The 57,035-nt window shown below is 68.6% G+C and carries 50 protein-coding genes and 4 pseudogenes (1 of these 54 running past the window's edge); 26 read left to right on the top strand and 28 right to left on the bottom strand.

Annotated elements, in window-relative coordinates:
- From QOZ89_RS06395 to QOZ89_RS06380, 4 genes are all read left to right on the top strand, one after another.
- Positions 1 to 353, top strand: the final stretch of a protein-coding gene (locus QOZ89_RS06395; RefSeq protein WP_071053663.1) for an SDR family oxidoreductase. The gene continues 502 nt to the left of window position 1, outside the view; only the last 353 of its 855 coding nucleotides appear in the window; its start codon lies off the left edge, out of view; it ends in the stop codon at positions 351 to 353.
- Positions 350 to 1,111 (top strand): sugar phosphate isomerase/epimerase family protein, encoded by a 762-nt coding sequence (locus QOZ89_RS06390; protein ID WP_071053664.1) that lies wholly within the window; start codon positions 350 to 352, stop codon positions 1,109 to 1,111. Before QOZ89_RS06395 ends, QOZ89_RS06390 begins: the two co-directional genes overlap by 4 nt.
- A 253-nt stretch (positions 1,112 to 1,364) precedes the next feature.
- Positions 1,365 to 2,549, top strand: a complete 1,185-nt coding sequence (locus QOZ89_RS06385; protein ID WP_071053665.1) for a cytochrome P450 — start codon at positions 1,365 to 1,367, stop codon at positions 2,547 to 2,549.
- Between the two features lie 241 nt (positions 2,550 to 2,790).
- Positions 2,791 to 3,771 (top strand): NADPH:quinone oxidoreductase family protein, encoded by a 981-nt coding sequence (locus QOZ89_RS06380; RefSeq protein WP_071053666.1) that lies wholly within the window; start codon positions 2,791 to 2,793, stop codon positions 3,769 to 3,771.
- Positions 3,772 to 3,920: 149 nt separating this feature from the next.
- Here the strand turns inward: QOZ89_RS06380 and QOZ89_RS06375 are convergent, their stop codons facing one another.
- A complete protein-coding gene (locus tag QOZ89_RS06375; RefSeq protein WP_071053667.1) occupies positions 3,921 to 5,138 on the bottom strand; it encodes a CaiB/BaiF CoA transferase family protein in 1,218 nt (405 codons plus the stop codon).
- A 709-nt stretch (positions 5,139 to 5,847) separates the two neighbouring features.
- Here QOZ89_RS06375 and QOZ89_RS06370 point away from each other — a divergent pair.
- Entirely contained in the window at positions 5,848 to 6,975 is a 1,128-nt protein-coding gene (locus QOZ89_RS06370; RefSeq protein ID WP_312623268.1) for an ABC transporter substrate-binding protein, read from the top strand.
- A gap of 417 nt (positions 6,976 to 7,392) precedes the next feature.
- A complete protein-coding gene (locus QOZ89_RS06365; RefSeq protein ID WP_312623266.1) occupies positions 7,393 to 8,007 on the top strand; it encodes a class I SAM-dependent methyltransferase in 615 nt (204 codons plus the stop codon).
- Positions 8,008 to 8,106: 99 nt separating this feature from the next.
- On the opposite strand, the gene QOZ89_RS06360 is transcribed toward QOZ89_RS06365, so the two are convergent.
- From QOZ89_RS06360 to QOZ89_RS06350, 3 genes are all read right to left on the bottom strand, one after another.
- The gene (locus tag QOZ89_RS06360) at positions 8,107 to 8,658 is read right to left on the bottom strand and encodes a TetR/AcrR family transcriptional regulator (RefSeq protein ID WP_241842359.1); all 552 of its coding nucleotides are present in this window, start codon (positions 8,656 to 8,658) and stop codon (positions 8,107 to 8,109) included.
- A gap of 222 nt (positions 8,659 to 8,880) precedes the next feature.
- On the bottom strand, positions 8,881 to 9,819 hold the full coding sequence (locus tag QOZ89_RS06355; protein ID WP_312623265.1) for a zinc-dependent alcohol dehydrogenase: 939 nt from the start codon (positions 9,817 to 9,819) through the stop codon (positions 8,881 to 8,883).
- Between the two features lie 179 nt (positions 9,820 to 9,998).
- Complete coding sequence (locus tag QOZ89_RS06350; RefSeq protein WP_071053671.1) at positions 9,999 to 10,997, bottom strand: LLM class flavin-dependent oxidoreductase; 999 nt, start codon at positions 10,995 to 10,997, stop codon at positions 9,999 to 10,001.
- Between the two features lie 154 nt (positions 10,998 to 11,151).
- Between QOZ89_RS06350 and QOZ89_RS06345 the strand changes: the two genes are divergently transcribed.
- A complete protein-coding gene (locus QOZ89_RS06345) occupies positions 11,152 to 11,964 on the top strand; it encodes an SDR family NAD(P)-dependent oxidoreductase (RefSeq protein WP_312623263.1) in 813 nt (270 codons plus the stop codon).
- A 642-nt stretch (positions 11,965 to 12,606) separates the two neighbouring features.
- On the opposite strand, the gene QOZ89_RS06340 is transcribed toward QOZ89_RS06345, so the two are convergent.
- The 7 genes and pseudogenes from QOZ89_RS06340 to QOZ89_RS06310 all read right to left on the bottom strand — a co-directional run bounded on the left by QOZ89_RS06340 (position 12,607) and on the right by QOZ89_RS06310 (position 18,392).
- Complete coding sequence (locus tag QOZ89_RS06340; protein WP_312623261.1) at positions 12,607 to 12,852, bottom strand: MoaD/ThiS family protein; 246 nt, start codon at positions 12,850 to 12,852, stop codon at positions 12,607 to 12,609.
- 21 nt (positions 12,853 to 12,873) lie between these two features.
- Positions 12,874 to 13,887 carry a GTP 3',8-cyclase MoaA gene (gene moaA / locus QOZ89_RS06335; RefSeq protein WP_198543591.1) on the bottom strand — a complete coding sequence of 338 codons (1,014 nt, stop codon included), beginning with the start codon at positions 13,885 to 13,887 and terminating at the stop codon, positions 12,874 to 12,876.
- A complete protein-coding gene (locus tag QOZ89_RS06330; protein ID WP_312623259.1) occupies positions 13,884 to 14,417 on the bottom strand; it encodes a molybdenum cofactor biosynthesis protein MoaE in 534 nt (177 codons plus the stop codon). The genes moaA and QOZ89_RS06330 overlap by 4 nt, the downstream gene beginning before the upstream one ends.
- A 101-nt stretch (positions 14,418 to 14,518) precedes the next feature.
- The gene (locus tag QOZ89_RS06325; protein ID WP_312623258.1) at positions 14,519 to 16,663 is read right to left on the bottom strand and encodes a molybdopterin-containing oxidoreductase family protein; all 2,145 of its coding nucleotides are present in this window, start codon (positions 16,661 to 16,663) and stop codon (positions 14,519 to 14,521) included.
- Positions 16,664 to 16,691: 28 nt separating this feature from the next.
- A pseudogene (locus QOZ89_RS06320) lies at positions 16,692 to 16,985 on the bottom strand (aldehyde dehydrogenase family protein); the annotation flags it as partial.
- 432 nt (positions 16,986 to 17,417) lie between these two features.
- Positions 17,418 to 17,714, bottom strand: a pseudogene (locus QOZ89_RS06315) (LLM class flavin-dependent oxidoreductase); the annotation flags it as partial.
- Positions 17,715 to 17,771: 57 nt separating this feature from the next.
- Entirely contained in the window at positions 17,772 to 18,392 is a 621-nt protein-coding gene (locus tag QOZ89_RS06310) for a TetR/AcrR family transcriptional regulator (RefSeq protein ID WP_312623257.1), read from the bottom strand.
- 164 nt (positions 18,393 to 18,556) lie between these two features.
- Here QOZ89_RS06310 and QOZ89_RS06305 point away from each other — a divergent pair, with 164 nt between their 5' ends.
- From QOZ89_RS06305 to QOZ89_RS06290, 4 genes are all read left to right on the top strand, one after another.
- Entirely contained in the window at positions 18,557 to 19,438 is an 882-nt protein-coding gene (locus QOZ89_RS06305) for an LLM class F420-dependent oxidoreductase (protein WP_071053677.1), read from the top strand.
- Between the two features lie 166 nt (positions 19,439 to 19,604).
- Positions 19,605 to 19,820 carry a hypothetical protein gene (locus QOZ89_RS06300; protein WP_312623256.1) on the top strand — a complete coding sequence of 72 codons (216 nt, stop codon included), beginning with the start codon at positions 19,605 to 19,607 and terminating at the stop codon, positions 19,818 to 19,820.
- Entirely contained in the window at positions 19,817 to 20,887 is a 1,071-nt protein-coding gene (locus tag QOZ89_RS06295) for an NAD(P)H-dependent amine dehydrogenase family protein (protein ID WP_312623255.1), read from the top strand. The genes QOZ89_RS06300 and QOZ89_RS06295 overlap by 4 nt, the downstream gene beginning before the upstream one ends.
- A gap of 232 nt (positions 20,888 to 21,119) precedes the next feature.
- Entirely contained in the window at positions 21,120 to 21,590 is a 471-nt protein-coding gene (locus QOZ89_RS06290; protein ID WP_241842362.1) for a VOC family protein, read from the top strand.
- Positions 21,591 to 21,676: 86 nt separating this feature from the next.
- Here QOZ89_RS06290 and QOZ89_RS06285 read toward each other — a convergent pair whose 3' ends face one another.
- Positions 21,677 to 21,970: a hypothetical protein gene (locus QOZ89_RS06285; protein ID WP_312623254.1), complete on the bottom strand. Its 294-nt coding sequence runs from the start codon at positions 21,968 to 21,970 to the stop codon at positions 21,677 to 21,679.
- Positions 21,971 to 22,096: 126 nt separating this feature from the next.
- On the opposite strand from QOZ89_RS06285, the gene QOZ89_RS06280 reads away from it, so the two are divergent.
- Both QOZ89_RS06280 and QOZ89_RS47170 read left to right on the top strand, forming a co-directional pair.
- Entirely contained in the window at positions 22,097 to 23,233 is a 1,137-nt protein-coding gene (locus QOZ89_RS06280) for an amidohydrolase family protein (RefSeq protein ID WP_312623253.1), read from the top strand.
- Positions 23,234 to 23,353: 120 nt separating this feature from the next.
- Positions 23,354 to 23,596, top strand: a pseudogene (locus QOZ89_RS47170) (IS4 family transposase); the annotation flags it as partial.
- A gap of 119 nt (positions 23,597 to 23,715) precedes the next feature.
- Here the strand turns inward: QOZ89_RS47170 and QOZ89_RS06275 are convergent.
- Positions 23,716 to 24,306: a TetR family transcriptional regulator gene (locus QOZ89_RS06275; protein WP_241842363.1), complete on the bottom strand. Its 591-nt coding sequence runs from the start codon at positions 24,304 to 24,306 to the stop codon at positions 23,716 to 23,718.
- Positions 24,307 to 24,428: 122 nt separating this feature from the next.
- Here QOZ89_RS06275 and QOZ89_RS06270 point away from each other — a divergent pair, with 122 nt between their 5' ends.
- From QOZ89_RS06270 to QOZ89_RS06255, 4 genes are all read left to right on the top strand, one after another.
- Positions 24,429 to 25,670: an amidohydrolase family protein gene (locus tag QOZ89_RS06270; protein ID WP_312623252.1), complete on the top strand. Its 1,242-nt coding sequence runs from the start codon at positions 24,429 to 24,431 to the stop codon at positions 25,668 to 25,670.
- The gene (locus QOZ89_RS06265) at positions 25,667 to 26,197 is read left to right on the top strand and encodes a nuclear transport factor 2 family protein (protein ID WP_071053681.1); all 531 of its coding nucleotides are present in this window, start codon (positions 25,667 to 25,669) and stop codon (positions 26,195 to 26,197) included. The genes QOZ89_RS06270 and QOZ89_RS06265 overlap by 4 nt, the downstream gene beginning before the upstream one ends.
- A 131-nt stretch (positions 26,198 to 26,328) precedes the next feature.
- Positions 26,329 to 26,922, top strand: coding sequence for a carboxymuconolactone decarboxylase family protein (locus QOZ89_RS06260; protein ID WP_071053682.1), 594 nt, complete (start codon positions 26,329 to 26,331; stop codon positions 26,920 to 26,922).
- Between the two features lie 56 nt (positions 26,923 to 26,978).
- Entirely contained in the window at positions 26,979 to 27,812 is an 834-nt protein-coding gene (locus QOZ89_RS06255) for a TauD/TfdA dioxygenase family protein (RefSeq protein WP_071053683.1), read from the top strand.
- A 77-nt stretch (positions 27,813 to 27,889) separates the two neighbouring features.
- Here QOZ89_RS06255 and QOZ89_RS06250 read toward each other — a convergent pair whose 3' ends face one another.
- Both QOZ89_RS06250 and QOZ89_RS06245 read right to left on the bottom strand, forming a co-directional pair.
- A complete protein-coding gene (locus tag QOZ89_RS06250; protein WP_071053684.1) occupies positions 27,890 to 28,468 on the bottom strand; it encodes a PadR family transcriptional regulator in 579 nt (192 codons plus the stop codon).
- A 291-nt stretch (positions 28,469 to 28,759) separates the two neighbouring features.
- Positions 28,760 to 29,749 carry a formylglycine-generating enzyme family protein gene (locus QOZ89_RS06245; RefSeq protein ID WP_312623246.1) on the bottom strand — a complete coding sequence of 330 codons (990 nt, stop codon included), beginning with the start codon at positions 29,747 to 29,749 and terminating at the stop codon, positions 28,760 to 28,762.
- A gap of 99 nt (positions 29,750 to 29,848) precedes the next feature.
- On the opposite strand from QOZ89_RS06245, the gene QOZ89_RS06240 reads away from it, so the two are divergent.
- Positions 29,849 to 31,639, top strand: a complete 1,791-nt coding sequence (locus QOZ89_RS06240; protein WP_071053685.1) for a sulfatase — start codon at positions 29,849 to 29,851, stop codon at positions 31,637 to 31,639.
- Positions 31,640 to 31,844: 205 nt separating this feature from the next.
- Here the strand turns inward: QOZ89_RS06240 and QOZ89_RS06235 are convergent, their stop codons facing one another.
- Together QOZ89_RS06235 and QOZ89_RS06230 are read right to left on the bottom strand one after the other, a co-directional pair.
- Complete coding sequence (locus tag QOZ89_RS06235; RefSeq protein ID WP_083419950.1) at positions 31,845 to 32,687, bottom strand: SDR family NAD(P)-dependent oxidoreductase; 843 nt, start codon at positions 32,685 to 32,687, stop codon at positions 31,845 to 31,847.
- A gap of 127 nt (positions 32,688 to 32,814) precedes the next feature.
- Positions 32,815 to 33,972, bottom strand: coding sequence for an LLM class flavin-dependent oxidoreductase (locus QOZ89_RS06230; protein ID WP_071053686.1), 1,158 nt, complete (start codon positions 33,970 to 33,972; stop codon positions 32,815 to 32,817).
- A gap of 330 nt (positions 33,973 to 34,302) precedes the next feature.
- Between QOZ89_RS06230 and QOZ89_RS06225 the strand changes: the two genes are divergently transcribed.
- Together QOZ89_RS06225 and QOZ89_RS06220 are read left to right on the top strand one after the other, a co-directional pair.
- The gene (locus QOZ89_RS06225; RefSeq protein WP_071053688.1) at positions 34,303 to 34,725 is read left to right on the top strand and encodes a cupin domain-containing protein; all 423 of its coding nucleotides are present in this window, start codon (positions 34,303 to 34,305) and stop codon (positions 34,723 to 34,725) included.
- A gap of 15 nt (positions 34,726 to 34,740) precedes the next feature.
- Positions 34,741 to 35,898 carry an epoxide hydrolase family protein gene (locus QOZ89_RS06220; RefSeq protein ID WP_312623244.1) on the top strand — a complete coding sequence of 386 codons (1,158 nt, stop codon included), beginning with the start codon at positions 34,741 to 34,743 and terminating at the stop codon, positions 35,896 to 35,898.
- A 121-nt stretch (positions 35,899 to 36,019) separates the two neighbouring features.
- On the opposite strand, the gene QOZ89_RS06215 is transcribed toward QOZ89_RS06220, so the two are convergent.
- Together QOZ89_RS06215 and QOZ89_RS06210 are read right to left on the bottom strand one after the other, a co-directional pair.
- Complete coding sequence (locus tag QOZ89_RS06215) at positions 36,020 to 36,790, bottom strand: SDR family NAD(P)-dependent oxidoreductase (RefSeq protein ID WP_071053721.1); 771 nt, start codon at positions 36,788 to 36,790, stop codon at positions 36,020 to 36,022.
- 106 nt (positions 36,791 to 36,896) lie between these two features.
- A complete protein-coding gene (locus tag QOZ89_RS06210; RefSeq protein WP_071053690.1) occupies positions 36,897 to 37,391 on the bottom strand; it encodes a flavin reductase family protein in 495 nt (164 codons plus the stop codon).
- Between the two features lie 405 nt (positions 37,392 to 37,796).
- On the opposite strand from QOZ89_RS06210, the gene QOZ89_RS06205 reads away from it, so the two are divergent.
- On the top strand, positions 37,797 to 38,711 hold the full coding sequence (locus QOZ89_RS06205; protein WP_071053691.1) for an IclR family transcriptional regulator: 915 nt from the start codon (positions 37,797 to 37,799) through the stop codon (positions 38,709 to 38,711).
- Here the strand turns inward: QOZ89_RS06205 and QOZ89_RS06200 are convergent.
- The 9 genes and pseudogenes from QOZ89_RS06200 to QOZ89_RS06160 all read right to left on the bottom strand — a co-directional run bounded on the left by QOZ89_RS06200 (position 38,708) and on the right by QOZ89_RS06160 (position 48,799).
- Positions 38,708 to 40,363 (bottom strand): AMP-binding protein, encoded by a 1,656-nt coding sequence (locus QOZ89_RS06200; protein WP_071053692.1) that lies wholly within the window; start codon positions 40,361 to 40,363, stop codon positions 38,708 to 38,710. The two genes, QOZ89_RS06205 and QOZ89_RS06200, sit on opposite strands and share 4 nt — an antisense overlap.
- Positions 40,364 to 40,636: 273 nt before the next feature.
- Complete coding sequence (locus QOZ89_RS06195; protein ID WP_071053693.1) at positions 40,637 to 41,287, bottom strand: TetR/AcrR family transcriptional regulator; 651 nt, start codon at positions 41,285 to 41,287, stop codon at positions 40,637 to 40,639.
- Positions 41,288 to 41,297: 10 nt separating this feature from the next.
- Positions 41,298 to 41,741, bottom strand: a complete 444-nt coding sequence (locus QOZ89_RS06190) for a nitroreductase family deazaflavin-dependent oxidoreductase (RefSeq protein ID WP_071053694.1) — start codon at positions 41,739 to 41,741, stop codon at positions 41,298 to 41,300.
- Between the two features lie 32 nt (positions 41,742 to 41,773).
- Positions 41,774 to 43,018, bottom strand: a complete 1,245-nt coding sequence (locus QOZ89_RS06185) for a cytochrome P450 (protein WP_071053695.1) — start codon at positions 43,016 to 43,018, stop codon at positions 41,774 to 41,776.
- A complete protein-coding gene (locus QOZ89_RS06180) occupies positions 43,015 to 44,241 on the bottom strand; it encodes an amidohydrolase family protein (RefSeq protein WP_312623240.1) in 1,227 nt (408 codons plus the stop codon). The genes QOZ89_RS06185 and QOZ89_RS06180 overlap by 4 nt, the downstream gene beginning before the upstream one ends.
- A 37-nt stretch (positions 44,242 to 44,278) precedes the next feature.
- Entirely contained in the window at positions 44,279 to 45,748 is a 1,470-nt protein-coding gene (locus tag QOZ89_RS06175; RefSeq protein ID WP_071053698.1) for an aldehyde dehydrogenase family protein, read from the bottom strand.
- A 128-nt stretch (positions 45,749 to 45,876) separates the two neighbouring features.
- Positions 45,877 to 47,079, bottom strand: a complete 1,203-nt coding sequence (locus QOZ89_RS06170; RefSeq protein WP_071053699.1) for a thiolase family protein — start codon at positions 47,077 to 47,079, stop codon at positions 45,877 to 45,879.
- Between the two features lie 8 nt (positions 47,080 to 47,087).
- Positions 47,088 to 47,498, bottom strand: a pseudogene (locus QOZ89_RS06165) (Zn-ribbon domain-containing OB-fold protein); the annotation flags it as partial.
- Between the two features lie 89 nt (positions 47,499 to 47,587).
- Complete coding sequence (locus tag QOZ89_RS06160) at positions 47,588 to 48,799, bottom strand: CaiB/BaiF CoA transferase family protein (protein WP_071053723.1); 1,212 nt, start codon at positions 48,797 to 48,799, stop codon at positions 47,588 to 47,590.
- 351 nt (positions 48,800 to 49,150) lie between these two features.
- Here QOZ89_RS06160 and QOZ89_RS06155 point away from each other — a divergent pair, with 351 nt between their 5' ends.
- The 5 genes from QOZ89_RS06155 to QOZ89_RS06135 all read left to right on the top strand — a co-directional run.
- Entirely contained in the window at positions 49,151 to 50,449 is a 1,299-nt protein-coding gene (locus QOZ89_RS06155) for an ABC transporter substrate-binding protein (protein ID WP_071053700.1), read from the top strand.
- A gap of 289 nt (positions 50,450 to 50,738) precedes the next feature.
- Positions 50,739 to 51,803, top strand: coding sequence for a phosphotransferase family protein (locus QOZ89_RS06150; protein ID WP_241842366.1), 1,065 nt, complete (start codon positions 50,739 to 50,741; stop codon positions 51,801 to 51,803).
- A 331-nt stretch (positions 51,804 to 52,134) separates the two neighbouring features.
- A complete protein-coding gene (locus QOZ89_RS06145; RefSeq protein WP_312623237.1) occupies positions 52,135 to 52,962 on the top strand; it encodes an LmeA family phospholipid-binding protein in 828 nt (275 codons plus the stop codon).
- A 171-nt stretch (positions 52,963 to 53,133) separates the two neighbouring features.
- Positions 53,134 to 54,645: a protein kinase domain-containing protein gene (locus QOZ89_RS06140; RefSeq protein WP_312623234.1), complete on the top strand. Its 1,512-nt coding sequence runs from the start codon at positions 53,134 to 53,136 to the stop codon at positions 54,643 to 54,645.
- Positions 54,646 to 54,806: 161 nt separating this feature from the next.
- Positions 54,807 to 57,035, top strand: a 2,229-nt coding sequence (locus tag QOZ89_RS06135) for an MMPL family transporter (RefSeq protein ID WP_312623232.1), incomplete at its 3' end; no start/stop codon positions are given.

The raw sequence follows: 57,035 nt of genomic DNA, 5'->3' as shown, positions 1-57,035 counted from the left end.
CCTCGAAGGAGCTGCTGATCGTCTGGACGATGCACGCGGCCGTGGGGTTGGGCCACGAACGCCGCATCCGGATGAACTGCATCGGTCCGTGCCCGACCAAGACGGCGTTCATGGACGAGACCATCCGGGACATCGGCCAGGATTTTTTCGACCGGTTCCCGTACCCGGTGCTCGGCCGGATGGCGACGGCCGAGGAGCAGGCGTGGCCGCTGGTCCTGCTGAACAGCCGGATGAACGCGGTGGTCACGGGCGCATTCCTCTACACCGACCAGGGCGTCGCGGGCGGCCTGCTCACGGGTTCCATCGATCCGTCGATCATGTCTCGCGAGCCGGTGGCGGAGCCACAGGGATGACGGTCGAGCTGGGGCTGACCCCCGACTCGCGCTGGGACATCGACGTCGCCGGTCTGGTCGGGGCGGCCGGCGCAGCCGGGTTCACGGCCGTGGGGCTGTCCGTGTCGCGGGTTGACGCGGCCGGCGCGGCGGCGCTCGCCGCGGGCGGACTGCGCTGCCACGAACTGCTGGCCCTGATCGTGACCTCCGACGAGGAGGCCACTGTGAGCCACGCTGGCCGACTGGCCGAGGCGGCGGCCGCCGTGAAGGCGCGGTGGGTCCTAGCCGGTTTCCGGGTTGCGCTGGACCAGGACACCGCGCCGTTGATCAGCCGGTGCGCGGCGATGTTCGCCGAGGCCGGCGCGGGCATGGCGGTCGAGTTCACCCCGTACGGCGGGGCAAGGTCGATCTCCGATGCGCTGAAGGTGGTCGAGGCCGCCGGGGTTGACCGGGCCGGAGTGCTGATCGACACCTGGCACTTCTTCAACGGGGACAGCACCTGGGAGCAGCTGGAGCGGGTGCCGCTGGAAAGGATCGCCTACGTCCAGTTCGACGACGCGCTCCCCCCGATCTCCGGGAACGGGGTGAACGAGACGATGCACCGCCGCGCGATGCCCGGCGACGGGACCTTCGAGCTCGACCGGTTCGCCTCCACCCTGCTCGACAGAGGCTGGGCAGGCTTGGTGAGCGTCGAGGTGCTCAATGCCGAGCTTCGCCAGCTTCCGGTGTCCGAGTTCGCGCGGCAGGCCTACGAGACCACCGCCCGGTACTGGCGATGAGAACGTGCGTGACGCCCGCGACATCGCGGGAGCGGTCGGCGCGGTCGAGACGGCGCTACCGGGCTGCAGGCGGCGCTGGGACCGGGTCGCGTAAGGGCTCTACCGGCGTGTTGCTCCCGAGTTCCCGAGTGCGGCGCTGTTCCCGTCGGTCGGATCCGCATCGTGGCCCCAACCACGGCGCAGATGCGGCGAAGGTGGATTTATTCTGTCCGGCGGCTGGCCGCCCGGGCTCGTCACAAGGAAGGTCCGAGCTGTGAGTGACCTGTATTGGGATCCGTTCGACAAGGTGCTGGATGTGGATCCGTACCCACTCTGGCGTCGGATGCGCGACGAGCAACCAGTCTACCGTAATGACAAATTCAACTTCTTCACCTTCTCCCGGTACGCGGACGTAGATGGCGCACACCTCGACCCGGCGACCTACAGCTCGGCCCATGGCACGGTACTAGAGATCATGACGCCGGAGCCGATGGAGTCCGGTTACATGATCTTCATGGATCAGCCGGCGCATACAACCCTGCGGCTGCTGGTCTCCCGTGCCTTCACCCCCCGGCGGATCTCGGCGCTGGAGGATTACATCCGGAAACTGTGCGCCGAGATGCTCGACCCCCAGATCGGCGCCGGTGGGTTCGACTACGTGCAGGACTTTTCCGCGCAGCTCCCATCGAAGGTCATCTCCGAGCTGATCGGGGTCGACCCGATGGACCGTGAGGAGATCCGCCACACGATCGACGAGACGTTCCACGTCGACGAAGACAAGGGGATGATCAACGACGTCGCCTTCAATGCCGCGACGAGGCTGCACACCTATTGGACGGAGCAGCTCGAGGCCCGGCGCAAGGCACCGCGCGACGACATGATGACCGGCCTCGTCCAGGCCGAGGTCGCCACCGACGAGGGCACCCGCCGGCTCACCACCTCCGAGGCGGCGGACTTCACCAACCTGCTCGTCGCGGCCGGCACCGAGACGGTTGCCCGAATGCTTGGATTCGCCTGCGACCTGCTGGCAGCCCATCCCGACCAGCGTGCGCTCGTGGCCGCCGATCCGTCGTTGGTGAGGAACGCCGTCGAGGAGACCCTGCGCTACGAGGCACCCTCACCCGTCCAGGGCCGCGTCACCACCCGGGACGTCGAGCTGCACGGCACCACCATCCCCGCCGGCTCCAGGATCGTGCTGCTCACCGGCTCGGCTGGCCGGGACGAACGCAGGTACCCCGACCCCGACCGCTACGACGTCCGCCGCCGCTTCGACAGCCACGTCTCACTCGGCCACGGCATCCATTTCTGTCTCGGCGCCGCCCTCGCTCGAATGGAGGGGCGTGTTGGACTGGAGGAGACGCTGCGCCGCTTCCCCACCTGGGAGGTGGACCACGAAAACGTGACGCGGCTGCACACCAGCACCGTACGCGGCTACCAAAAGCTGCCAATCGTTCTCTGACCTGCGATCGTCCGGCAAGATCGACCCGTTCACGCTGACGAGAGAATCTGGAATTTCATGGACGACGATCTGGGCACGGCCGACCAGCGCTCCGAGCGTGTGGGGTCGGTCGCGTGGTGTGTCATCAATGACCCGACGGAGTGGAACGCGGACACGCGGCGCGCGCTTCGGGAAGGCCGGGCGAGCGTCAGTTCGCCGGGCGTTGGCGGGCCTGGGACGCGACCTCGGGTGAGGGGTTGAGGTGCGCGCCGCGGTCTGCCGCCGATACGGGCCGCCCGAGGTGGTCGAGGTCGAGGAGTTTCCCGCCCCGGCGCTCAAGGAGGGGCAGGTGCGCGTCCGGGTGCACGCCGCCGCGGTCAACTTCCCCGACGTGCTGTTCGTGGCCAACAAGTACCAGGTCACCGTGCCGCCGCCGTTCGTGCCGGGCAGCGAGTTCGCGGGCGAGGTGGTCGAGGTTGCTGACGGCGGGAACGGATACTCGGTTGGTGACCGGGTGATCGGCACCTGTATGGTAGGCGCCTTCGCGGAGGAAGCGGTCGTCGGCGCCCATGCCGTGCGGCGCATCCCCGCCGGCATGAACGACCAGGTGGCGGCCGCCTTCGGCGTGGCCCACCGCACCTCCTATCATGTGCTGCGCTCCACAGCCCGGTTGCAGCCCGGGGAGGAGCTGATCGTGCTCGGCGCTGGCGGCGGTGTTGGCCTGGCCGCGGTGCAGATCGGTGTCCTGCTGGGCGCCAAGGTGACGGCCGTGGCCTCCTCCGAGGAGAAGCTCAGGGCGGCGGCCGGCTGTGGAGCCACGCGGCTGATCGACCACCACGCCGGTGATCTCCGAGCAGCGTTGAAGGACGCTTTGCCCGACGGCGCCGACGTGGTGATCGACCCGGTGGGCGGCGACCTCGCCGAGCCGGCTTTGCGGTCGCTGCGCTGGGCTGGGCGTTTCGTGACCGTGGGCTACGCGTCCGGGGTGATTCCGCGCATTCCGTTGAACCTCGTCCTGCTGAAGGGCGTGCAGATCCTCGGCTTCCAGTTCCGCGACTTCTCCACGCATGCGCTCGAGGAGTACCTCCGCGACGACCGGGAGATGCAAGAGCATTTCGCGGCGCAGCGCCTCGTGCCGCATGTCGGCGCCACGTTCACGCTAGATGAGGCCGCCGCGGCGCTGCGCTACGTCGGTGACGGTCACGCCGTCGGCAAGGTCGTACTCGACATCGCCCGTCGATGACCGGGTTCGGCCCCACCGCCGCGACCGGCGTGGCCGACTCGGCCCGATCCGCCGCGGGCTTCGGCACGGGATCGGCAGGTACCTCAGGGCCAGCCGCGTCGATCGCCACGCCACGTCGCGGATTTTCGACCCGAATCGTCGAGCCACCGTCAGGGCACGATGCCACGGACCTTCAGATCCATGATCGCGTCCCAGTCGAGACCGAGGTTGGTGAGGATCATGTCGCCGTGCTCGTTGAACTCGGGGGCGCGACGGGGAGCCGCGGGTTCCTCGTCGAACTGCACCGGCACGGCGACCAGCTGAAACGGGACACCGGCCGCCGTCTGGCAGGGCTGCATGTAGCCGTTGGCTACGGACTGCGGGTCGTTGGCCGCTTCGAGGGTGTGCTGTACGACGGTCCACTGCCCGTTGAAGTCTTTGAGCGCTTCCCGCCATTCGTCGACCGTGCGCTCGGCGAACACGTCACGGAGGATGGCGGTGGCCTGCGCGCTGTTTGTCATCAGCGACTCGTGGTCGGCGAAGCGGGGGTCGGCGGCGAGGTCCGGCCGGCGGATGCTGGCGCAGAACGGCGGCCAGTAGTGGCCGGCTTGCAGGCAGTTGAGGGCCAGCCACCGGCCGTCCTTGGTCCGGTAGTAGCAGACCAGCGGGTTGCGCCTCGGGGCGTCAACCGGAGGCGGCGTCCAGCCCTCGTCGAGCACGACCGACAGCCCGATGGTCTGGCCCATCGCCCACATGGCCGACGACAGCAGCGAGGCGTCCACCACCGTGGCCTCACCTGTGCGCTCGCGGTGGAACAAGGCCATTGCCACACCGCCGGCGATGGTCATGGCGCCGATCGAGTCGCCGAAGCCCGGTCCAGGTGGGCTGACCACATGGCCGTACTCCGGTTGCGTGACGCCCATGGCCACGCCGGCCCGGGCCCAGAACGCGAGGTTGTCGTAGGAACCCTTGTTGGCGTCAGGGCCGCGCTCGCCCTGGCCGGTGCCGCGTACATAGATGATGTTCGGGTTGTGGGCCCGGAGGTCCTCGACGTCGATCCTGAGCTTTGCGCGCACCGCGGGAAGCTTGTTGGTGAGGAAGATGTCCGCGGTGGCCGCCAGCTTGTAGAGGATGCCGACACCCTCGGGGGTGGCGAGGTCGAGGGCGAGGCTCTTCTTCCCCCGATTGGAGTGCTCCAGCAGCACGTGCACGTCGGATGGCACGAACGCCGTCCCGGTCGAGGCCAGCCCGCGCATGGCGTCGCCGCGCTCGACATGCTCGATCTTGATGACCTCGGCACCCAGGTCCGAGAGCAGCGCGGAGGCCGCCGGCACGAAGGTCTGCTCGGCGACCTCCAGGATGCGGACCCCCTGCATAACTTCTGTCATGGTCTCCTCCTGGTCCCTTCCTGGTCGACCTACGCGCGTCTGGGCCTCCTCGACGTTGCGCGGAAGCAACTGGCCCTGGGCGAACCGAGGTATGTGGCGATGCGCAGGACGAGCTTGTCCATCATCATGACATCCAGAACCATAACCAGGATGTGATGTCTATGGTGGAACTTAGTACAGTCTTTGGCGTAGAGTCCCGGTGGGTCGGCGAGGCGAGTGATCCCGACTGGAGACCCTGACCCCGATGCGACAGTTGCCGATCTTGCCGACCGTCGGCGGGCACGAGGGGCCCCCGACGACGATGACGTGCCCACCGGGTCGCTGAGCCGTAGGGAAGCGTTCGAGGCAGACATTGACGTCTGCGTAGAACGCTGTCAGGGCGTTTACTCACCAAGCTGATCAAAGCTGGTGCTGTCGAAACGCCGCCGTCACGAGCCGCTCGAACCCCGCGGCGAGTCGACTGCAGACCGCTGACGGGCGGCGCGCCTAACCGCGAGATGGGGAAAATATGCAACGCATGAGGATCCCACATGACGGGTTGACTCGTGGACAGGCGCGGCCGCGTTCGGCAGGCGCTCGATTAGCCGGCTTACCTGTATTACTGGTCGCGGCCGCCGTAGCCGCGGCCCTGCTGCTCGTTGCCGGATGCGGGAGCAACGGCGGCAGCGGCGGGAAGCCGTTGGCCAGCGGTTCCGGGAGCGGCGCCACGGTGCTCGGGCCGGTAGCCGCGGCGAAGGGCGCTCCAGTCCGGATCGGGATGATCTCGGACGGGAAGACTCCGGTCAGCGACGTCTCCATCCAGGGCCGCGTGGCCGACGCCACCGTCAAGTGGCTCAACGAACATCGCTCCGGCATCGGTGGCCGGCCCATCGAGCTGGTGAAGTGTGACGACCTGGCCGACCCGGGCAAGGGAGCCGACTGCGCGAACCGCATGATCGAGGAGAATGTCGCCGCTGTCGTCGTCGGTGAGACCTCGGTGCCGGACAGCGTGTGGCAGCCCTTGCACGCCGCGCACCTGCCGGTGATGCTTTACGGCTCCGGCGATGCGGCGTTGTTGACCGACAAGGAGTCGACATTCGTCCTAGGCGACGCGATCTTTCCTATCCTCGGCATGCCGCTCCAGATCGCGCGGGACAAGGGCGTGAAGAAGGTGACGCCGATCGTCATCGACGTTCCGGCCGCGTTGGGCGTTTGGAAGCTCGCGCCGCCGCTGTTCGAACAGGCTGGTGTCGCCTTGGACCTGGTCACCATTCCACCCGGCACGGCCGACATGACGCCACAGATGCAGCGGATCGCCTCCGGTGGGCCCACGGTCGTCTTCATCGTGGGGACCGACGCGTTCTGCATCACTGCGTTGAATGGCCTGCGGGCCGTCGGGTTCACCGGCCAGGTCAGCGGCTTCTCGACATGCATCAGCGACGCGACCCGCAAGGCGGTGCCGGGCGAGGCCCTGAAGGGGATGATCGTGTCGGCCACGGCGCCCGTCGGGACAGACAACCCGTCGACCCGCCTCTACAGCGCCGTCGCGACGACCTACGGCAAGAACATCGACACCGGCGATCCCAATGGGATGGCCATGTTCTCGACGGTCGCCGGCTTCCAGACGGCCCTTGAAGGAATCTCGGGGGACATCACCCCGGCCACCATCACGGCCACCATCAAGGCCATGCCGGAGAAGGATCTGCCCGGTGCCGGCGGGATAGGGTTCCGGTGCAACGGCAAGGCCAACCCGCAGCTACCGGCGGTCTGCTCCCGCGGCGCGCTGGCCGCGACGCTGGACGCCAAGGTCCATCCCATCAGCTACCGGGCGCTCGGCAGCGAGCCGATCCCGAACTGAGCCGACCACCGGTTCAGCCGCGCAGGCTCCGACCGCGGTTCAGTCGTCATGGTGATCGCGGCGCGGCGGCGGCGATGCCGTCCGCGCCGCATCAGCAGCGCGAGGACCAACGCGAGCGCGCCCGCGCGACGGCGCCCGCGCCCTCCTGGGCCTCGCATGCTTTGCGTCCGAGTTCCGGGTGGGTGTTAGCTGCTCCGGACGGCAAGCGCGGCGGATTCTGCGTTCGTTTCTCTCCGGCGTTGCCGACGACCCGCGGGTACAGGTGCCGAGGGTTCGCCGTACGCAGGCCTACCTCGTCACTGTTCGGTAGCAGCCACGGGTGGGTCACTCGGCGCGAGGCGAGGAGCCAAGCTGATCGTCGAGGACATGTTGCTTCGGCCACCGCGGGGCTGACCTGCGTCAATGCAAGGAGAGACGATGGGCTTCTACGACGACCAGGTGCTGCCCCGGTTCACCGACGTCGCCCTCGGTAAGCCGATGGAACCTACCCGGGCGCGGGTTGCCGAGGGACTGTCTGGTGAGGTCCTGGAGATTGGGTTCGGGTCCGGGCGTAACCTGCCACACCTCTCCCCGGCGGTCACACGGCTGCTCGCCGTGGAGCCTGCTGCCGTCGGCCGCGGACTGGCAGCCTCGCGCATCGCCGCCACCCCGATCCTGGTCGAGTTCGTCGGCCAGGACGGTCAGCAACTGGCCCTCCCGGATGCGTCGGTCGACCATGTACTGGTCACGTGGACGCTATGCACCATCCCGGAGGTCGAGCGGGCTCTGGACGAGACACGCCGCGTGTTGCGGCCTGGTGGCACGCTGCGCTTCGTCGAGCACGGCCGTTCCACCAACGCCCGCGTCGCCCAGTGGCAGGACCGCCTTACGCCCATCTGGGGCAAGCTGTTCGGCGGCTGTCACCTCAACCGCCCCGTCGACAAGCTGATCGAGAACGCCGGGCTCACGCTCGACACCGTCCGGACCTATCGGATGGGCAGGCCTGAAATGTTCGCCTTCGCCTATGAGGGCTCCGCGTCGAAACAGGACTGACCGGTCTACGAGCGGACGTACACGGGAATAGTTCCGCTGAGGGCCGGCTCGAGGCCTCAGCTATTCTGTGGCTGAGGCGGAGGTGGGAGTCGGGCCCGCTTAAAAGGCTCCGGGGCGGACGGCGCGCATGACGTCGTCGAGAATCTTGTCGAGAGACGCCTGGCCGTTCGTCGCCCTCCAAGCCCGGTTCGCCGCTTCCAGACATGCCAGTGCAGCGCCGATGACCGCTGTGGCACGGGCGTCGGTATCGCTGTCCGCGGGGGCGGGGGCGAGGCGGGGGGTAATGTGCGGGATGAGCTGGTCGTGCCACCGACACTGTTTTTCCAGGTTGCCGGCCAGCAGCACGGGATTGCTCTCGAGCATATGTCGGAGCGCGAGGGCGTGCTGTGGGTCGCGCGCGTGGTAGGCCAACAGCACGTCGTCAAAGGCACGGCGCAGGGCGGTCCATTCGTCTTCGTCCGCGGGCCGCCGCGCCAAGGCGTCGGCGAGTGTCTGGCCGATGGCCTGGAGGTGGCCGAGTACGATGTCCTCTTTGCAGGTGAAGTAGCGGAAGAAGCTACTGCGGGACATGCCGGCGGCGGCTACGATCTCGTCGATCGTTGTGGCGTCGTAGCCCTTGTCGGCGAACAAGTCCATCGCGACGGTCAGCAACTCGGCCCGTACGGCGCGCCGAGTGCGTTCACGGATTCCGAGCCCCCCAGACGTCTCAGCCATCACAGCTTTACTATACCCAGCGCCACGAAGGCATCGTGAGATCGAGTATGGTACTGAGTGCCACGCCGGGTGTGGCGTCCGACACACCCGGAGCGACAAGCGGTCCGTGACCGAGGCCGAGAGCATCCATGCGGCCCTGCTCCGCGCGGAGCCCAAGAGCTATGAGGGCTCGATTACTACTCGTATCGCGCCCGCCGCGCGGTCGGCCGCGACCTGGAAAGCATGCGCTGACTCTTCGATCGGGAAGCGGTGGGTGATGACCGTCTTCGCGATCTCGGGATCCGCGGCGAGCATTGCCGCGACCTCCTCCATCTCGCGGACCCCGTCGTGACGGCAGTAGGTCAGGGAGGGGATGATCTTCGCCTCCCGGTTGAACAGGGTCATCCAGTTCAGCTGAACGGGGCCCAGGTGAACGCCGGGAACCACGACCGCGCCGCCGGGTGCCACAAGCTCAGCGCATCGGGCCAGGCTCTCGGCGCTGCCCGCCGCCTCCACCACCACGTCATAGAGCCCGTCGGTCGCGGTGCTCGCACCCAGGCGCTCGGCCGCCTCGTACTGGTGGGGGTGGCGCCCCTCGATGGCGACTTCCTCGCTGCCTTGGTGCCTGGCCCCGGCGATCGCGAGCAGCCCGATGGCGCCCGCACCGACTACCGCAACCCGCTTACCTGGACCGGTACCGGCCAGGCGAAGCGCATGCCACGAAACCGACGCCGGCTCGACCAGGCAGGCGTCGCGTACGTCCAGACCTGGCGGCAGAGGAACCAGCCGCGCCGACGGAGCCCGGAACTGCTCGACCATCCCGCCGTCGATGAAGACTCCCAGGGCGCGTTCGGAATTCGTCGGGCACAGGTTGTAGTCCCCCCGCCGGCATAACTCGCACACCTCACATCCATAGGTCGCCTCGACCACGACCGGTGTGCCATCCTGGCGGACTCCGGCGAGCTCATGCCCCAGAATCCGCCTACTGCCGAAACTGATATAGACCAGGTCGGAGGCGCAGATGCTCGTTGCCTTCATGTCGAGAAGCTCGCCCGCCCCAGGCGGCTCGTCGACATCAACCACCAGGACCCCACCCTCAACGCCGCGAACCGCCTTCATAGTCTCCTACTTTCCGTCGACGTTCCCTGGCCGCGTGCCGATATTCGCTTGTCTCCCACCACCGCCATACCCCACCCTCCGGGTACCCTCAGGAATAGTCGCTCAGCGACCCGGTGAGCGAGGTGGCCGCGGAGGCGCTCGCTGCCGTCCTCCGGTCGTACGTGACGAGCTTGGGCTCGTCAGGATGGGGAAGGGCCCGAGTCAGGAGCAGCACGGGGAAGGTGCGGTAGTACCCGTTCGGTGAAGAGGGTCAGGCACTTCCAGCCCTCCTCGATTGGCATGCCCCCACACAGCGCATGGACGCAGTACACCGCGTCGGGACCGCGCGCAAGCGCCTGCTCTGGTGTGAGGATTTGGTGGATGCCTTCGGCACGTAGTTGCTCCACGGTGGTTGCGGCAGAGCGAAGGGCAGACCGCACATCGGTGGTCTGCCAGGCCGAATAGGTGGTGGCCTCATGCAGGAAGTGGTGCCCAAGCGTCGCCCACGCCTTGTCCGGATCCTCGTGGATGAACATCATCGGGGTGTTCGGCGGCGGCATCAGGCACATACCCTTCACGCCGAGCTCTCGGCACTGCTCGTAGTAGTACGCCTCCAACTCGGGCAGGTGACCAGCCGGCGAGAACGGTAACCCGAACCGAGCGGCCCGCCGAGCGGAGACCTTGGCGCTGCCGCCGATCATCACAAGAGGATGCGGCTGGGTCAGCGGCTTCGGTGAGACCTGCACCGTTGAGCCGTGGTGATCGAACGGCTCGCCCGTCCACGCTTTCAGCAGGGTGGCCACACACTCGTCCATCAGGGCGCCGCGGCGGTCCCAGTCCTTGCCGTGGGCGGCGTATTCGGAGGGGCGGTAGCCCACGCCCAGCACCACGCTTAGACGACCACCCGAGGCGAGATCCAACACCGCGATGTCCTCGGCCACTCGGATGGGGTCATGCAGTGGAAGCAGGAATGCCGCGATGGACACCGGAAGCCGGCGGCACCGCCCGAAGATCAGGCCAGCGAGCACCAAGGGTGACGGGCTCCAGCCGTTGTGTACCCCGTGGTGCTCCTCGAGGTTCACCAGATCGAACCCGCGCTCCTCGATGTGAGCGCACATCTCGACCGCGGCCTGGTATCGCGCCGACATCGCTCTCGGTTCCAACCCCGGCTGGGTCAGGGTCAGGCGTAAGGCTTTCATGGCAACTCCCGAAAAGTTCGGCTGGGCGCTGGCATGCGGCGCAGCGCGGAGCCGCGCCGGACGGTGAGGCCACAGCAGAGCGTCGCTTATTCGTCTCGAAGTCTGGCGAAAGACCCGTGGAAAGTCAACGCCCGGTCCTGATATCGTCCGAAGAATGGAAACCAAGTTGGCCGGTCGTACGGTCGTGGTCACGGGTGGTAACGCCAACATCGGTAAAGGCATCGCCTTGGCCTTCGCTGCCGAAGGTGCCAACGTCGCTATCGTCGGTCGCGACGAGGATCAGGGCCGACGGGTATGTAGGCAGCTGACGGAGCGGGGAGCGAAGGAGGCGTTCTGGCGGGCGGCTGACGTGACCGACCGGGAACAGGTCGACGGCATGGTGGCCGCTGTGCTGGGCCGGTTCGGTTCGATCGATGTGCTTGTGAACAACGTCGGGGGCAACGTCGACATGGACGATTTCGTCGACTCGGACCCGGGGACGTGGGACCAGGACATCGCTCTGAACATAACCAGCACCCTGAACTGCACCCACGCTGTTCTTCCAGGCATGATCAGCCAGTCCTACGGAAGGATCATCAACATCGGGTCGACGTCCGGACTGATCGGAGACACCAAGCTCGCCGTCTACTCGGCGATGAAGGGCGCTGTGCACGCCTTCACGCGGGTGCTCGCCAAGGAGGTCGGCAAGAAGGGCATTACCGTGAACGCCATCGCGCCCTACGGGACCGTGCCCGAAGACCCTGACGACGTGAGCTCCGGGAGCCGGTTCCATCCCAACGGGCTGATCATGCGGTTGATGGAGACGCGCCGGGAGGAAATGTTCTCGATCGGGCGGCGCACCGTGCTGGAGCGCCAGACGGCAATGCCCTCTGAGATTGGCGCGGCGGCTGTCTACCTGGCATCGGACGCAGCCGCCTTCGTCACCGGTCAGGTCCTTGCCGTGGACGGCGGAACGCAGCTGGCCTGAGCCTTCGGCGAACCCCGCGCTCGCCCGGCAAACTGCCGCGGATCCGTCGAGGGGCGCGCCTCTCCATCAACGCAGGCATTCCCTTGAACGTCTCGGACGAGTGCTGGCGCTCCCAGAGCACAGTTTGGTGGTCGATGAGCCCGTAGCAGGTCGCGGGGAACGACCAGTTGATAACGCCCGGTCGTTGCGCTTCGGCCGTGTCTGGCCGTCGTTTCATAGAGAAGTGGCCTTCTGTCCCGAGTGGTGAAAGTCGCCCGACCGAAACCCCCCCGAACAGAAGGCCACCAGTTCCTAATTGTGCCACAGCACCGTGCCGCCGAGAACGGGTGGAGGCTCGGAGCAACACAAAATATCCGGTCTGCTCGGAAATATCCGGTCTGCTGGGCATGTTGCGGCAGGTGAGCGATCCGCAAAGGACGGCGGCGTAATTACTGTAGTGTCGGGGGCGCCCGGAAGCAGCTCCGCTGCTCGAAAGATGGTCAGGTCGCGGGCGGGGCAGATCCCCATTGAGTCAACGTCGCTTGTCGGACGATGAGATGGTCGCCATTGGCTGAGGGATCAGCGCCATGGCGCGGTACCGCTCGCGGCAGCGCCGGGCGCGGGGGCGTGGCCATTGTCCACCGGTCGTAGGATCACGATCGGTCATCCGCCGCTGATCGGTGGCAGCACGGCGATCTCATCGCCGGCCCGGCAGGGAATGCCGTCGACGTCGCCGTAGAGCATCTCTCCGTTGATCCACACCCGGGAAGCGGCCAGCACGCGGGCGAACTCGCCGCCGAAGCGCAGGCGTGCCTCGTCCAGCACCTCGCCGAGGGTGCTGCCGGGAATCATGTCGGCGGCCCGGCCCGCGGCCTCCCGCGCGGACGCGAACAGCAGGATGGTGGGCATGCGGGCAATCCTTTCGTTTCGTCAACCCCCGATGTAGGACATCTCCACGCGGCCGCCGCGGGAGGATGCCTGGCGCCCGCGCAGTTCCGAGTAGCGGTCCTCCCGGACAGTCCACAGGCCTCGGATCGCTGACAGCAGTTCCTCGTCGCCCGCTCCGGTTCGCAGCAACGCCCGTAGGTCGGTGCCTGTGGACGCGAACAGGCAGGTGTGGATCTTCCCATCGGCGGACAGCCGGGCTCGGGTGCATCCCTCGCAGAAGGGGCGCGTGACTGAGGCGATGACACCGATCTCGCCGGCGCCGTCTCGAAATCGGTAGCGGGTGGCCACCTCCCCGGGGTGGTCGGGTGGGAGCGGTTCGAGCGGATGACGGCGATCGATCAGGCTCACGATCTCGGCGGCGGGCACCACCTCGTCCAGCTTCCACTCGTTCGTGGCCCCGACATCCATGAACTCGATGAACCGCAGGATGTGGCCGCTTCCGCGGAAAAACTCAACCATCGGCAACATGGACTGGTCGTTGACCCCTCGTTTCACGACCATGTTCACCTTGATCGGAGCGAGGCCGGCGCGCGCGGCGGCGTCGATCCCGTCCAGGACCAGGCGCACCGGAACCGCGGTGTCGGTGAGAGCGCCGAACACCTCGTCGTCGAGCGCGTCGAGGCTCACCGTCACCCGCCGCAGCCCGGCGGCGGCGAGGAGCGCCGCCTTGCTTGGCAACAGCACGCCGTTGGTCGTCATCGTGAGGTCGACCCCGGGAATCGCGGCGAGCAGCCGGACAAGGTCCTCGACACCGCGGCGCAGCAGCGGCTCGCCGCCGGTGAGCCGCAGCTTGCGCACTCCCAGTGAGACGAACAACCGCGCCAGGCGCGTGATCTCCTCGAACGTCAGCAGGTCGGCCCGCTCGAGATAGCGGTGCTCATGGCCGAAGTGCTCGCGTGGCATGCAGTACCTGCAGCGGAAGTTGCACCGGTCGGTGACGGATATACGCAGGTCACGGAGTGGACGGCCGCGGCGATCGAGGGTCAGCGGGATCACCGGACCGACCTTTCCGGCTCCCCGACGGGGTGCCAGCGACGCGCCGCGGTGGCGACGTCCTCGATCGGGTTTCCGTCTGAGACCCACCCGCTCGTGCCATCGGTCCCGCTTTCGCGCTTCCATACCGGCACGCATTCCTTGACAAGGTCGATGCAGAAGCGACCCGCGGTGAACGCTTCTTCGCGGTGGGGCGCGGAGACCACGACCAGAACGCTCGCCTCCCCCAGCGGCACCCGTCCGATCCGGTGCAACAGTGCCACCCGTCCCAGGCTTGGCCACCGATCACGCGCGCCGGCGGCGATCTGACGAAGCCGCGCCTCGACATGGCGGTCGAAGGCCTCGTAGTCGATCTCGACAACGCCGACGCGGTCGTTGCTGTGGTCCCGGACCGTGCCGGTGAACGTCACGACCGCGCCGCACGCTGGAGTGACAGCCCACTCGATCATCTCGGATATCGGGATGCGGTCACGGGTCAGCCCGACCAGGTTGTCGTCAACCAGGTACGTCGGGCTGGAGGGCTGACCACTCATGACGGACCCACTATCTGTTCCCTCGGCCCGGCGGACCGGTAACGGAGCTCATCGCGGTTCCTTCCACGTGACGCGCCTTGCTGAAGGCGGCCGCTGTGGTGCTAGATTGCTGGTTCTATCTCGATTGCTGGTTCTATCTCGATGGGCACGCCGGAGTACAGCGCCATGCCGCCGAGCGGGTCTATGTCATCGGTGCTGGTCAGGTTGTTGACATTCGCGTGCAGATGCCCGTGGGGAATGGAGCCGACACCCTTGCGCATGGTGGGATCAACTTTCGCGGTGATGATGATCTCGCCGCTCTTGTTGTGGACGCGTACCCGCTGGCCGTCGGTGATCCCGTGGGCCGCCGCGGTGTCGGGATGCAGGATGATCTCCGCCGGCTCGCCCAGGAAGCTGAGCTGCGCGTTGAGCTTCTTGGCCTGGCGCCGCGAGCTGTAGACCAGCTGCTTCGGCTTGCCGAGCGCGGCCTCGTCGGCGGCGCGCATCTCGTTCCATTGTCCAAGTATTTCCTTGGGGGCGAGCCTCCATCCGCCGATCCGCTCGAAGTGCCTGTCCACCCATGGGGCTGGGAACTCCAGGGGAGCTTCGACGTAGCGCTTCTCCTTGAGCTCTTCGAAGCTGCAGCGCGCATACTTCATCAGCTGCGCGAGCATGAAGTCGTCGGCGCCCGGCTCGCGGTCGTCGTCAGGGACATGGTCGGGAACCGGCAGGCCTGCCCGCTTCATGAACTGCGAAAGCACCCACCAGGCCGAGCGTCGCTCGCCGATCGGCTCGACCAGTGGCGGGCTGTACTGCAGCGACACATTCCAGGCGAGCGTGTCCCACCGGGTGAATTCCGCCCGCTCGAGGACACTCTTGGTCGGCAGGATGTGCGTGGAAAGTGGTGTGAGTTCGTTCTCGACGATCTCGGTGTTCACGTGAAGGTCGAGTTTCAGCAGTGCGGCTCTGAGTGCATTGGCGTCCGGGAAGGAACGCAGCATGCTGCCGCCGAAGTTGAAGAACGCGCGGATGTTGCCGGCCTCGATTTCGAGCGGCAGCACGGCACACGGCCAGTCGCCGACGATACCCTTCACGTCGGGCCGGACATTTGACCCGGGCGTGAAGGCGTTTTCCATCACCGGCAGGTCGAAATTCTCGAGCGGCGTGAGGAAGCTGGGATGAAACCAGGTGCCGCCCTTCTGGTTCATCGCGCCAGTTAGGATCATGATGAGCCAGGCGAACCACTGCGTCAGGTTGCAGCCCGACGACATGGTGATGCCCGTGCCGGTCTCCACCACCGCGCGGCCTTTCCGGCGAATGGCGGCGAGCAGGTCCGCAAGCTCCTGTTCGGTGACACCGGCTATTTCCGCGGCCTTGGCCCGGTCATAGCCTTCAAGCGCCGCCCGCAACTCCTCCAGGCCGTTGACCGGCTGCTTGGGGTCGAACGGGCCGCCGTCAATAATCTCGCGGGTCAGCCAGGCGAGGATTGCGTAGTCCTTACCCGGATAGGACGCGATGTGGCGGGTGGACAACTTCGCCGTCCGGGTTAAGACCGGGTCGATCGTCCAGACCTCGCCACGTCTGGCAACGGACTTGATCCAGCGGCCGGGGTTGAACATGCCCGTATTGTGCGCGTGGCTGACCATCGGATTCGTGCCGACGTAGACAAGCATCTCGACGTTGTCGTAGTCGGTCTTGGGGTTGAGGCCCATGAAGGCCCCCATCGCGCCCGCCATCATGACCTTGGAGGTGCCGTCGTTGGTCAGCGGCGAGAACTTGGGTGGCGTGCCCAGCGCGTTGTAGAACGCCTCTTCCATGGAGTAGCCCGACGAATCCAGGCCAAGACCGCTGCCGAAATACATGCCGACCGCGTTGGGACCATAGGTATCGATCACGGTTCGGAGCTTCGCGGCAATATCGTCGAGTGCCTCGTCCCAGCTGACCGCGACAAGCTCGCCGTCCTTGCGCATCATCGGACGCGTGATCGCGGGCTCAAGGTGGTGCACCTGACCTGTTGCGCGGCCCTTCGGACAGCTATAGCCCTTGGTAAGCGGATGCTCGCTGTCCGCGCGAACCTTTACGACCTGGTTACCATCAACCTCGACGACAAGTCCACACATAACCATGCACACCTTGCAGTAGGTGCGCTTGGATTCGACAGCCTGACTGACCACGAGATCCTCCTCCACGATAACCGCGTCGTCTTCATCCTCGTACGGGATCACGCACAGCACCGACCCGGAGATCCCCTCCTGGGCGATCGTCAACGCGTCGTCGACGTCGATGAACAGTGTTGGCTGGCTTGAGTACCACCGTGTTACCCGTCGCGAGAGCCTGACCCAGCTTGTTCAGTGCGACCTCGAACGGCACGTTCCACGGCACGATGGCCCCGACCACCCCGACCGGCTCCTTCACGACGCGCCGGGAGGTCGCGACACCCCGGAAGTCGACCACATCGGGCAGGCCCGTCTCCCAGCCGAACGTGTCCATCAGCTCCATCGGGTAACGCAACCCGCGCCCGACCGGGACCGCCGGGTTGATGTTGTCGAGCCTCTTGCCCGGGTCCGCCTCGACAAGTTTGCCGTCGATCAGCGTCCTCGATCCGGCGTGAACCGTCGCCGTCCTCGCCACCGCTCACCCACCTTTTGGGCCCTGGCGCCGCGCCGGCCCGAAGTCGACAGGTGCTCCCGCTCCGTTGGCGCATCCCTCGAGACCGCCGTTGGCCTGGGCCTCGTCCGCCGTCGTCCCTCGCCTGGATGCCTCCTGGTTTGTGGCCGCGGTCACTCGCCCCGCGGATGTGCGGAACTCTACACCCGCCGCGACACCAAGTTCCACCATAGAAACCGTATTGCAGTTGCGACCCTGGGTATAGCCCCGCCGCGACGACTGAGGCGTCTGGCGCGCTCCGCGAGAGGCGTCCGGCGCACCGGCTGACCGGCTGACCGGCTGACCGGCTCGAAGAGATACTCCTCGACGCCGGCGGGGCAATCTAGCGCCTCAGTAGCGACCGTCCCGCGGCGCGGGCAGGGCGGCCTGGTAGTACGTGCCGTCGAACGGCCCGTTGTGCCGCGGGTCCCACATCTGCAGGCAGATCCGTAGCGTCTCCTCCAGCCGCCCGAACCGCTCGGCCGTCGGTGGGAACGGGACGCCGAGCCCCCGGTGTTCGCGCTCGTACCAGGCTGCGCCGATGCCGAGGGTGGCCCGCCCGCCGGAGAGGTTGTCGAGCGTGGTAACGATCTTGGCCAGCAGGCCGGGGTGGCGGTAGGTCACCCCGGTGACCAGCGCGCCGAGCTGCACCGTGGACGTATGCGCGGCAAGATCGAAACGACCGCTGCCGCAGGCACGCGGTGTGCTACGTGCCGTGCCCCGAGGTATTCAGCCTGACGACGACGACGGCCGCCGCGGCGCCGGTGCGAGTGCGGCGAAGGCTTCGTCGAGGAGGTCGACAAGGTCGAGCCGGCCGTCGGAAGCCGTCCAGTGGTCGAGGGCGATGTTCAGACAGTCCAAGGCGGCGGCGGCCCGTACTGACAGGGCCAGAGTCGCGGGCCGCGGGGCGTCGCCGCGCTCGGCGAGAGCCTCGGCCAGGGCGGGGCGCCAGCTGTGCTGCTTCTCCAGCTTCCGGGCACAGAGGGCGGGGGTCTCCTGGACAAGACGGGTCGTTGCGAGGGCGTTGGCCGGGTCCTGGCGGTAGGGCTCGATAACGGTGTCCAGCCCGCGCCGTAGTGCCGTCCAGTCGTCCTCGTCTGCGGGTCGGGCGCGCAGGGCATTGGCGACTTGATCGCCTTGTGCGTCGATGGCGCCGAGGACGGCGTCCTCCTTGCTGCCGAAGTAGCGCAGGAAGGTGCTACGGGACACTCCGGCAGCCGTCGCCAGGTCGTTGATGGTGACATTTTCGAAGCCTTCGCGGACGAACAGGTCGAACGCGACCTGGGCCAGCTCGGCCCGGACGGCGGTCCTCGCGATGTCTCTCGTGTTCGTACGCGCGAGCTCAGTCACTCCTTGATCCTACCTCGGACTCGATCCCGACTTGCAGGATCGAGCCCCGGTCGTTAGCGTGAAACCAAGTGTCATAAGGTACATGGGAAGTCGGCTTCGAACCTCTGATCCAGGCGATGGGAACGAGGACAGCGTGCACCATGACTGGCACCAGGGAGGCTGGCATGCGACTAGGTGTCCACATCGTCGCGTTCGATCAGGCGAACGGCCACGGCGGCCTGGGACCGCGGCTGGCTTCGGCCGGGGCCGCCGCCGAGGCGGCGGGGGTGGGCTGGCTGTCGGTGATGGACCACTACTTCCAGATGGAGGAGTTGGGCGGTGCCCAAGACGCCATGCTGGAGTGCTACACAACCCTCGGCTATCTTGCCGCGCATACGTCCACGGTGCAGCTCGGCGCGCTGGTCACCGGGGTGACCTACCGCCACCCCGGCCTGCTGGCCAAGATCGTTACCACGCTCGACAACCTCTCCGGCGGGCGGGCCACCCTCGGCATCGGCGCAGCCTGGTACGAGCGCGAACACCGGGGGCTCGGCGTCCCGTTCCCGCCGACGGCCGAGCGGTTCGGGCGGCTGGAGGAGACGCTACGGATCTGCCTGCAGATGTGGGACCCGCGGCACAACGGGCCGTTCGACGGCACGTACTACCAACTGACCGAGACCCGGTGCGTGCCGCCGCCCGTGAGCGTGCCACGCCCGGAGATCATGATCGGCGGAGGCGGTGAGAAGAAAACGCTGAGGCTGGTGGCCCAGTACGCGGACGCCTGCAACCTCACGGCCTTCTCAATCGCCGAGGTCGCGCACAAGCTCGATGTGCTACACCGGCACTGCGATGAGGCGGGCCGCGACTACGGCCAGATCCGCAAGACTGCTATCTATGCCGGGGACACGATCCGAAACGGCGACCTCGACGCCTTCGCCAAGGAGATGACCGACTATTCCAAGCTCGGTATCGAGACCATGATCGTCACTCCGGCTGTAGCCTCGCCGGCCCAGTGGATCGAGGACCGCGGCGCGCCCGCGGCGCGGCGGCTGGCCGAGCTTGGTTGACGGGAACCGCGGCCAGCATGAGGCCCGCATGGGCTGAGGCCCGCACGGGCCGGACGGCTCCCTGCGGCTGGTCCAGGCGCTCGCGACAGTTTCTGCAGCCGCTTCACTCGCGCCCGCCCGCCCTTCGAAAATAGCGTTTCCACACCGAAGATCGAGGTGTTGCTGGATGACAAAAGACAATCCCGACAGACCACGCGAGATGGATGACCGGAAGATGGCCTTGACCCTCTCCCGAAACTGTCTGATAGGCAAAGCTCCCGCGGCGTCGGCGGCGCGCGGTGAAACCGAGACGGCGGGTTCGTTGGTCGACGGTTCGGGCAAGCCCGCGCAGGTCGCCGTCGGTGTCGACTTATTCCAGCATCGGTCGTGGGTGGTTTCGTGACCCTCCATGTCAGCACCGAAGGGCGCGCGGGCGCCACACCAAATTACCGCGTGGTCCAGTGGGCCACCGGAAACATCGGAACCTATGCACTACGATCCGTCATCGAGCATCCGAATTTGTCTCTTGCTGGCGTGTACGTCTATGCGCCAGCGAAGGTCGGAAGTGACGCCGGCAAATTGTGCGGGCTCGACACCACCGATGTCTTGGCAACTAATGACATCGACGAGATTCTGGCGCTCGGCGCGGACTGCATCCTGTACATGCCGGCTGCCTGCGATTTCGACGAGGTGTGCCGGCTGCTGGCATCCGGCGCGAACGTCGTCACGACCCGGGGCGAGTTCCATCGCGCAGACAGTCTCGACCCCGCAGTTCGCAAGCAGGTCGAGGCCGCCTGCGAGCGCGGTGGTACCTCGATCCACAGCACCGGAAGCAGCCCCGGGTTCATCACAGAGGCCGTCCCGCTGGTTCTGTCATCGATCCAGCGGCGGCTCGACAACCTGACGATCAACGAGTTCGCCGACCTCTCGGAACGCGACTCGCCAGAACTGCTCTTCGACCTGATGGGCTTCGGCAAGCCCCCCGCCGAGTTCGACGAACACCGGCTGTCCTACATGGCGGGCAGCTTCGGCCCGTCGCTGCAGCTCGTCGCCGACGCGCTGGCGACGCCGCTTGACTCGGTGGAGGTGAGTGGGGAGATCGCGACAGCGCGTCGCCCGGTCCGCATCGCTGCCGGCATCCTCGCCGCCGGCACCGTGGGAGCGCAGCGGATAACGGTGTCGGGGATGCGAGGCGGCCGCTCGTTGCTGCGCTTCCGCTGCCACTGGTACTGCACCACCGACCTCGATCCCGCTTGGGACCTGCGCGCCACCGGCTGGCACATCTCGGTCGACGGTGACGCGCCTCTCGACATCGACATCCGCTTTCCAGTTCCTACCGAGCGGATGGGGGCAGTATTCCCTGCGTACACGGCGAACCGCGCGGTCAACGCCGTGCCGTTCGTCTGCGCAGCCCGCCCGGGGATCCGTTCGACCGTCGATCTTCCCCAGATCGTCGCCACGCTCAGGTAAGTGGCCGCGGTCGCCTGCGCCAGGAGACTGCTGAAAAAGTAGCTCCGGCGGCACGACTCGCCTCGAGTCCGTCCACATATGTCGATCGGGGCAAACTGGGGCGAATCCGGCGCAGTGGGCGTACCGCAGTACCAGGCTTGTAGGTGCTGAAGATCAGCATCTGGACCGAGGTGTGGTCAAGACTCACCAAGGCCCGAACGTGCCCGTCCCAGCTACCGATGGAGGCGATCTCATGGATGACATCGAAGTGATCAGGCAACAGGACGTCGACGCTCACCCGGCTCCGCATGGAGATGACCGAGCCCACCGATCGATGACGTTCGTCCGTTTCGAGGTCGGGTTTGTCAGTGCCGACCGTGGCCTCGTGGACTTCCTCACCGCGGTGTTCGAGCTCGACGAACTTCCGGCAGAGGAGCATGGACCGGGGACGTTATACCGGCTGCAGTCACCGGGCGCCTTGCTCAAGGTGCTGGTTCCGTCCAGCCCTCCGAAGCCCGCCGATCGGGCGGAGTCCCTCCTCTCCGTCGCTGGCCTTAGCTACCTGAGCGTGTGGGTCACCGGCCTTGACGGCGTCATCGCTCGCGCCGTCGCCAGAGGAGGCCGCGTCCTCTACGGACCGGTGGAGCACGGTGCTGATACCCACCTGGCCGTGATCGAGGATCCCGACGGGAACTCCATCGAGGTGATCGAGTACCACCCCTGACGCCTTCGCCGCCGCGGCCGCTGTACTCCGCGCCAAACTTGCCTGCTGCGCCGCCACTGCTTTCGCGATAGTGAGCGGAGTGTGGCTCAGGCGGCCGCCCTGACAGAGCCCACCTCGATGGTGGCGATCGGTCGATGGGCCGCGATCAGGGTCACCACGTCGCCCTGGCTCGCGGCGAGCTCGGGATATCCGTCCACCCAGTGGGCCTCGACGGCGCATGTCTCCTTTCCGGGCTCGAGGCCCTCGACCAGGATCGCGCTCTCGGTTTGAAGGTCGGACCCGACGTAGGCGAAAGCGCAAATACGCTTGTACGGGAAGGGCGCCGTCGGCCCGTGGGCCTCCATCGGGATCCAGTGCAACGTGCCAGCGATCGAGGTCATGGCCCGATGGTATCGAGGTCATGCCCGATGGTACAGTCTGACTGAGTCAGCTAATTTGCGGGCGACTGACGATCCCGAGAGGGGCGTTCACTCATGGCCTGGCCCATCATCACGACCGATTCACACGTGGGGTTCCCGTACGAGCTCGCGGACGAGCTTCCCGCAAAGTACCGCCCGTACCTCCCCAAGTTCGAGGAGCGCGCGGACGGCACGTACTTCGTGCGGCCCCGAACCATGGGCAACCGCGAGCGGAACAAGGCCGACTCGGCCGACATGATGTCGATCGGCGGCGAGTTCAGGGTCGACCGGACGGACGAGCGTGCGATGCGTCAGATGGTCACCGGCAACGCGACCCCCACGTCGTTCCCGGGCTTCACGCCGGAGGAGCGGCTGGCCGAAATGGCTCTGGAGAACGTCGTCGGCGAGGTCCTGCTGGGGATGACAGCGGTCGGTGTGAGCCTCGCGAACAACGACGCCCACACCGCATACTGCCGGCTGGTCAACGACTGGCAAGCCGACACGTACAGGGACCACATGCGCCAGTTCGCGCCCAGTATCAACTTCCCCCTTCACGACCTCGAGGTCGGGGCCGAGGAGATCGTTCGGGCCTCCTCCATGGGCCTGCGTCCCATCGCCTTGCCCGACGTCGTCCCCGGCATGCCGTATTCCAACCCGATGTGGGAGCCGGTCTGGGAAGCTGCCGAGGCCTGTGACGTCCCGGTCTTCTTGCACCTCAGCGGCGCGTTCGGGGCGATCATGAAGGGTGTCGGCGCCGAGCGTGGAACCCCCGGTCTCGGGGAGACGGGCTTCGCGATCACGACGGCGGGAGCCATGGTGTCGCTCGGCTGGTTCGTCAACGGCGGCATCCTCGAACGGCATCCGAAGCTCACCGTGGCCATGATCGAGTGCAACGCCGGCTGGCTCCCCTACGCGATGCAGCAGTGGGACCACGTCATGCACAGCCGCTTCATCGACAACTCAAGAGTCCAGTACGGGGGAAGGGGCATGGACCTGGAGGCGCCCCCCAGCTACTACGTCCGGCGCCAGGTGAAGTGCCAGTTCATGTGGGACCCTGCCGCGGTCGATCTCCGCCACGAGATCGGCATGGACGTCCTCATGTGGGGCAACGACTACCCGCACTTCGAGGGGGCGTTTCCGAACTCACAAGCCTGGATCGACAAGCAGTTCGCCGGCGTACCCGAGGACGAGGTCATGCAGATCGTCCACGACAACGCCGCGAAGCTGCTGAAGATAACGGCCTGACGAACTACCCGCCGCTGACCTCGCCGGCGTGAGAATCCCCCGAGGCTGGGTCGGCGGCGGCGACCTCGGGTTCTCTCGCTCCAGGCGGCGGAGTCGAGCTCGCTCGCGCCCGGGGCAGGGTTCAGGATCGTGTCGTGGATGCGACGGCCGGCGTCCATGGCGAATGGTCTTGCCCTCTTGGCACGGACACCTCACCAAATGACCCGCACCCTGCTCGACGAGATCAAGGTCCACCAGCAGGACGGCCGCCTGGTGCCGCGGTCCCGGACCCCGGGGCGGGTCGAGCAGGAAGTCTGAGGCGTCCTGCTGCGGCACCGGGCGTTACGCAAACTCGTCCACGACACCGCGCTGGTCGAAGGAATGGTATTGGGGCCGGCCTCGGTGGCCTAATCTCTCTCCCGCACGTTGACGCAAGGCTTTGACGTCCAGTTCCGGCCTCTCCGCATTCTGCAAGGTGAGGGCTTCACCCGGCCGGTAGCTGGTCATAGTGTGAGGGCCGCGAAGGCTTCGTCCAGGAGGTCGGCGAGGTTGAGCGTGCCGTCGGATTTCGCCCAGTGCGCGATGGCGATGTTGAGGCAGTCCAGGGCGGCGGCGGCTCGTACGGAGAGCGTGACGGCCCCTGGCCGTGGGGACGCGCCGCGTTCGGCAAGTGCCTGGGTCAGGGCAGGGCGCCAGCTGTGTTGCTTCTCCCACTGGCGGGTGTGCAGCGCGGGGGTGGCCAGGACGAGTCGGGTCGTCGCGAGGGCGGCCGCGGGGTCCTGGCGGTAGATCTCGACGACGATGTCCAGCGCGTGGCGCAGCGCGGTCCAGTCGTTCTCGTCGGGCGGGCGGGCGCGCAGGGCGACCGCGACCTGCTCGCCGTGCGCGTCGAGGGCACCCAGGACGACGTCCTCCTTGGTGCCGAAGTAGCGCAGGACGGTGCTGCGGGACACGCCGGCCGCCGCGGCCAGGTGGTTGATAGTGACGTTGTCGAAGCCGTCGCGGCGGAACAGGTCCAGGGCCACTTCTGCCAGCATCGCCCGCACCGCGTCCCGGGCGACCTCCCGCGCGGTCGTCCGCGCCGCACCGTTCACCGAACGAGCCTACCTCTGGCCTGAACCCGGCTTGCACCAGAGCACCCCGGTCGCTACGGTGACACCGAGTATCACCTCCCCAGGCCGGCCGTCAGCCGCCCGTCGAGCGTAGGGACCCCACCATGACGGAAGAACTCCTCGTTTCTGTGGACGGGCACATCGTCGAGCCGCCCGATCTCTTCCTGACCCGACTCCCGAAGCACCTGCGGGATCGCGCCGTCTGGGAGGAGGACCTCACGATCGCGCCGCTCGGTGAGGACGGGCGCACCCACTTCCGGAAGCTGCACACGCCGGGGTTCGAGGGCTGGACGAACTCCGCCTACCCGCATTTCGACGGCTCGCCCAACACCGGCCGCCCCGAACGGATCCTCGACGACATGGACAGCGAGGGCGTCCGCGCGCAGGTGATGCACCCGAACCTGTCGTTCTTCGGCCTGTATTCAGATGATCATGAACTGTCGATGGCGCATGCCCGCGTGTACAACGACTACGTCGCCGAGACGTTCGCCGGCTACCGCGCGCGGATCGCGCCCACCGCCCCCATTCCGATGACCAATGTCGACGACGCGGTCGCCGAGATCGAGCGTGCCGCCGGACTCGGCCTGCGGGCGATTCTCCTGCCGGCGGTGTCCCCGGTGCCATACCACGCGAGAGAGCTCGACCGGGTGTGGGCGGCCGCCCAGGCAAACGGCCTGGTCGTGACGTTCCATGTGGCGACGGGCGGGGTGAAGGTGAGCCGGAAGGCGTCGCCGACGCTCCGGGGTCTCATGCAGACGGTCCAGACACAGAGCCAGCCGCTGGACGACAGCGCCGTCGTCGACCGCATCGTCTTCGCCGCGACCCAGCAGTCGTTGGCACCCCAGCACATCCTCGCCTCACTCGTGGGCGGCGGCGTGACCGACCGGTTCCCCGATCTGCATTTCGTCCTGGTCGAGTTCAACGCGAACTGGCTCGTGTCGTTCATGGCCGCGATGGACAAGGCCTGGACGCTGGGCATCGGCCAGGACCGCGACTTCTGGGTCGGCCTCTGGGACAACGACCGCGCCCAGGACGACCAGCCCGGCATGGCGCAGGTGTTCAAGCTCAACGAGCGGTGGCCCTACCCGCTGCGGCCCAGCGAGTACGTCCAGCGCCAGATCCACGTGTCGTTCCAGGAGGACCCGATCGCCCTCGCCTGCCGCCACATCACCGGCCTGTCCACCCTCGTGTGGGGCGTCGACTACCCCCACCCCGAAGGCACCTTCCGACGCACCCGGGAAGCCATCGCCGAGCAGTTCCGCGACGTCGGTCCCGCGGACCGGGCGGCGATCCTCGGCGGGACCACCGCGAAGCTCTTCGGACTCGAAGTCCCGGTCTCCGTATGAGCTCCTCCGACGACGGTGTCGGGGACGATCGCCGGGCGCTGCGACGGCTGCTCGACAAGGACGCCATCGTCGATCTCGTCCACCGCTATTCCTACTGCGTCGACCACAAGCTGAACGACGAGCTGGCCGCGCTGTTCACCGACGACTGCGTCATCGACTACGGTCCCGGCTCCGCGCCCGTCATCCACGGGCGGGCCGCGTACCGGAAACTGCTCGACAGCGCGATCCGCGACGGCGTCGACTACGGATTCGCCGCCACGAGCCACCACAACGCCAACGTGCTGATCGTGTTCGACACCGACGACCGCGCCACCGTCCGGACCTCGATGTACGCCTGGCACCGCACGCAGGCCGGAAAGACGCCACAGGTCTGGGGCTACTACCACGACGTCGCCGTACGGACAGCCGACGGCTGGCGGCTGCGCGAACGAAAGCTGCACCTGCTCGGGACCGACGGCTGGCACGACGACTACCACCGCGCCGAGCACACCTGCCCGGCGATCGCCGCCCCCAACGGCCAACCGTAGGGCAGCCAGACAGCGGCGCTCCCTACGCAGCTACGACAGTTCGATGCTGACCCCTGAAAGGCCGGGTCGGTCGGCTCGGTGACCTAGCGGAGCGCCTCTGCCGGTCGATCAAGAACGAAGGGGACCACGTAATGGCACGCATCGAGCCGCTTCCGCCCAGGCAGTGGCCCACGGAGATGCGGCAGGTTCTGGCCGCTCTGGAGCCTCCGGGCACGCCCAAAAAGCTTTCGTCGGAAGGCCGTTCGAAGGCCCTGAACACCCTGGGGACGTTCGCTCACCACCCGACGTTGTCGCGGGCGTTCTACACGTTCAACGGCCATCTCATGTCGACCAGCACGCTGTCCGGCCGGCAGCGCGAGTTGATCGTGCTGCGGGTCGCCGCGCTGCGCAACACGGGATATGAATGGTTGCAGCACACGTTCATGGCGCGTGACGAGGGCCTGTCCGACGAGGAGATCCAACGGATCGCCCTCGGCCCCGACGCCCCGCTGTGGGACCCGCTGGAAGCAGCGCTCCTGCGCTCCTGCGACGAACTGATCAGCGACGGCAAGATCAGCGACGACACCTGGAAGGTGCTCGCCGACAAGCTCGAGGTCAAGCAGCTCCTCGACGTGATCTTCACAGTCGGCGCCTACGAGACGCTCGCCTACATGTTCGGTTCCTGCGGCATCGACATCGACGACGACCTGCGCGAAGCCATCGCCCGGCGCTCGCCGACTCCCTAAGCGTGGCGCAGCCACCCAATTCGACCAGATCCGACCCCATCCGACGGGAGTCACCGATGTCCGTCACCGTCAGCCCGATCAGCTCCGAGGTCGGCGTCCAGATCACGGGACTCGCCGGCCATCAACTGGCGGACCCGACGGTCGCCGCCGACACCCGCAAGTACCTCGACGAGCACGGCGTCGTCATCTACCGCGAGACACACATCGGCGACGCCGACCTCGTCGCGCTCAGCCGCATGCTCGGCGAGGTCGTCGTCGCCCCGATGGGCGGCCAGCAGGACTTCCCCGAGATCTCCGCGATCTCCCTCGACCCGGCGCAGAGCACCCTGGCCGCCTACCGGACCGGGACCTTCTACTGGCACATCGACGGCGCCAACGACCCGGTACCCCAGAAGGCGACCCTGCTGACCGCACTGGAGGTCGCGACCGAGGGCGGCGACACCGAGTTCGCCAACCTCTACGCCGCCTACGACGGGCTCTCCGACGAGGACAAGGCCCAGTTCGCCGAACTCCGAGTGGTGCACAGCTTCGCGGCCACGCAGCGGCTCATCAACCCGGACGCGTCGGACAAGGTCCGCGCCAGCTGGGACAAGGTGCCCTCCCGGGAACACCCGCTGGTCTGGACCCGGCGCAACGGCCGCAAGTCGCTGCTCGTCGGCACGACGGCCGACCACATCGCCGGCCTGCCGGACGACGAAAGCCGCGCGCTGCTCGACCGGCTGCTCGACTGGGCCACCCAGCCCCGGTTCTCACTGCGCCACCAGTGGTCACGCGGCGACCTCGTCATCTGGGACAACACCGGCATCCTGCACCGCGCCCAGCCCTACACCGCCACCTCCCGCCGACTGATGCACCGCACCACCCTCATGGGCGAGGAAACCGTCGCCTGAACGCCCCGGCCGGAGCCTGCCAACCTGCGCGAGGCGCCCAGCACTCCCCGCTGGAGCAGGACCGTGTGCGCATCTCCTCACGACGGCGCGGACGGGCTCTGGCCCTCGAGCCGGATCAGGGTCAGCTGGAGCCAGGTGACGTAGGCGCGGACGGATGTGTAACCCCATTCGTGGGCAAGGAGATGGATCTCCCGGACGAATGTGGGATCGATCTCGGGTATTTGGGCGTCGAGGTGGTCCGGGTACTGGTGCATCCGGCCGTCCGGGCTGACGTTCGCGAGGCGGTACTCCAGTTCGGTACGGACCACGTCGATCGCGATCTGGCGGTCGATCTGACCCCCGAACACGAAGCGGAGAATGAAATCGGGGTCCATGGGCCGCGTCGCGGGCTGGTAGGGCGAGCGGGCCCAGGCCACCAGCTCCTGGCGTCCGGACTCGGTCAGCGTGTACACCTTCGCATCGGGCCGGCCGTCGCGCGGGTCGACCTCGAACTCGACGAAACCCTGCTCCGTGAGCCGGCCGAGACGGCGGTAGATCTGCGGTAGCTGAACTCCGTAGCCGATGAAACGCAGCTGCCCCTCCATCCCACGACGCAGGTCATATCCCGAGAGGCGACGGGTCGCCAGCATCCCGAGGATCACGAAATCGAGGTGCACGGCCCTCCTGCCGTCGAGAACCGCTGGTGGCGATCAGTTGTCAGAGGTCTCCTCCGAGGCGGCGGACTGATCGGAGAGGTTGCCGTGGGTCCGCGCCAAGGAGGTTGGTCAACGCTACGGTTTCGTCCCGGAAATGTGGGACGGCGCGGCCGGCGCCGGCCTGCGGGCCTGCGGGCCTGTCCGAGCGCCGCCGCGCGTCTCGGGTGGATCCGCGTCTGGCAGCCGTCCTGGGCCGGCCTCGCTCCTCCAAAGCTCCAGCCATCTGTGTTCCCGGGAACATAACTCTCGGGGTCAGGCGGTGGATCGGTCGAGATCCCGAGCGCAGCGGAACCCCGCGTGGCCGCTGGAGCTGTCGATGCTGTTCGCGGTGCGCGCGGCGACCCGGTAGCGGTTGCAGTAGGAGTCGTGGCACAGGTGCGACCCGCCGCGGATCACCTTGTCCCGCCCCGTCGGCGGCCCCGTCGGGTCGACCGCCACCGACCCCGGGTCGCCGTGGTCGGTCGTCCACCAGTCAGCGCACCATTCCCAGACGTTTCCCGACATGTTGTACAGGCCGAATCCGTTGGGCTGGTACGCGTCGACCGGGGCCGTGCCACGGTAGCCGTCGGCGGCGGTGTTCTTGGTGGGGAACGTCCCGCGCCAGATGTTGCATCGATACTCGCCCGCCGGGTCGAGCTCGTCCCCCCACGGGTAGCGGCGCCGCTCCAGGCCCCCGCGGGCCGCGTACTCCCATTCCGCCTCCGAGGGCAGGCGGGTGCCCGACCAGCGGCAGTACGCCGTGGCATCGTTCCACGACACGTGAACCACAGGATGGTCCTGCCGGTCGACCACCGAGCTGCCCGGTCCCTCCGGACGGTGCCAGCTCGCCCCGGTCACCCCGCACCACCAGAGCGTGCGTGCCGGGCGGGGGGCACCGCGGCGCAGCGCCGCGGGCAGGAAGCCCGCGAACACATACGACCAGCCGATCCGCTCCGCCTCCGTGACATAGCCGGTGGCGTCCACGAAGGCGGCGAACCGCGAGTTCGTGACCGCGTAAGGGTCGACGAGGAAGGACTCGACGCGGACCCGGCGCACCGGCCCCTCGCCGTCCGACGGAAACCCGTCCCTGTCCTCGCTGCCCATGAGGAACTCGCCACCCGCGACCACCACCATCCCTTCGGACGACGCGGGGCGGGCACGGCGCGCGGCGACGACCGCCGGCAGTCCGATGATCGGCGGCGCGACGACGGCACCACGCGACGGTGCGCAGCAGCTCGGCGGCCCCACGGCCGGCTCCGTCAAGGCGGCACCCCCTTGTCCATAACCTGTCGCAACTATATGTTCTCACACACATATCAGGCATAGCAGTACGTCACGGCGACGACGCCGGGAAGGACTCGCATGAAGGCGATCATGGTGATGTTCGACACGCTCAACCGACGGTTCCTGCCGCCGTACGGCGGACCGGACTGGGTCCACGCGCCGAACTTCACCCGGCTCGCGCAGCGGTCGGTCACGTTCGACACCTGCTACGCGGGCAGCATGCCGTGCATGCCGGCCCGTCGAGAGCTGCACACCGGCCGCTACAACTTCCTGCACCGCGGATGGGGTCCGCTGGAGCCCTTCGACGACTCCTGCCCCGAGCTGCTCGGCGACCACGGCGTGTACACCCATCTGGTCACCGATCACCCGTACTACTGGGCGGACGGCGGCGCCACGTACCACAACCGCTTCCGGACCTTCGAGCTGCTGCGCGGCCAGGAGGGCGACCCGTGGAAGGGACACGTCGCCGAGCCCGAGATCCCCGAGAGCCTCCGGACGCGGCGCGGAGAGGCGTGGCGGCAGGACTGGGTCAACCGCGGTTACCTCACCACCGAGGCCGACCAGCCCCAGACCCTCACCTTCGACGCCGGGCTGGAGTTCATCCAGACCAACCACGGCGAGGACAACTGGTTCCTGCAGGTCGAGACGTTCGATCCACACGAGCCGTTCTTCACCCAGGACCACTACAAGCAGCTGTACCCGCACGACTACGACGGGCCCCATTTCGACTGGCCCGACTACCAGACGGTCCGCGAGACCCCCGAACAGGTCGAGCACGTCCGCTACGAGTACGCCGCGCTGCTGTCCATGTGCGACCGCAATCTCGGCCGCGTCCTGGACGCGATGGACGAGCACGGCCTGTGGGACGACACGATGCTCATCGTCTGCACCGACCACGGCTTCCTGCTCGGCGAGCACGGCTGGTGGGGCAAGAACGTGCAGCCGTGGTACGACGAGACCATCCACACCCCGCTGTTCATCTGGGACCCGCGCAGCGGCCGTACCGACGAACACCGGCAGTCCCTCGTCCAGACCATCGACTTCGCCCCAACCCTCCTGGAGTTCTTCGGCGTCCAGGCCCCCACCGACATGATGGGCACCTCGCTACGCCAGACGGCCGCCGACGACACGCCGGTGCGCGAGGCGGCACTCTTCGGGCTGTTCGGTGGCCACGTCAACGTCACCGACGGCCGTTACGTCTACATGCGGGCCGCGGCTACACCGATGAACCAACCGCTCTACGAGCACACCCTCATGCCGACCCACATGCAGGCCCGGTTCTCACCGAAGGAACTCCGCGACGCCGAACTACTGCCATCCGGCACGTTCGCGTTCACCAAAGAGGCCCCCGTCCTCAGGTCACCCGGCCTGGCCCTCCCCAACACGAACACGTTCGGCAGCCTGCTGTTCGACCTGCACACAGACCCGGCCCAGGAACACCCCCTCGACGACGACGCGCTGGAACTGCGCATGACCCGCCTGCTCGTCGAACTCCTGCACGCCGCCGACGCCCCGCCCTCGCAGTTTGTCCGCCTGGGCCTGCCGTCCTCCGGCCCGGTGACCGCCGATCACCTCCTGGTACGGGCCCACAAACAGCGCATCGCCGCCGCGGCCGCCCAGCCGCCGCTACGCGCCGCGGACTTCCCCACCGGGCGCATCAGCGTGCACACCCCCATCGGCCAGCTCGCGGGCGACCCGAAAGCCGACCAGGTCATCCGCAACCACGGCCTCGGAATCCTGTTCGACGGGCCCCTGCTCCGCATGGCCGCCGGCGCCTCGCTGTTCATGCTCGCCACCGCCGCCTCGGGAGCTGTCCCCCGCGACCTGCTGCCCGCGATCGCCGAAGACCTCGCCGCGGTCGACGGGTAGGGGCCACCCACGAGGCTGCCGCGGATCAGGGTCGGCCAGTCGGGGTGGCCCGCGGCGCCCGCGGCGAAGACCTGCGCGATCCCGCGTCCGGTGCCGCTGCCGGCGCCGGCGGCGGCGGCGGCGGCCACTGCCGGCGCCGGTCACGATCGCGCAGCGTCCGGTCAGGTCGGTCAGGTCGGTCAGGGCCGCGGGCCGGGCTGGTCGGTCATGACGACTGTCCGGTGGTGTCGAGGTAGTCCGTCTCGGAGAACTGTCTGGACTCGGCAGCGCTGAATCCCCACAGCGAGTGGATGCTGGCGCCGCCGTCGACGATCAGTGTCTGCCCGGTGATGCGTTCGGCCAGGGTGGAGGACAGGAACAGCACCGCGTTGGCGATGTCGTGCGCTCGGGGTGCGGCGAGCGGGTTGATCCCGTTCACCGCGTACTCCCCCGGCGGCTGGTCCTCGTTGCCGCTGCCCACGTTGCCCGGGGCGACGGCGTTGACCCGGATGCCGTACCGGCCCAGCTCGTCGGCGAAGGTCTTCGCCAGCGAGATCACCCCGGCCTTCGCCGCGCCGTAGGGCGCGTGGTACCCGGCAGCCACGATGCCGTCGACCGAGGTGAGCGCGACGATCGAGCCGCCCGTGCCCTGCTCGATCATCTGCCGGCCGACGGCCTGGAACAGATAGAACACCTGCGACAGGTTCTCCCGGATCGTGGCGTCCCAGACCTGCGCCGTGAACCGCTCCGCGCCGTTCCAGGTGGCCCGGCCGATGATGTCGACGCAGACGTCCACCCCGCCGCCGAGCCCGCGCACGGCCTCCCCCACCGCGCGCTCGACCTCGGCGGGCACCGTCATGTCCGCGACGACCGGAAACGCCTTCCCACCCGCCTTCTCGATCTCCTCGACGATCCCGATCGCCCGGCCCTCGTCGATGTCGACGCAGGCGATGGTCGCCCCGGCCTCGGCTAACCTCAGCGCGGTGAAGCGGCCGTGCCCGGCGCGTTCGGGGATGTAGCCGGCGCCGGACACGATGGCGCGCTTCCCGGCCAGACCCAGATCGATCATTCTTGTGTCCCTCCGCGTGTGTCAGCTCGCCCCGTCGGGTAAGCGTCTCTCGTCCGGTCGCAGGCCGGCCCAGGGATACTGGCACCGCGCGGCGCGCCTCCACGGCGCCCCCTGGTGCCAGTCGGTGTCAGCCGGTGGTCACCGAGGTCGAGACCTGCACGTTGTGACGCTCGAGCTCAGGTATGACATATTTGCCGAGCAGCTCGATGGTGCGCATCACGGACTCGTGGGGCAGCCGCCCGAACTGGACGTAGCAGAGCAGCTGGTCGACGCCCAGATCGGCATAGCGGAGCATCTTGCGCAGGCACTCGTCGGGATCCCCGACGATAATCATGTCAGCCTCGCTGAACGTCCTCGGATCCGGCGGCGAGTTCCGCCGTTGTTCGAGGAGGGGGAACATCTTCTCCCGCGCTTCGGCGGGAGCGTGCGGGAATTCCCACTCCAGCGTGAACTCGGCCAGGTTCTTGTACCACCACCAGGTGGCGTCCCAGATCCCGTTCGCTTCGGCCTGCGCCATAGTGTCGGCGCAGTGGACCAACGTGTACACCGCGACGCGGTTGTTGACCAGGCGGGTGATCGGCTGCGCGTTGGCCGCGGCCTGTCGATAGCGTTGGATGGTCGCCGCCATCTGCTCCAGTGGCCGCATGATGGACAGCGAGAGAACACCCAGGCCCAACGCTCCGGCGGCCTCGGCGCTGCCGTCGCTCGACGCCGCCATCCAGCAGGGCGGATGCGGGTCCTGCACCGGCTTGGGCGTGATCATACGAACCGGAACCTCACCCGTCGCGGGGAACTTCCAGTACTTCCCTTCGAACGAGAAGTACTCCGACTCCCAGGCCGCGACGATGGCCTGGATCGCTTCTCGCACCTGTTCCTTGCTCTGTGGGATGTCCACGCCGAACGCGGTCTGCTCCATGGGCGTGGAGCGGCCGGTTCCCCATTCGACCCGCCCATTGCTCAGCACGTCGGCCGTGGCGACCTTCTCGGCCACCCGGACGGGTGACGTGAAGGCGTGCGGCAGAAGCGTGACGCCGAACCCCAGCCGGATCCGCTCGGTGACCTGGGAGAGCGCTCCGATGAGAACCTCGGGCGCCGGGCAGTGCGACCGTCCTTCGCGAAAGTGATGCTCCACGTGCCAGGTCGTGTGGAAACCCATCTCGTCGGCGAGGCGGATCTGGGCGATGGCCTCGCGGTAGGCGGCCTGCTCCGCCTCGCGTTGGCCGTGGGGATGGGGCCCCGCCCATGGCTTAGGGACGTCCACCTCGTAAAGCAAATCCAGTTTCATCGCGACCTCGTTTGTTATAGCAAACGATCCGGTTGATACTGCAATAACAGTAGACGTCGCTTCGGCGATGTCAACGGCCTCGACGCGGCCGGTCCGGGCCCGTTGACACCGGCGACCAGGCGCCGCTACGTTCCCTGGGCGAGGTCGCCGTTCCATGTACGAAACGCCGTTGCCTCGGCGTGCGGTGCGCGCTGAACCGCGGCCAGCGTCCGCGGCCACGCCAAGTGGATCAACGCCACCGTCAGCCGGAAAATAATCAAGCCGAGGACGGGCGCATGGGACGACAGGTACCCGCGGTCAAGCGAGCCATCGACTGGAAGGAGCTGACACATGGCCGACGAGGCCAAGGACCACCGCGGGCAGGACAGGCCCCGACAGTTCTTTTTCGACGTCAACGAGCTGGAGGGCCGCACGAATGTCGAGAAGCTCGGCGAGTCCGCCGAGGCTGAGAGGTTTCTCGAGTTATTAGGCCGGGACCTCGTTACGAGGACCATCCTTCAGTCAGCCAGCCTGTCAGTCTACCACGAGACCGCGAAACCAGGTGAGCGGGTCAAGTCGCATCGCCACGGGACACACCAGTTGAACTACATCCTGCGCGGCGAGCTGATCTTCGGCAGGCGGACAGTAGGCCCCGGCATGGGCTTCTACACCCCGGACATGCTCTATTCGTGGCGGGCCGGGGACGAAGGTGCCGAGTGGATCGAGATCCACTCCGGCGAGCCCGGCATCTTTACTCAGCAACGACCATCCTGACGACCGCGGTTCGCCGTGACATTCGAGCCCTTCGAGATAAGGATCGCCGAAGATCGGCTGAGGCTGCTTGGCGATCGGTTACGCACCGCGGTGTGGGCTGATGAGGCAGCCGGAACGGACGACTGGCACTACGGCGTCTCCGGGCGCTACCTACGGGACCTGATCGAACACTGGAGGAATGAGTACGACTGGCGTGGCCACGAAGCGGCGATGAACGGGTGGCCCCACGTCCGGGGCGAGATCGACGGAGTAGTCGTTCACGCGCTGTACGAGCGCGGCAGCGGGCCGGCGCCGCTCCCCCTGGTGCTCACCCACGGCTGGCCATGGACCTTCTGGGACTTCGCGAAGGTGATCGAGCCACTCGCCCACCCCGAGAACTTCGGCGGTGACCCCGCGGACGCCTTCGACGTCGTCGTGCCGTCGCTTCCCGGTTCGGTCTTCTCAGCTCCGTCGCGGGCTGGCATCGGCTGGCGGCAGACCGCGCGACTATGGGTCACTCTCATGGCCGAACTCGGCTACCACCGGTTCGGCGCGCACGGCGGCGATTCCGGCGCGTTCGTGACCGCCCAGCTCGCCCACGAGTACGCTGACCGCCTCGTCGGTGCACACCTTACGTATCCCGCGCTGCTCGGCGTGGACGTGGGTGGAATTCGCCGCGACGACTTCTCAGCGGACGAGGTCGGCTATTTCGATGCTCGCCGCGACCAGCAGGCGAATCTCACTCACTTCCTCACCCATACCCTGGAGCCGCAGACTCTCGCCTGGGCACTTCAGGACTCGCCCATCGGGCAGGCGGCATGGATGCTGCACAGGCGAAGGGCCTGGAGCGACTGCGACGGGCAGGTGGAGCGCCGTTTCACCCGGGACGAACTCATCACGAGCTTCACCCTCTACTGGCTCACGGGAACCGTCGGCAGCTCACTGCGGTTCTACGCGGACTCCTTCCGTACTCCATGGAAACCCGTCCACGAGCGCCAGCCGACTCTCCAGGCCCCGACAGGTATCGCCGTCTTCCCCCGCGAGCTCACCCACATCCCACGGGCCATCGCGGAACGGCACGCGAACCTCGTGCGCTGGACGAGAATGAGCACCGGGGGACATTTCGCCCCGGCCGAGGAACCCGAACTCCTCGTCGCGGACCTTCGCGCGTTCTTCCGCCCGCTGCGCGCGTAGGCAGGAGCTGAGACGCGTCCTGCCGCGCTGCCTCAGCTGAGGTGCCCCCTCTGCGCCGCGGTCGCGTCCCCGTCCGTGTCCGTCCGGGCAAGGACCTGAAATCGGGTTCTGGTGTCGGCGTTCAGAACTGATACTCCTCCCGCCACGGGCCCGCCAGATGGCCGCCGTCCACCACGAATGCGGCGCCGGTGCAGTAGGAGCTCTCGGACGATGCGAGAAACAGGGCCATCGCGGCGATCTCCTCGGGCCGTCCCATTCTTGGAATCGGTTGCCTCGCCACCACGCCGTCAAGCTGGTCCTTGACTGGAGAATCCATCACCAACGGGGTGGAGATGACTCCGGGATGAATTGAGTTGACGCGGATCCCCAGAGGGCCGAGCTCGATCGCGGCGGAGCGGGTCATACCGGTCACGGCGTGCTTGGACGCGACGTACGTGGTCAGGTTGCGTATCCCGACGAGGCCGTCGATGGACGAGATGTTGACGATCGATCCTCCGCCGCCCGCCGCCATGGCGCTGGTCGCCGACCGCATCCCGAGAAACGTTCCATGAAGGTTCACGTCGATGACGCGGTAGTGCTCGGAGAGAGGAGCGAGATGTAACGGTCCCCCGGCCCCGATGCCTGCGTTGTTGACCAGTACGTCGATGCGTCCGAAACGCTCGACCACCAGCTCGACGGCCCGCGACCATGATTCGGCCTCGGTCACGTCGAGATGGACGGCGATGGCTGACTCACCGAGCCGTTCGGCGAGGAGCGCCGTGGCCCGGTCGTTGACGTCGGCTAAGAAGACTGTTCCGCCTTCTTCGACGAAGCGGGTGGCCGTGGCTTCCCCTATCCCGCGGCCGGCTCCGCTCACCATGGCGACCATGCCCGCCAGCCGGCCCTCGCTCATCACCACGTTAGCTCCTCTCGCCGAGGTCACGTCTCGGCCATATAGGAAGGGCATGTCCACCATCGCCCTCGGGAACGTCGCCGATCACTCGTAGAGCCGCTCACAGCTACCCGGCGCCGAGGCGCGCGTATCGACTGCGGTAGTACAGGAGCGGCGTGACCTGCTCATCCTCGACCGCGTGTTCGTCGATTCTGCCGATCACGATCGTGTGGTCGCCGGCCTCGTGCAGGGTCTCGATCCGGCAGTCCATCCATGACGCGACCCCGGGCAGGATGGGCGCGCCGGAGCCCGACGGCCGCCAGCCGATGCCTCGGAAGCGGTCATCGCTCCGGCCGGTGAACTGGCGCGACAGCTCCTCCTGGTGCTCCGCGAGGATGTTCACGCAGAACCGGCCGGTGGCGCGGATCGCCGGCCAGGTCGTTGAGGTCCGCGCAGCGCAGAACAGCACAAGCGGCGGAGTCAGCGAGACCGCGCTGAAGGAGTTGGCGGTCAGGCCGACCGGGCCGTCCGTCGGGTGGACCGCGGTGACGATCGCGATGCCCGTGGCGAACGTGCCGAGTGTGTCGCGGTAGGCACGTGTGTGCACCTCGGTCTGGCTCATCGGCGCGCCATGTGGATGAAGGGAGTTGGGTCGAGGGCGGTCATGACGACCTCGCATTCGGCGTTCGCGGGCCGAGTGTTCGCGGCCCCGAGTCCACATTGTTTGCAATAGCAAACGTTTGAATTGTTTTAACAAACGTAATCATCCTCGCGAGCCCGTGTCAACCGAGATCTCACCCGTCCGGGCCGGCATTGACATCGCCGCCCACAGACCTACACTGGTCGCTATAGCAATCGGCATGTTTGGTATAGCGATCGAGAGCCTTGCGAGACCCGACCTCGTTCACAAGACGGACGTCCCGGCCTGCCGGCCGTCCGAGACAGCGGGCCGCGGGGGTAGTCGTGGGCCGGCCGGGTCGGTCCGGCGCCTCGGTCGCCGGCCGCGAGCGATGACAGGAGTGCGTTGATGCCCCGGCCAGCTCCCGGCGTCGAACGGACCGTCGCCCTCATCACCTTCCTGAGCGCGCATCCCGACCAACTGTTCGGCCTGTCCGACCTCGCGCGCCGCCTCGACCTGAACAAGGCGACCGCCCACGCCATGCTGGCCGCACTCACCGACGCCGGCTGGTTGGCGCGGGACGTCGTCGACAAGACCTACCGTCTCGGACCCGCCCTCATCGCGGTCGGCGACGCGGCCGGCGGGCCCGAACGCCGTGCGCTGGAGCTGGCCCGGCCACACATGCGCCGGCTTCGCGACGAACTCGGCGTCCAGGTCGTCGCGAGCACCGCCCACGGCGACGACATCGTGATCCTCGCCGTGGAGAGCCACGCCGACGCACCCGCCGGCCTGGGATCACGGCCCGGCTCCCGGGTGCCACTCTCGCCACCGCTGGGCACGGTCTTCGTCGCCTGGTCCGAAACGGCAACCGTCGAATCGTGGCTGCGACGGCTCAACACTCGTCTCGACGACCACCGCCTCGGCGCCTACCGTGACGTCATCAAGACGATCCGCCGACGCGGATACACCGTCGCGCTCGAGGACGATCGCCGCGACGGCCTCAGCACCGCGCTCCACACCCTCGCTGACAACGATGGCGACGCCGAGGTCCGCGCGGCGGTCGAACGCGTACTCCAGGCCATGAGCACCCGCGACGACTACCTTCTCGCCGACCTCGACGGCATCGAGTCCCATCAGCTCAGCATGATCAGCGCGCCCATTTTCGACACCGCGGGCCGCGTCTGCCTGGCGTTGACCCTCAGTGGCTTCCCTCGAAACCTGAGGTCCCAGGAGGTCGAGCCCTATGGCCAGCGACTTACCGACGTGACTTCGAAGATCACCAAGAGGAGCGGCGGCCGCGCGCCCGACGAGAGCTTCTCCTAACCCGGTCCAGCGGCCGCCAGGCGCGCGCCGACCGAACGCCGCAGCGCCGCCTTTACGATCTTCGCTGTCGACGTCCGGGGGAAGTCATCCACCGCGGCGAGGTACTCCGGTAGCTTCTGCCGGCCCAGGCCGGCGTCGAGGAGCCGCCCGCGCACGTCGTCGAGGCCGGGCGCGGGCGTCCCTGGCGCCATCCGCAGCACGGCGCCCACCTTCTCGCCGAGCCGGGCGTCCGGAATCGAGATCACAGCGACCTCCAGAAGGCCGGGCACGGTCCGCAGCAGCAGCTCCTCGACCTCGGCCGCGCTGACGTTCTCGCCACCCCGGATGATGATGTCCTTCTTGCGGTCCGTGATCGTGAGGCACCCGTCGTCATCGAGCACGCCGACGTCCTCGGTGCGGTACCAGCCGTCGGCATCGAACGCGCGGGCCGTGAGCTCCGGATCGGTGTAGCCGACGCAGCAGTCCGGCCCACGTGACCAGATCTCCCCGGCCGTGCCCAAGGGCACCGGTCGACCGTCGTCGTCGAGCAGTCTGATCTCGACTCCGGGCATCGGTGGGCCGTCGGTGCGCAGCCTCCACCGGGCGTCGTCCTTGTGCCGCGATCCCGTGATCGACGGGTGCTCGGTCGAACCGAAGCTGCGCAGCACCGAGATCCCGGCCGCGGTCGCCCGTTCCGCGACGGTTACTGGCACGGCCGATCCGCCGAGCCCGACGTTGCGCATAAGGCTTAGGTGGTCGTTGGTCAGGTCGGGGTGGTCCAGGAGGCTCGTGAGAAAGAACGTCGACCCGGTCCCGGCCGCCAGTCCCCAGGTCAGGATGGTGGACAGCACCCGAGCGGGGTCCCAGACGTCGATCAGGTGCACCGGCATGGCATTGACAGCGGGCAGGAGAAGCCCGGTGAGCATGCCCATGAAATGACCGACAGGGGCGCCGACCAGCGAGGGCAGCCCACCGCTGGCGTTCATGTAGTCGAGGTGCAGGAGCTCCGCTCCGAGTGTGTTGTGGGAGTGCACGACTCCCTTCGGATCGGCCGTCGTGCCCGAGGTGTAGGCGACGACCACGGCGCTGTCCGGGTCGGCGTCGACCGGCCCGGCCAGGGCGGGGCCGGTCGCCAACGCGTCGAAGGGCACGGCGTTCGCGGGCAGCGGTCCGTCGGCTCCCCCGACGACCGCCACTGTCTTCAGTGAGTGGACGCCGTCCACGACCTTCGGGAGATCCGCCAGAAAGTCGCGTCGCCCGAACCGAGCCGCCGTGACGAACGCGACCACCTCCGTGCGGCGAAGGATGTACGAGACCTCCTTGACGCCGTAGAAATGCACGATCGGTACCACGACGGCGCCTAGGAAAGAGGAGGCGTAGAAGACGACGGCGGCCTCCGCCCAGTTGGGCAGCTGGAAGGCGACCGCGTCGCCTGGGCGCACTCCGCGCGCGGCCAGCCCACCGGCCACCGCGAGCGCCCGCTCTCGCAGCTCGCCGAAGGTCCCCTTCCAGGGCCGCTCCAGTGAATGGACATGGAAGTCCTGCGAGGCGTGGTCGCGAAGAGCCCTGTCGATCTTCGCGCCGAACGTCGTGTCGTCCCACAGGCCGGCTCGCCGCCATTCGGCGGTCAAGCCGACCGGTACTGGTCGGACCGGCCATCGCTGTGCTGACATGGGGTCTCCTTGGGACCGACTGCGCCGTCGGTGAGGGCGCGGCGACGTTCGGTTGACGGAACGGGCCGCCGGCGATGTCGCCCACGCAGCGCGACAACGCGGCTGTTCGCGATGCTGGCGCCGTCCCCGGCAGGGTTGTGGGACCGCCTGGAACCCACCGCGCGATGGGCGCGGCGCTCGGCCGAGAAACAGGCGACTAGTGGGTGGAGCTGGGGCGTTCCTCGACGGACCCGCCGGCGGTGTCCACCCCAGGCTCGAGCGATCTGTCGTGGATCATGGTGTTCGGCTGGGAACGCCCGAACGGCTGATGCCGCCCAGGCAGAAGTCCCAGAGGTAGTCGCCGAGGTCGTCCAGTGGCCGGGGCCCGCGGGCGAACGCGTAGTGGTGGAACACGGACATCGCGAACTGGGCGATCGTCTCCGCGTCCCGTCCGGAGTCGCTCGGTGGCAGCAGGCCCGCGTCCTGAGCCGCTCTCAGGTCTCGTTCGATCAGGTCGACGAAGGGCCGGTCGGCGGCTGCTATCTCGTCCGGGAATCGCTCGCGTAGCCGCCAGTGCTCGGAGGTCACGAACCGGGCCAGGGATGGATTGTCGGTCAGTGGGGCGACGACCGACAGGAGATGGTGTCGCAGCCGTGCCATCGGGTCGGGGAGCTCGCGCGCGGCCTGCTCGTATCCCTCGGTGGACTCAGCCACGATGTCCTCGATGGCGGCGAGGAGCAGCTGGTCCTTTCCGGCGAAGTGCCGGTAGAAGGTCTGCATGGACACGCCCGCCTCCTTCACGAGGTCCTGCGTCGTGAAGGAGGATCCCTTGACGGCGATCAGGCGGCGGGCGGCGTCGACAAGGTCGCGCGTCTGTTGGATGGTTCGCGAGCGAGCGCGAGACATCACCGGCGACCGCTCAGCGGCGCGTTCGGCCCTGCTCATGACAGGAACGTTACCTTTGCTCGGCAGGCGACAGCACCACGACGGGAATGGGCCGCTCCGTGCGCGCCTGGTAGGTGTCATAGTTCGGCCAGATCGCCGTCAGGATCTCCCATAGCCGCGGCTTGTCCGCGGTCGCGGCCGTAGCCGCGCGGACTTTCCGCCGCTCGGCGCGGACCTGGATCTCGACCTCGGGTCTGGCGACCAGGTTCCGGTACCACTCGGGATGCTCGGCAGATCCGCCCTTGGAGGCCACGACCAGGTGGTCGTCCCCGTCGCGGGCGAAGATGAGCGCCGTGGTCCGGGGCAGGCCGCTGTGCCGCCCGGTCGTGGTCAGGAGCAGGATCGGCACGCCGTTCCACTCGTAGCCGACCTCGCCGCCGGTCTCCTGGTAGCGCCGCACATGCTCGGGGCCCACGAGGGCGAGGTCGGGAGGCCGGTAGCCCGGTGAGTTCATGGAGATGCCCTTCTGGTGACCCGTGGCCGGCGTCAGCCGAACAGCACGGGGATCTCGGTCGCGCCGCGCTCGTACATCCCGATCAACGCCGGCGGCGGCGCGTCCGGGTCGAGCCGCAGGTTCGGCAGCCGGTCCAGCAACGCGCCGATGCCGACCGCCATCTCGGCGCGGGCGACGTGCATGCCCAGGCAGATGTGCGGGCCGCCGCCGAAGCCGAGCGAGCGCTTCAGCGGGCGGGTGATGTCGAACTCGTCCGGGCGCTCCCAGCGGGCCGGGTCCCGGTTCGCGGCACCGACACACAGGTGCAGCACCGACCCCTTGGGCAGGTGCACGCCGTGGAAGTCGACATCCCGGGTGACCCAGCGGGAGAACATCGGATCCGTGGGCGTCCAGCGCACCGATTCCTCGATGGCCGCGCGCAGCAGCGCACGGTCCTCGCGGACCGCGGCCAGCACGTCCGGCCGGGTCAGCAGGGCGGTCAGCGTGATGCCCATCTGCTTCCAGGTCGTGCCGGAGCCCGCGAGCAGCAGCAGGATGGCGAACGAGTAGATCTCGGCGTCGGAGAGCCGATGCCTGACTCCGTCCTCGTCGGTGATCTCCGCCTCGACGAGGACACTGATCAGATCGTCCTGGGGCTGTTCGCGGCGCGCGGCGACGATCGGGGCGATGATCTCGACGACCTTCGCCGGCTGATTGAGGACCTCCCGCAACGCCAGGGCCTGGTCGACCGGGACGCCGAAGCTGCTGGTGATCGTCAGTACCGGGATGGCGGCGCAGAAGTCGACGTTGAGCTCGGCGCGGCCCTCGTCGACGAAGCCGTCGATCAGGTCACGGACCGTCTCCTCGATCCATCTGCCGCCCCACCACTTGGCCTTCGCCGGCACGAACGACGGCTGGACGAGGGCGCGGTAGCGGCGGTGCCGGTTCCCGCCCATCGTCAGCATGCTGGACTCGAACCCGATGCCGTCGTCCGGGCCGGCCTCGCCCGTCGACGAGGAGAACAGCTCCTCGTTCCGGTAGACCTCGTCGCACGCCGCGAAGCTGAACGTGGAGAAGTGCGGGCGGTCCGGTTCCGGCAGGCCGTGGAAGAAGGCGTGCCCCTGGTAGCCGGTCAGCTCATGGACCGTGCCCTCGTGGACAACGGCCCGCTCCCGCAGCTCCCGCCAGACGGGATTGGGGTCGGCCGTGAAGTCGCCGCCGACATAGGTGTTGTAGCTGCTGCGCAGGTCGAACAGCCGGCGGACCCGGTCCCGGTCGAGAAGATGGGTGGTCGTCATCGGATCACCTGGCCACGTATCCCCGCCAGCACGGGTGGGGTGGCGGGGGTGAACCGGTAGAGGCGTTCGGCGTTGCCGCGCAGCAGCTTGTACTGGGTTTCGGCCGGCAGGCGGCTGATGATGTTCTTCACGGTCTGGATGCAGTTGGGCCAGGTGGAGTCGGAGTGCGGGTAGTCGGTTTCGCACATGATGTTGTCCTCGCCGATCTCGGCGAGGCTGGCGATGCCGTGGTGGTCCTCGATGAAGCAACCGAAGATGTGGTCGCGGAAGGTGGCGCGGATGTCGAGGGTGTCGAGGTCGACGCCGGTCACGCCGTCGTGGTCCGCGAACTTCGTGCCTCGCTGGACCCAGTAGCGCTGCTTGTCGAGGACCTGCTCGGCGCGCTCCAGGTAGTACGGCATCCAGCCGATCTCGCCCTCGGACAGGGCGATCTTCAGCTTGGGGAAGCGCTGGAACATGCCGGAGAACAGCCAGGACAGCATGGTTCCGGAGGTCCGCATGGCGCCCCAGGTGAGGTTCGCCATGAACGGAGTGTTGGAGGCGATCTTCGGTACCTGGGACGACGAGCCGACGTGCATCGAGACCACCATCCGCAGGTCGTTGGCGGCGGCCATGACCGGGTCCCAGTAGCCGGACGGATCGTGGATCGTCGGCAGGCCCAGCGGCTCCGGGTTCTCCGAGAACGCGAACGTGGTCGCGCCCTTCGCCGCGCAGCGCTCCATCTCCTTGACGGCCAGGGCGGGGTCCCACAACGGGATCAGGACGAGCGGGATGTAGCGGCCAGGCGCCGCGCCGCACCATTCCTCGAGCATCCAGTCGTTGTAGGCACGCAGGCAGACCAGCCCGAAGTCCCGGTCGGATGCCTCGTAGAACATCTGCCCGCAGAACCGAGGGAGCGTCGGGAAGCACAGCGACGCGAGGACCCCGGCCTGGTCCATGTCCTTGAGGCGCTCGGCGGCGTCGTAGCAGCCCGGGCGCATCTCGCTGTAGGACAGCGGCTCTGGGGAGAACTCCTCCTTCGACTTGCCCGCCACCGCGGACAGGCCCGAGGAGGGGAACCGCTTGCCGTCATAGACCCACACGTCCATGCCGTCGTCGTCGAACTCCATGTGGGGAGCGCGGTCGCGGTCCTTGGCGGCGACCCGGTCGACCCACAGGTGCGGCGGTTCCAGCACGTGGTCGTCGACCGAGATCAGCCAGTCGAGGTTCAGGTCCGAGGTCATTTCTTCTCCTTTGGGTCGGTGGGTCCCCGGGAGCGCCCTAGTGCAGTTCGCCGATGGCGATGTGCTTGACCTCCTGGAAGGCCCGGATGCCGTCGGGCCCGCGCTCGCGGCCGAGGCCGCTCTGCTTGTAGCCGCCGCTCGGCGCGTAGGCGCTGAAGAGGCTCGCGTTGACGTTGACCGCTCCGGTGCGCAGCCGGCGGGCCACCGCCGTCGCCGCCGCCAGGTCCCTGCCGTAGACCTGGCCGGACAGGCCGTAGGGACTGTCGTTGGCGATGCGCACCGCGTCGTCGAGGTCGCGGTAGCCGAGCACGCTCACCACCGGGCCGAAGATCTCCTCCCGCGCCGCGGGGTTGGCGTTGTCGGGCAGGTCGAGGACCGTCGGCTCGACGTAGTAACCACGGTCGAGCCCGGCCGGCCGGCCGCCGCCGAGGGCGATCTTGCCGCCGTGCCGCTCGGCCGCCGCGACGATGGTGGCGCAGCGGGCGCGGGCGGCGTCGTTGATGAGGGGGCCCATCGTGGCCGCCGGGTCGGTCGGCGGGCCGACGACCAGGGCGGCGTACGTCTGGGAGACGGTGTCGACCACCTCGTCCTTGCGGTCCGCGGGGACGAGGATGCGGGTGGCGGCGACGCACGCCTGGCCCGCGGTCATCGCCACGACCGCCGTGGCGCCGGCGGCGACGCGGTCCACCGCGTCCGGCAGGTAGATCTGCGCCGACTTGCCGCCGAGCTCGAGCGCGACCCGCTTCACGGTCGGGGCGGCCTGGGCGAGGATGCGGCGGCCGACCGCGGTCGAGCCGGTGAACGACACCATGTCGACCGCGGGATGGGTGGTGAGCACTTCGGCGCCGGCGGAGCCGTCCTCGACGACGACGCTGAGCACACCGGCCGGCAGGCCCACGGCGTCCGCGGCGGTGCCGAAGACCAGCGACGAGAGCGGCGTGAGCGGGCTCGGCCGCAGCACGACCGAGTTCCCGGCCATCAGCGCCGGGAACAGCTTCTGGAACGCCATGATGATCGCGCCGTTGTAGGGCGTGATCGCCGACACGACACCGATCGGCTCGTGGCGGCGCACGCTCGCCGTGAGCCTGGCGCGTACCAGCTCGTCGAGTGGGACCGGGCTGGCCTGCTCGTGCGCCATCGACAGGTACAGGTCGATGGTGGCGCGGGCGAGCGCGATCCCGGCCTGGTACTGCGCGTGCTCGGCGAAGGCGGTCGGCTGGCCCGCCTCGGCGATCATGGTGGCTACCAGTGGCGCGTGCCAGGTCTCGATCTGGTCGAGGAAGGCGCGCAGGACCGCGGCGCGCTCGGTGACCGGCGCGTCGGCCCAGACTCCCCGGTCGAAACTGTCTCGCGCCGCGAGGACCGCCCGCTCGACGTCGGCGGGCGACGCCGCCACGACGCTCGCCACGGTCGACTCGTCGGCCGGGTTCTCGATGTCGAACGTCGCGTCGCCGTCGGCCCAGCTGCCGGCGATGTACGAGCGGCGTTCGGCGAGGATCTTTGTCACGAGGCCCGCTCCTTCCTGTGTCAGGGGTGCGCCGACGCTGGTCGGCGCCACGCGAGTCGGGCCGGCTCGACCCGTTCGCGGGCGTGGACGCGGCCGCGAAACGCGCGGGTTGTTGAAGGTGACGGTTCTCAGGTCGGTTCGGCGGTGTAGACGACCGCGCCGCCGAAGTGGGGTGAGGACTGGCAGGCGACGCCGACCGTCGCGCGCGCACGCTGGCGCGGTCCGGCCCGGCCGGACAGCTGCAGGTAGCACTCGAGCATCTGGGGAACGCCGTGCATGCGACCGTTGCCGAGGGCGCCGCCGCCGGAGAGCACCGGCAGGCCGCCCGGCAGGTCGCTGTCGATCCGGCCGTCTTGGACGAAGCGGTGCGCCTCGCCGATGGGGCACAGCCCCAGCGCCTCGAGCCAGAAGTAGACGAACGGCGAGAAGCCGTCGTAGAGCTGCGGCAGGTCCACCTCGCCCGGTCGGACCCCGGCCGCCTCCCACAGCCGGCCGACCAGCCCCGTGCCGGCCGCCATGATGTCGTCGAGCGGCCAGTGCAGCGGCAACCTGTGGCGGGGCGGGGCGGCGGAGGCGCACCCGGCGATGTGAACCGGCCGGTGTGGCAGGTCCCGGGCCCGTTCGGCGGACGTCAGGACGAACGCCGCAACCCCGTCGACCGGGAGGTCGCAGTCGTACCTGCAGACCGGATCGCTGATCATCGGAGCGGACAGGTAGTCGTCTGGGCTGAGCGGTTTCCCGTACCAGTAGGACCACGGGATCCGCGCGCCGTTCTTGCGCGCCTCGGCCACCACCGTCGCCATCGCTTCCCGGCGGGCGCCATGGCGCTGGAGGTACTCGTTGTACGGGAGCGCGATCATCGGCAACGGCCCGAAGTACCCCTGCGGCGCGGTCCACTGCTGGGCGCCCCCGGCGGTCCGCATCGGGTTGCCGTGATAGCGGCCCGGCGGGTTGTGCAGGGCCCGGTGAAGCAGCACGTGGTCGGCGGCGCCGCTGACGATGGCGCCGACGGCGAGCGCCACGGCTCCGGGCAGCTGCCCGATGCCCTGGAACCCAGCCGCGTACCTGGCCGCGGCGCCGAGGTGGTCGGCTAGCCACTGTGCCGTGACCGTGCTGACCCCGTCCTCGACGGTGTGCGCCCCGGCTGTCGGGAACAGCGGGGCGGTGACGAACCCGTCGATGTCGCTGGGCTTCAGTCCCGCGTCCTCGATGGCCGCCCGTGCGGTGTCGACGGCGACGGCGCCCAGCGCCCGCGGCGCGTGCCGCCACACCTGGCTGTGCCCGTGGCCGACGATCGCGACCCGGCCGCGCGCGCCGGACCCGGGGCTCATGGTGTCCCCGCGAGCCGGAAGGCCGGGACGGCCACGCCGGGCGCAACGTCCTCGAACGCCACCGCGACCGGGGCACCGAGCCGCGGCCCGGCGGCGGCCCCGTCGAGGAGACGGCCGATCATGCGCAGTTCGGGCTGCTCGACGAGCTCGACGTCGACGAGATAGAACGGCACGTCGGCGGCGAACCCCGCCAGGTTCGACTGCCGGACGACCGTCCAGGAGCGGACCACCCCCCGCCCGCTGACCTCCTCGAAGGCGAAACCGGGGTCGGAGCTTCCGCAGGCCGGGCAGACCTGGTCGGGCGGGACCGCGAAGGCGCGACAGCGCGCGCACCGGGCTGTGGTCAGAACATGTCTGGCCGCGGCGTCCCAGTAGGCGGCCGACACCGCGTCCGGGACCGGAAGCGGCCGGCCCTCCACCGGCGGGACCGCCCCGGACGCAGCCGGACGCGGTTCGGCGGCGTGCCGTTCGGCCGGCTTCGGTTCGGCCGGGCGAGGTCGCGGCGCCGTCACGGGATCGCTCCGGCGTCCTTGAGCTCGGTGATCTGCTCCCAGGTGTAGCCGAGGTCGAGCAGGATCGCCTCGGTGTGTTCGCCGTGCTCCGGGGCGCGCCGCAGCGCGGGGGGCCGGCCGTCGAGCTGCACCGGCACGTTCGGCAGCCGGTAGGCAGGACCGCCGTCCGGGTCCACCTCACCCAGGTAGTCGTTGGCGAGCACCTGCGGGTCGGCGAGCAGCTCCTCGACGGCCTGCACGGGAGCCCACGGCGCGTCGATCCGGCCGAGAAGGTCCTGCCACTCGACGAAGGACCGCTTCGCGAACTCGGCCTCCAGCTCGTCGACGCAGGCGTCCCGGTTCTCGGCCCGGGCGCGCAGGTCCGCGAAGCGCGGGTCGGTGGCCAGGTCCTCGCGGCCGACCAAGCGGCAGAAGCCGTCCCAGTAGCGGTCGGCCTCCAGGAAGACGAGCTGGATGTGCCGCCCGTCGCTCGTCCGGTACGCCCCGACCAGGGGGTTGACGTACCCCCCGCTCCCGGTCGCGGCGCGCGGTCGTCCGCCGGTCAGAGCCGCGAGCACGTCGGAGGACAGCGTCCACATCGCGGTGGCCAGCAGCGAGACGTCCACCACGCCGCCCTCACCGGTCCGCTCACGGCGCAGCAGCGCCGTGGCGATGCCGAAGGCCAGCGCCATCGCGCCGTTGCGGTCGCCCATCGCGCCGCGCTGACCGATCGGCGCATCCCGGTCCGGCGGCGTTAGCACGTGCGCCATCCCGCCCTGCGCCCAGAAGGCGGACGAGTCGTACCCGGGCCGGTCAGCGCCCGGGCCGCGCACGCCGAAGCCATGGCCCCGGGCGTAGACCAGCCGGGGGAAGCGCCCGGTCAGGTCGTCGGCACCGAGGCCGAGACGGTCCAGGGCGCCGGGCCGGAAGTTGGTCAGGAAGACGTCGGCCGTCGCCAGCAGCCGGTCGAGCGCGGCGCGGCCGGCGTCGGTGCGCAGGTCCAGCGCGACCGAACGCTTGCCGCGGTTCGCCAGCGCGACCGAGAGGTTCACCCCGCCGCTGTCGGTGCCGATGCCCTGGGTGGCGAGCGCGCGGTACGGGTCACCTTCGGGCCGCTCGACCCGGATCACGTCGGCCCCCCAGTCCGCCAGCAACGCGCCGGCGACGGGTACGAACACCCACTGGGCGAGCTCGACGACGCGTAAGCCGTCGAAGGCACCCTTCCCCACGAGCCACCTCCTCTTCTTGATCGAGACGAGCACGCCCGGCTCGTTGGGCTGGGGCCGGCTGGCCATGCCGGTCAGATGGGGGCGCCGCCCAGCGACCGCCCGACTGCCGGTGACCGCCGACTGTAGGTCGCCCAGTTCGGTTTGGGAAGTCCTCGTATCGCGTTATGCGGAACGTTGACTTCTCTCGAGGGTGTTGCGATCCTCCTCACAGCCACCAGCCAGCCAACGCCCCAGGTCCCGGCGCCGCGAGCCACGGCGACGGCGACCGTCGTGGCCGACCACGGCTTCCGATCACTGCTGCCTCTCCGGTCTCGACGTCCGGGACGAACTAGCGAAACGAGGTACTCGCCCATGCGGCACAACGGCCCACACCAAGGCGCACCACGGCGCAGACAGGTGGCAACGCGCACGACCGCGGTCCGCTTAACCGCTCTGGCTGGCGGGCTGGCGGCGAGCCTGCTGCTCGTCTCGGCCTGCGGCGGCGGTTCCGACGCGCCCGGCGACGGGGGGACGAACGCCAGCGCCACACCCGCGACCAACGCGCTGGGACCCGTGGCGAAGGCGACCGGCGCTTCGGTGAAGATCGGCCTCATCTCCGACGGGAAGTCGGCCATCGCCGACCAGTCCGTCGAGATCCAGGTGGCCAAGGCCACCGCGAGCTACCTCAACGAGCACCGCTCCGGCATCGGCGGCCGGCCGATCGAGATGGTGACCTGCGAATCGCAGGCCGACCCGTCGAAGACCGCCGACTGCGCCAACCAGATGATCGAGCAGAACGCCGTCGCCGTGGTCGTCGGCGGCGTCGCCGCGCAGGAGGCCGCCTGGACGCCGCTGCACGACGCGGGCGTGCCCGTGGTGCTCTACCTGGCCAGCGCTCCCGCCATAGTCCAGGACACCAAGAGCACCTTCACGCTCTCCGACCCGACCTTCGAGGACATCGGGCTCCCGATCACCATCGCGAAGAAGGCGGGCGTCAAGAAGGTCACCGCGGTGGTGATCGACGTGCCGGCCGCCAAGGGTGTGCTGGCATCCGCCGCCCCGGCCTTCGACCAGGCGGGCCTCGACTTCGAGATGGTCGCCATCGCCCCGGGAACCGCCGACATGACGCCGCAGATGCAGAAGATCGCGGCCGACGGCGGCGCGGTGTTCATCCTGGGTAACGACTCGTTCTGCATCAGCGCCCTCAAGGGCCTGCAGGCCGTCGGGTTCACCGGTCCCATCTCGGCCATCGCGCAGTGCATCACCGACGCGACCCGCACCGCCATTCCCGGCGGCCAGCTCAAGGGCATCAGCCTCGCCGCGGCGGCGCCGCTCGGCACGGACAACCCGTCGACCCAGCTCTTCAACGCTGTCGCCACGACCTACGGCCAGGGCATCGACACGAGCAAGATCGCCGGGATCAACACCTTCATGGCGGTCGCCGGTCTGCAGACGGCTGTGGCGGATCTCAAGGGTGACATCACGCCGCAGACGGTCGCCGCAACGATCAGGACGATGCCCCAGAAGGAACTGCCCGGCTCCGGCGGACGGCGGTTCCAGTGCGGCGGCAAGGCGGTTCCGGCCCTCCCGGCCGCGTGTGTCCGCGGCGGGCTGATCACCACGCTCGACGACAAGGGACGGCCGACGACATACGAGGTCGCCGGAGTCTAGGCCATGGACGGCCAGGCCCGGCCACCGGAGTCTAGGCCATGGACGGCCAGGCCCGGCCACCGGTCCGCGCTCGGCGGACCGGTGGCCTCCGGTCGTGTCCGCGGCGGCGCGCTCCGGGCTCTCGGGGCGCGCCGCCGCGTCATCGTGAAGCCGAGAGCTATCGCGGAGCTGACCGCGCATCCCGAACAGCCCAAGGGAGCCTGCTTCTGGATCTGTCGGCAGTCACCATTCCCGTCCGAATTCCCGTCCGAATTCCCGTCCGACCGTGCCTGACCTAGGAGGACGCATCGTGCCCGAGTCCACCGACCGTAGGGTCGCGTTACCCGAGAACCTCGCCGACGTGCTGTCGCCTCGCTGGCTGAGCGAGGCACTGGGAACCCGTTTCCCCGGGATCGAGGTCACCGCGGTCACACCGGGCCCGGTGGTCAGCCGTGTCTCGACCAACGCCCGGTTCCACATCGAGTGCGCCGGAGGGGTTCCGTCCGGGCTGTCTCCGCATCTGTGCGCCAAGGGCTATTTCGGCGAGGTCAACCGGCCCGCCAGCGCCGCGGGTATACCCGAGACCAGCTTCTACCGGGACCTGGCCGGCCGTGCCGGCGTCCGCACCCTGCGTAGCGTCTTCGCGGACGTCGACGCTCAGACAGGCAGGAACATCCTCATCACCGAGGACGTGGTCACCGACGGCGCGATCTTCCTCGACGGGCTGAGCCAGTTCACCCCGGACCAGGCAGCCGCGAGCCTGGAGCAGCTGGCCACCCTGCATGCCAGCACCTGGGCGGATCCGGCCCTCGCCGATGTCGGCTGGCTGCGCAACCGCATGGAGTTGTACCTGCGGCTACGCGGCCTTACCGAGATCGCCGCGAACTTCGCCTGCTGGATCGGAGCCGGCGTCCCCGACGAGGCCCGCGACGCCGAGCGCCTCGTGTCGTGCTACCGAACCCTGGCGGACGAGGTCACCGGCGCCTCGCCCTGGACCGTGATCCACGGCGACCCGCACATCGGGAACCTCTACCTCGACGGCCGTGGGCGGCCCGCGTTCATGGACTGGCAGCTGGTGCAGCGCGGGCCCTGGTACCTCGACGTCGGCTATCACATTGCTTCCGTGCTGAGCGTCGCGGACCGCAGAAGCCACGAACGCGACCTTCTCGCGCACTACCTCGACCGCCTGCGGGCGGCCGGGATTGAGGCGCCCGCCTGGGACGAGGCGTGGAACCTCCTTGGCCGCGGCGTCCTGCACGGCTTCTACCTCTGGGGCGTCACGGTCAAGGTCGACCCGCCCATCACCGCCTCGCTCCTGGAACGGCTCGGAACGGCCGCCGCGGACCACGACGTCTTCGCCGCGGTCGCCGGGTAGGGCGACGTCGCGCGCAGGTAGATGTCGGGCGGGCAGCGCAGGTAGTAGGTGGCGGCGCGGCCCAGGCGGGTGGTCGCCGAGTCGGTGCACTGATCGCGGCTGCCCGCCGTCGGTCCAGGTACCACGTCTGCGGTAGGCGGAAGTGTCCACATACGGATGACGACGGGAGGCGCCATCCCAGAGAGCGTGGTAGGTACCCAAGCTCATTCTGGAGGCACCTTCCGTGGCTACCGTCCCGCGTCCAGTCGGCCATCCGCCGCCGCCCGTCCGATCGCCGCGGTCCCGCGAGGCGGGCGATCACGAGGCGTGGCGGCAGCAAGATCCGAACTGGGTGGAGACGCCGGGGACAGGCCCATCGCCGCTGAACGTGGAGGAACCGGCTGGCGCGCAGGCAGCCGCCGTCGAGCCCGGCCGCCGCCGCAGGTGGCGCCGGATACTGGCGGCCTCGCTCGTCCTTCTGGTCATCGTGCTCGGGGCGATGGACCGGCTGGCGGCTCACCTCGCGGCCTCCCAGATGGTCAGCCAGATTCAGAAGAGCCAGCAGCTGCCGAACAAGCCGGCGGCCTCGGTCGGTGGATACCCGTTCCTGACCCAGGTGGTCATGGGCGACTACAAGGACATCGGCCTTCGCATTCGCCGGGTCGCCGTTTCCGACGTGTGCGTCGACGACATCAATGTGCATGTCAAAGGGGTGCACCTCCCGCTGAGCAAGCTGATCGGCAATGACGTGAAAACGCTGCCGGTCGATCAGGTGGTCGGTTCGGTGCGGCTCACCTACGCGGATCTCAACGCCTACCTCGCCAACCAGCCCGGAGACGTCCGGCTGAACGCGGCCAGCGACGGGATGCGGATCTCGGCACCGGTGGACGTGCCGCTCGTCGGGCAGGTCAAGGTGTTCGGCGACGTGCGGGCCACCGTCGAGAACAACCAGCTCACCCTCGCGCCCACCGCGCTCGGCGTCGACGGACTGGGTGCCGTGCGGATCCCCACGAGCACCGTGCGGGCCCTCACCGTGGCCATACCGCTTTCCAGCCTGCCGTTGGACCTGGAAGTGACGTCGGCCGCGGTGACGCCGTCCGGCATCGAGGTCACCGCGGAGGCCCACGACCTCAGCCTGGACACGACGCAGACCCCGACGACCCAGCTCCGGGGCTGTTGAGCGCCGGCCGCGCGGCGGCGCGGTCGGGTGAGCCGCGACCGCCAGGCTGAGACCGCCGAGCCGACGGACCACCGAGCCGACAGGCCAGCGAGCAGATATCCACCTGGAGGTGAGCCACAAGATGACCATGGAAAACCGCGCGGCCAGGGGCGGGCGGGCGTGGACGGCCCGGTGACCCAGCGGACGCTGGCAACGAGCCGCTCCGGCGCCACGACGGTTCCGGGCGAGGCACTCTCGCCGTACGACCCGGACGCGGTCGGCCCTTATACGCTCGTCAGCAGGCTGGGCGAGGGAGGAATGGGCACCGTCTACCTCGGCTGGGACCCCGATGGCCGCGCCGTCGCGGTCAAGGTGATCCGGCCGGACCTGGCGAGTGACCAGGAGTTCCGCCGCCGTTTCCGGCGGGAGATCGAGGCAGCGCGCCGGGTCGCGCCGTTCTGCACCGCAGAGGTTCTCGATGCCGACCCCGACGCGTTCGCGCCGTATCTGGTGACCGAGTTCATCGGCGGCCTCCGCCTCGACCAGGCGGTCGCCATCGGCCCGCTCAGCCCCTCCACGCTCACCGGGCTGGCGGTCGGCGTGGCGACGGCGCTGACCGCGATCCACCATGCCGGCCTGGTGCATCGGGACCTCAAGCCCAGCAATGTGATCCTTTCGCTGTCCGGACCGAGGGTGATCGACTTCGGCATTGCCCAGACGCTGGACGGCGGCCTGGCAAAGCCCACCGACTGGGGGTTCGGCTCGGCGGGCTGGATGGCACCCGAGCAGGTCAACGGCCAGCCGATCGGACCGGCGGCCGACGTGTTCACCTGGGGCATGCTCATCGCCTGCGCGGCCACCGGCCGGCACCCGTTCGGCGGTGAGACCGACCTCGAGGTGGCCCGGCGTATCACCAGCGCCGAGCCCGATCTGGCCGGTCTTCCCGAGCAGCTGGATGATCTTGTCTGGAACGCTCTCGCGAAGGACCCGTCGTCCCGGCCCACTGCCCGGGATCTGCTCCTGTGCCTGGTCCAGCGTCGCCCGGACGACCAGTCCACCGACCCGGCGATCCGGCTGCTGGGCCTCACCGGCACCCCACCACGGCTTCCACGGACACAGACGCGGCTACCGCGGACCCGGACGTGGCTGCCGCGGCGGCCACCGGCGCGCAGATCCGTCCTGCTCGTCGGCGGGGTGCTGCTGCTGGCCCTCGCGACGATGTTGACGGTGGCGGTGCGACACCGCGGCCAGTCCTCGGCTCTGTCCGCCGCCGCGGCGCCCGCCGCCGCCCCGGTCTCCTCGGCGCAGCCGACCCCCTCGCCGAGTCCGGACAGCTTCCGCGACGGTGGGCTGCAGTTCACCGTCGAGGGCGTCGAATGCGGCGTCGAACAGCTCGGCCCCGATTTTCTGGCACGCCGCGCGAACGGCCAGTTCTGCCTGGTGACGATGACGATCCGCAATGTCGGCGAATCGTCGCGCCAGCTGCAGAACGCCAACCAGTACGCATACGACTCCACCGGTGGCCGCCACTCAGCCGATTACCTGTCTCGTTTCTATCTGCTCGGCGAGACGGTATGGCAGTCGGCCGGCCCTGGCGCGTCGATACACGGCAGGCTGGTCTTCGACATCCCCAGGGGAGCAAGACTGAACCGGCTGCAACTGCACGGCAGTTCGACCGGCACCGGCGTGTCGATACCAATCTGAACAGCTTTCCAGCCCGACGACTCCCGTACGCCCGCTGAGGCAGGACCTGCGATGGCGTACCGCGGTCGTGGTATGCGCGGATGACGGCAGAGGGTGGACGCCGCGGGGCAGCCTTGGCGGGACCGTGAGGTGTCACATTCGAGCTCGCGAAAGGCAGTTCCGTGTCCGTTCTTGCCCGGTGGTGCGCACGGCATCGCCTCGTCGTTCTCGGGGTGTGGGCCGGCGCCGTCGTCGTCCTGATCAGCCTCGTCGTCGGACTGGGGTCCAACTTCAAGACCGTCGCCGACCTGCCCAGCAGCGAGTCGGCGCATGCTTACACCCTGCTCGGCACCTCCGCCGGCTCGACCGAGACCGGCCGCATCGTCTGGCACGCCACCGGACAGGCCGTCGACTCGGCCCCGGTGCGCGACGACGTCGCCGGCATGCTCGCGAAGGTCGCGTCGCTGCCCGGCGTCGACGCCGTCGCGAGCCCTTACACCGCCGGCGACCCGTCGCGGCTCAACACCAGTCAGAACACGGCCTACGCCGACGTGACCGTCACCGACGACGTCGATGTCGCCCAGGTCCGCCAGGCCGCCCAGTCAATCGAGAACGACCACCTCAAGGTCGAGACCGGTGGGCAGGCGTTCGCGCCCGAGACCAAGGCGGGCGGCATCGCCGAGGTCGTCGGCATCCTGGCCGCGCTGCTGGTGCTGCTGGTGATGTTCCGCTCCGCCTGGGCCGCGGCGCTTCCCATCATTACCGGCGTGGTCGGCGTGGTCGCCTCGCTGCTGTTCGTCATGGTCGGGTCCCACGTCGTCGACCTGTCCAGCGAGTCGATCACTATGGGGTCGCTGATCGGCCTGGGCGTCGGCATCGACTACGCGCTGTTCATCGTCGACCGGCACCGCAAGGCCCTGATGGCTGGAGCCTCGGTGACCGACGCCATCGGGCAGGCCGGCAACACCTCCGGCCGAGCGGTGATCTTCGCCGGTCTGACGGTGATCGCCGCGCTGCTCGCGATGTTCGTTGTCGGCATGGGTGTCCTCACCGGCATGGGCCAGGCGGCCGCGGTGACCGTGCTGTTCACCGTGCTGGCAGCGATCACCCTGCTGCCCGCGCTGCTGTCCGTCCTCGGCCCGCGCGTGCTGTCCCGCCGACAGCGCCGCCTCCTGTCCAACAGCGGCGCGCCCGCGGTGAGCGGGCCGACATCGAGACGTGCGCACGCTCGCCGTGGGCCCGCCAGGCGCTGGGCAGCGCTCGTCACCCGTGTTCCCGCGCCGATGGCGGTGCTCGCGCTGGTCGTACTGGCCGCGCTCGCGCTCCCGGTGCTGTCGATGCGGGTCGGTGAGGCCGACGCCAGCAGCGACCCGGCCGGCTCGACGTCGCGTCAGTACTACGAGCTGATGAGCCCCGCGTTCGGCGGCGGCATCGACGCTACCCTCCTGCTGGTGGCCGAGACTCCCGACGCGGGTTCCGCGCGGGCGCTGGACGTGCTGGTCACGCAGCTGCCGTCGGTGCCCGACATCGCCTCGGTCGCGGTCGGCGCGACCGCCGGTGACGGCATCCAGGTCGTCCAGGTGACGCCGTCGAGCAGCTCGGGCGCCAAGGCGACCGTCGACCTGGTGGATCACCTGCGGCGGGACGTGATCCCGGCCGCCAAGACCGGCAGCCACCTCCAGGTGTCCGTCGGTGGCCAGACGGCGACCAACATCGACATCGCGCACGCGCTGATGAGCAAGCTGCCGCTCTACCTGGTGCTGGTGGCCGGCCTCGGATTCCTGCTGTTGGTGCTCGCGTTCCGCAGCCTGCTGGTGCCGCTGGTCGGGGCGGTCAGCAACCTGGCGACGATCCTCGTGGGCCTGGGCGCACTGACCGCGATCTTTCAGTGGGGCTGGGCCAGCAACCTGCTCGGCGTCGGAGACGGCGCGCCGATCTCCTACATCGTCCCCATCATGGTCGTCGGGGTGATGTTCGGCCTGTCGATGGACTACCAGGTGTTCCTGGTGAGCCGCATCCGCGAGGAATGGGCGCACACACGCGACAACACGCGTTCGATCCGCGTGGGTGTCGCCGAAACCGCCAAGGTCATCGCCACCGCCGCCGTCATCATGCTGTGCGTGTTCTCCTCGTTCGGGTTCAGCGGCCAGCGGATCGTCTCCTGCATCGGCATCGGCCTGGCCCTCGCGGTCGTCGTGGACGCCTTCGTCGTGCGCATGATCCTCGTCCCGGCGCTCCTGCGGATGATCGGCGACCGGGTGTGGGCATATCCTCGCTGGGCCGACCGCCTCACACCACACCTGGCGATCGAAGGCCCCGCCGACAAGATCGACATACCGTCCGACCAGGTGGACGCGCCGCCCGCGGACGACCTGGTCGGGGGGGGCGGCGGGGGGGGCCCCCCCCCCGCG

The sequence above is a fragment of the Pseudofrankia coriaricola genome, from assembly GCF_032027725.1.
Taxonomy (GTDB): Bacteria; Actinomycetota; Actinomycetes; order Frankiales; family Frankiaceae; genus Pseudofrankia.
This window is presented reverse-complemented; position numbering and strand designations above follow the sequence as displayed.

Bases quoted from the DNA above. Each gene is read 5' to 3' on its own strand.
- QOZ89_RS06390 (WP_071053664.1), top strand. From the start codon at position 350: ATGACGGTCGAGCTGGGGCTGACCCCCGACTCGCGCTGGGACATCGAC.
- QOZ89_RS06375 (WP_071053667.1), bottom strand. From the start codon at position 5,138: ATGACAGAAGTTATGCAGGGGGTCCGCATCCTGGAGGTCGCCGAGCAG.
- QOZ89_RS06365 (WP_312623266.1), top strand. From the start codon at position 7,393: ATGGGCTTCTACGACGACCAGGTGCTGCCCCGGTTCACCGACGTCGCC.
- QOZ89_RS06355 (WP_312623265.1), bottom strand. From the start codon at position 9,819: ATGAAGGCGGTTCGCGGCGTTGAGGGTGGGGTCCTGGTGGTTGATGTC.
- QOZ89_RS06350 (WP_071053671.1), bottom strand. From the start codon at position 10,997: ATGAAAGCCTTACGCCTGACCCTGACCCAGCCGGGGTTGGAACCGAGA.
- QOZ89_RS06345 (WP_312623263.1), top strand. From the start codon at position 11,152: ATGGAAACCAAGTTGGCCGGTCGTACGGTCGTGGTCACGGGTGGTAAC.
- QOZ89_RS06340 (WP_312623261.1), bottom strand. From the start codon at position 12,852: ATGCCCACCATCCTGCTGTTCGCGTCCGCGCGGGAGGCCGCGGGCCGG.
- QOZ89_RS06330 (WP_312623259.1), bottom strand. From the start codon at position 14,417: ATGAGTGGTCAGCCCTCCAGCCCGACGTACCTGGTTGACGACAACCTG.
- QOZ89_RS06305 (WP_071053677.1), top strand. From the start codon at position 18,557: ATGCGACTAGGTGTCCACATCGTCGCGTTCGATCAGGCGAACGGCCAC.
- QOZ89_RS06300 (WP_312623256.1), top strand. From the start codon at position 19,605: ATGACAAAAGACAATCCCGACAGACCACGCGAGATGGATGACCGGAAG.
- QOZ89_RS06290 (WP_241842362.1), top strand. From the start codon at position 21,120: ATGGATGACATCGAAGTGATCAGGCAACAGGACGTCGACGCTCACCCG.
- QOZ89_RS06285 (WP_312623254.1), bottom strand. From the start codon at position 21,970: ATGACCTCGATCGCTGGCACGTTGCACTGGATCCCGATGGAGGCCCAC.
- QOZ89_RS06270 (WP_312623252.1), top strand. From the start codon at position 24,429: ATGACGGAAGAACTCCTCGTTTCTGTGGACGGGCACATCGTCGAGCCG.
- QOZ89_RS06265 (WP_071053681.1), top strand. From the start codon at position 25,667: ATGAGCTCCTCCGACGACGGTGTCGGGGACGATCGCCGGGCGCTGCGA.
- QOZ89_RS06260 (WP_071053682.1), top strand. From the start codon at position 26,329: ATGGCACGCATCGAGCCGCTTCCGCCCAGGCAGTGGCCCACGGAGATG.
- QOZ89_RS06255 (WP_071053683.1), top strand. From the start codon at position 26,979: ATGTCCGTCACCGTCAGCCCGATCAGCTCCGAGGTCGGCGTCCAGATC.
- QOZ89_RS06240 (WP_071053685.1), top strand. From the start codon at position 29,849: ATGAAGGCGATCATGGTGATGTTCGACACGCTCAACCGACGGTTCCTG.
- QOZ89_RS06235 (WP_083419950.1), bottom strand. From the start codon at position 32,687: ATGATCGATCTGGGTCTGGCCGGGAAGCGCGCCATCGTGTCCGGCGCC.
- QOZ89_RS06230 (WP_071053686.1), bottom strand. From the start codon at position 33,972: ATGAAACTGGATTTGCTTTACGAGGTGGACGTCCCTAAGCCATGGGCG.
- QOZ89_RS06225 (WP_071053688.1), top strand. From the start codon at position 34,303: ATGGCCGACGAGGCCAAGGACCACCGCGGGCAGGACAGGCCCCGACAG.
- QOZ89_RS06215 (WP_071053721.1), bottom strand. From the start codon at position 36,790: ATGAGCGAGGGCCGGCTGGCGGGCATGGTCGCCATGGTGAGCGGAGCC.
- QOZ89_RS06210 (WP_071053690.1), bottom strand. From the start codon at position 37,391: ATGAGCCAGACCGAGGTGCACACACGTGCCTACCGCGACACACTCGGC.
- QOZ89_RS06205 (WP_071053691.1), top strand. From the start codon at position 37,797: ATGCCCCGGCCAGCTCCCGGCGTCGAACGGACCGTCGCCCTCATCACC.
- QOZ89_RS06200 (WP_071053692.1), bottom strand. From the start codon at position 40,363: ATGTCAGCACAGCGATGGCCGGTCCGACCAGTACCGGTCGGCTTGACC.
- QOZ89_RS06195 (WP_071053693.1), bottom strand. From the start codon at position 41,287: ATGAGCAGGGCCGAACGCGCCGCTGAGCGGTCGCCGGTGATGTCTCGC.
- QOZ89_RS06190 (WP_071053694.1), bottom strand. From the start codon at position 41,741: ATGAACTCACCGGGCTACCGGCCTCCCGACCTCGCCCTCGTGGGCCCC.
- QOZ89_RS06185 (WP_071053695.1), bottom strand. From the start codon at position 43,018: ATGACGACCACCCATCTTCTCGACCGGGACCGGGTCCGCCGGCTGTTC.
- QOZ89_RS06180 (WP_312623240.1), bottom strand. From the start codon at position 44,241: ATGACCTCGGACCTGAACCTCGACTGGCTGATCTCGGTCGACGACCAC.
- QOZ89_RS06170 (WP_071053699.1), bottom strand. From the start codon at position 47,079: ATGAGCCCCGGGTCCGGCGCGCGCGGCCGGGTCGCGATCGTCGGCCAC.
- QOZ89_RS06155 (WP_071053700.1), top strand. From the start codon at position 49,151: ATGCGGCACAACGGCCCACACCAAGGCGCACCACGGCGCAGACAGGTG.